At 32.5% G+C, this 57671-nt stretch carries 57 protein-coding genes (1 of these 57 only partly in view); 34 read left to right on the plus strand and 23 right to left on the minus strand.

The features are described 5' to 3' along the window. Window positions 1-490, plus strand: the 3' end of a protein-coding gene (gene serC, locus BM253_RS03455; RefSeq protein WP_091519176.1) for a 3-phosphoserine/phosphohydroxythreonine transaminase. 584 nt of this gene lie to the left of the window's left edge; the window shows 490 of its 1074 coding nt (coding positions 585-1074); the start codon falls outside the window, past its left edge; it ends in the stop codon at window positions 488-490. A 31-nt stretch (window positions 491-521) separates the two neighbouring features. Here the strand turns inward: serC and BM253_RS03460 are convergent, their stop codons facing one another. Together BM253_RS03460 and gyrA are read right to left on the minus strand one after the other, a co-directional pair. Beyond that, the gene (locus BM253_RS03460; RefSeq protein WP_091519180.1) at window positions 522-1763 is read right to left on the minus strand and encodes a tetratricopeptide repeat protein; all 1242 of its coding nucleotides are present in this window, start codon (window positions 1761-1763) and stop codon (window positions 522-524) included. Further along, a complete protein-coding gene (gyrA, locus tag BM253_RS03465; RefSeq protein ID WP_091519468.1) occupies window positions 1753-4335 on the minus strand; it encodes a DNA gyrase subunit A in 2583 nt (860 codons plus the stop codon). Before gyrA ends, BM253_RS03460 begins: the two co-directional genes overlap by 11 nt. Before the next feature lie 245 nt (window positions 4336-4580). Here gyrA and BM253_RS03470 point away from each other — a divergent pair, with 245 nt between their 5' ends. The 3 genes from BM253_RS03470 to BM253_RS03480 are packed head-to-tail and all read left to right on the plus strand — an operon-like array spanning window position 4581 to window position 6822. Then, on the plus strand, window positions 4581-5831 hold the full coding sequence (locus BM253_RS03470; RefSeq protein WP_091519184.1) for a dihydroorotase: 1251 nt from the start codon (window positions 4581-4583) through the stop codon (window positions 5829-5831). Further along, on the plus strand, window positions 5831-6172 hold the full coding sequence (locus BM253_RS03475) for a hypothetical protein (RefSeq protein ID WP_091519187.1): 342 nt from the start codon (window positions 5831-5833) through the stop codon (window positions 6170-6172). The genes BM253_RS03470 and BM253_RS03475 overlap by 1 nt, the downstream gene beginning before the upstream one ends. 2 nt (window positions 6173-6174) lie before the next feature. Then, window positions 6175-6822, plus strand: coding sequence for an alpha/beta hydrolase (locus BM253_RS03480; RefSeq protein WP_091519190.1), 648 nt, complete (start codon window positions 6175-6177; stop codon window positions 6820-6822). A gap of 24 nt (window positions 6823-6846) precedes the next feature. On the opposite strand, the gene BM253_RS03485 is transcribed toward BM253_RS03480, so the two are convergent. Together BM253_RS03485 and BM253_RS03495 are read right to left on the minus strand one after the other, a co-directional pair. Then, window positions 6847-7293 (minus strand): hypothetical protein, encoded by a 447-nt coding sequence (locus BM253_RS03485; protein ID WP_091519194.1) that lies wholly within the window; start codon window positions 7291-7293, stop codon window positions 6847-6849. A 186-nt stretch (window positions 7294-7479) separates the two neighbouring features. Continuing rightward, window positions 7480-8247 carry an MBL fold metallo-hydrolase gene (locus BM253_RS03495; protein WP_091519200.1) on the minus strand — a complete coding sequence of 256 codons (768 nt, stop codon included), beginning with the start codon at window positions 8245-8247 and terminating at the stop codon, window positions 7480-7482. 74 nt (window positions 8248-8321) lie between these two features. On the opposite strand from BM253_RS03495, the gene BM253_RS03500 reads away from it, so the two are divergent. Beyond that, window positions 8322-9779: a nicotinate-nucleotide adenylyltransferase gene (locus tag BM253_RS03500; protein ID WP_091519203.1), complete on the plus strand. Its 1458-nt coding sequence runs from the start codon at window positions 8322-8324 to the stop codon at window positions 9777-9779. A 12-nt stretch (window positions 9780-9791) separates the two neighbouring features. Here BM253_RS03500 and BM253_RS03505 read toward each other — a convergent pair whose 3' ends face one another. Together BM253_RS03505 and glyA are read right to left on the minus strand one after the other, a co-directional pair. Further along, a complete protein-coding gene (locus tag BM253_RS03505) occupies window positions 9792-10961 on the minus strand; it encodes a carboxypeptidase-like regulatory domain-containing protein (RefSeq protein WP_091519206.1) in 1170 nt (389 codons plus the stop codon). Window positions 10962-11066: 105 nt separating this feature from the next. After that, window positions 11067-12341: a serine hydroxymethyltransferase gene (gene glyA / locus BM253_RS03510; RefSeq protein WP_091519209.1), complete on the minus strand. Its 1275-nt coding sequence runs from the start codon at window positions 12339-12341 to the stop codon at window positions 11067-11069. A 93-nt stretch (window positions 12342-12434) separates the two neighbouring features. Between glyA and fahA the strand changes: the two genes are divergently transcribed. The 10 genes from fahA to dnaB all read left to right on the plus strand — a co-directional run bounded on the left by fahA (window position 12435) and on the right by dnaB (window position 22649). Then, window positions 12435-13724 carry a fumarylacetoacetase gene (fahA, locus tag BM253_RS03515; protein ID WP_091519211.1) on the plus strand — a complete coding sequence of 430 codons (1290 nt, stop codon included), beginning with the start codon at window positions 12435-12437 and terminating at the stop codon, window positions 13722-13724. Window positions 13725-14014: 290 nt separating this feature from the next. Next, window positions 14015-14566, plus strand: coding sequence for a DUF6646 family protein (locus BM253_RS03520; RefSeq protein ID WP_091519215.1), 552 nt, complete (start codon window positions 14015-14017; stop codon window positions 14564-14566). 76 nt (window positions 14567-14642) lie between these two features. Continuing rightward, window positions 14643-15365 (plus strand): hypothetical protein, encoded by a 723-nt coding sequence (locus BM253_RS03525; RefSeq protein WP_091519219.1) that lies wholly within the window; start codon window positions 14643-14645, stop codon window positions 15363-15365. Between the two features lie 10 nt (window positions 15366-15375). Continuing rightward, window positions 15376-16095: a hypothetical protein gene (locus BM253_RS03530; RefSeq protein WP_143095575.1), complete on the plus strand. Its 720-nt coding sequence runs from the start codon at window positions 15376-15378 to the stop codon at window positions 16093-16095. 9 nt (window positions 16096-16104) lie between these two features. After that, window positions 16105-16815 carry a hypothetical protein gene (locus BM253_RS03535; RefSeq protein WP_143095576.1) on the plus strand — a complete coding sequence of 237 codons (711 nt, stop codon included), beginning with the start codon at window positions 16105-16107 and terminating at the stop codon, window positions 16813-16815. Between the two features lie 63 nt (window positions 16816-16878). After that, the gene (gene tgt, locus BM253_RS03540) at window positions 16879-18009 is read left to right on the plus strand and encodes a tRNA guanosine(34) transglycosylase Tgt (RefSeq protein ID WP_091519236.1); all 1131 of its coding nucleotides are present in this window, start codon (window positions 16879-16881) and stop codon (window positions 18007-18009) included. Between the two features lie 10 nt (window positions 18010-18019). Next, window positions 18020-19093 carry an LptF/LptG family permease gene (locus BM253_RS03545; protein ID WP_091519239.1) on the plus strand — a complete coding sequence of 358 codons (1074 nt, stop codon included), beginning with the start codon at window positions 18020-18022 and terminating at the stop codon, window positions 19091-19093. Then, window positions 19080-19964: a DMT family transporter gene (locus tag BM253_RS03550; RefSeq protein ID WP_091519243.1), complete on the plus strand. Its 885-nt coding sequence runs from the start codon at window positions 19080-19082 to the stop codon at window positions 19962-19964. The genes BM253_RS03545 and BM253_RS03550 overlap by 14 nt, the downstream gene beginning before the upstream one ends. Before the next feature lie 53 nt (window positions 19965-20017). Next, entirely contained in the window at window positions 20018-20971 is a 954-nt protein-coding gene (locus BM253_RS03555; protein WP_091519247.1) for an acetyl-CoA carboxylase carboxyltransferase subunit alpha, read from the plus strand. 151 nt (window positions 20972-21122) lie between these two features. Then, window positions 21123-22649, plus strand: a complete 1527-nt coding sequence (gene dnaB / locus BM253_RS03560) for a replicative DNA helicase (protein ID WP_091519250.1) — start codon at window positions 21123-21125, stop codon at window positions 22647-22649. 33 nt (window positions 22650-22682) lie between these two features. On the opposite strand, the gene BM253_RS03565 is transcribed toward dnaB, so the two are convergent. Beyond that, complete coding sequence (locus tag BM253_RS03565; protein ID WP_091519254.1) at window positions 22683-23708, minus strand: helix-turn-helix transcriptional regulator; 1026 nt, start codon at window positions 23706-23708, stop codon at window positions 22683-22685. Between the two features lie 206 nt (window positions 23709-23914). Between BM253_RS03565 and BM253_RS03570 the strand changes: the two genes are divergently transcribed. From BM253_RS03570 to BM253_RS03580, 3 genes are read left to right on the plus strand one after another with little or no spacing between them, the layout of a single operon-like run. After that, entirely contained in the window at window positions 23915-24694 is a 780-nt protein-coding gene (locus BM253_RS03570; protein ID WP_091519258.1) for a nucleotidyltransferase domain-containing protein, read from the plus strand. Beyond that, complete coding sequence (locus BM253_RS03575) at window positions 24666-25721, plus strand: DNA polymerase beta superfamily protein (protein WP_091519472.1); 1056 nt, start codon at window positions 24666-24668, stop codon at window positions 25719-25721. Before BM253_RS03570 ends, BM253_RS03575 begins: the two co-directional genes overlap by 29 nt. 2 nt (window positions 25722-25723) lie before the next feature. Further along, window positions 25724-27145 (plus strand): RtcB family protein, encoded by a 1422-nt coding sequence (locus tag BM253_RS03580; RefSeq protein WP_091519261.1) that lies wholly within the window; start codon window positions 25724-25726, stop codon window positions 27143-27145. Between the two features lie 36 nt (window positions 27146-27181). On the opposite strand, the gene BM253_RS03585 is transcribed toward BM253_RS03580, so the two are convergent. The 5 genes from BM253_RS03585 to truA all read right to left on the minus strand — a co-directional run bounded on the left by BM253_RS03585 (window position 27182) and on the right by truA (window position 32622). Further along, window positions 27182-27790 carry a hypothetical protein gene (locus BM253_RS03585; protein WP_143095577.1) on the minus strand — a complete coding sequence of 203 codons (609 nt, stop codon included), beginning with the start codon at window positions 27788-27790 and terminating at the stop codon, window positions 27182-27184. A 29-nt stretch (window positions 27791-27819) separates the two neighbouring features. Continuing rightward, complete coding sequence (locus BM253_RS03590) at window positions 27820-28434, minus strand: hypothetical protein (RefSeq protein ID WP_091519269.1); 615 nt, start codon at window positions 28432-28434, stop codon at window positions 27820-27822. A 113-nt stretch (window positions 28435-28547) separates the two neighbouring features. Beyond that, complete coding sequence (lpdA, locus tag BM253_RS03595; protein WP_091519272.1) at window positions 28548-29939, minus strand: dihydrolipoyl dehydrogenase; 1392 nt, start codon at window positions 29937-29939, stop codon at window positions 28548-28550. 195 nt (window positions 29940-30134) lie between these two features. Beyond that, entirely contained in the window at window positions 30135-31889 is a 1755-nt protein-coding gene (locus tag BM253_RS03600; RefSeq protein ID WP_091519276.1) for an ABC transporter ATP-binding protein, read from the minus strand. Next, the gene (truA, locus tag BM253_RS03605; protein WP_091519280.1) at window positions 31876-32622 is read right to left on the minus strand and encodes a tRNA pseudouridine(38-40) synthase TruA; all 747 of its coding nucleotides are present in this window, start codon (window positions 32620-32622) and stop codon (window positions 31876-31878) included. Before truA ends, BM253_RS03600 begins: the two co-directional genes overlap by 14 nt. A 295-nt stretch (window positions 32623-32917) precedes the next feature. Here truA and BM253_RS03610 point away from each other — a divergent pair, with 295 nt between their 5' ends. The 4 genes from BM253_RS03610 to BM253_RS03625 are packed head-to-tail and all read left to right on the plus strand — an operon-like array spanning window position 32918 to window position 36257. Beyond that, entirely contained in the window at window positions 32918-34192 is a 1275-nt protein-coding gene (locus BM253_RS03610; protein ID WP_091519283.1) for a M64 family metallopeptidase, read from the plus strand. Continuing rightward, on the plus strand, window positions 34192-34686 hold the full coding sequence (locus BM253_RS03615) for a metallophosphoesterase family protein (protein ID WP_091519286.1): 495 nt from the start codon (window positions 34192-34194) through the stop codon (window positions 34684-34686). The genes BM253_RS03610 and BM253_RS03615 overlap by 1 nt, the downstream gene beginning before the upstream one ends. Window positions 34687-34689: 3 nt before the next feature. Continuing rightward, window positions 34690-35580, plus strand: a complete 891-nt coding sequence (locus tag BM253_RS03620) for a bestrophin family protein (RefSeq protein WP_091519290.1) — start codon at window positions 34690-34692, stop codon at window positions 35578-35580. Between the two features lie 23 nt (window positions 35581-35603). Continuing rightward, window positions 35604-36257, plus strand: a complete 654-nt coding sequence (locus tag BM253_RS03625) for a DUF2461 domain-containing protein (protein ID WP_091519294.1) — start codon at window positions 35604-35606, stop codon at window positions 36255-36257. Window positions 36258-36331: 74 nt separating this feature from the next. On the opposite strand, the gene BM253_RS03630 is transcribed toward BM253_RS03625, so the two are convergent. From BM253_RS03630 to BM253_RS03655, 6 genes are all read right to left on the minus strand, one after another. Next, entirely contained in the window at window positions 36332-37222 is an 891-nt protein-coding gene (locus tag BM253_RS03630) for a TlpA family protein disulfide reductase (protein WP_091519297.1), read from the minus strand. Window positions 37223-37283: 61 nt separating this feature from the next. Further along, window positions 37284-38435, minus strand: a complete 1152-nt coding sequence (locus tag BM253_RS03635) for a TlpA disulfide reductase family protein (protein ID WP_245758440.1) — start codon at window positions 38433-38435, stop codon at window positions 37284-37286. A gap of 60 nt (window positions 38436-38495) precedes the next feature. Beyond that, entirely contained in the window at window positions 38496-38870 is a 375-nt protein-coding gene (locus BM253_RS03640) for a DUF423 domain-containing protein (RefSeq protein WP_091519301.1), read from the minus strand. A gap of 2 nt (window positions 38871-38872) precedes the next feature. Next, window positions 38873-39802 (minus strand): transglutaminase domain-containing protein, encoded by a 930-nt coding sequence (locus BM253_RS03645; protein WP_091519304.1) that lies wholly within the window; start codon window positions 39800-39802, stop codon window positions 38873-38875. A gap of 9 nt (window positions 39803-39811) precedes the next feature. Continuing rightward, window positions 39812-40657, minus strand: coding sequence for a substrate-binding domain-containing protein (locus BM253_RS03650; RefSeq protein ID WP_091519307.1), 846 nt, complete (start codon window positions 40655-40657; stop codon window positions 39812-39814). 32 nt (window positions 40658-40689) lie between these two features. Further along, entirely contained in the window at window positions 40690-40893 is a 204-nt protein-coding gene (locus BM253_RS03655) for a hypothetical protein (RefSeq protein ID WP_091519310.1), read from the minus strand. 79 nt (window positions 40894-40972) lie between these two features. On the opposite strand from BM253_RS03655, the gene BM253_RS03660 reads away from it, so the two are divergent. The 3 genes from BM253_RS03660 to BM253_RS03670 all read left to right on the plus strand — a co-directional run bounded on the left by BM253_RS03660 (window position 40973) and on the right by BM253_RS03670 (window position 43865). Further along, entirely contained in the window at window positions 40973-41323 is a 351-nt protein-coding gene (locus tag BM253_RS03660; protein ID WP_091519313.1) for a translation initiation factor, read from the plus strand. A 1-nt stretch (window position 41324) separates the two neighbouring features. After that, entirely contained in the window at window positions 41325-42197 is an 873-nt protein-coding gene (locus tag BM253_RS03665) for a nucleoside phosphorylase (protein WP_091519317.1), read from the plus strand. A gap of 165 nt (window positions 42198-42362) precedes the next feature. Next, a complete protein-coding gene (locus BM253_RS03670) occupies window positions 42363-43865 on the plus strand; it encodes a succinate CoA transferase (RefSeq protein ID WP_091519320.1) in 1503 nt (500 codons plus the stop codon). A 13-nt stretch (window positions 43866-43878) separates the two neighbouring features. On the opposite strand, the gene BM253_RS03675 is transcribed toward BM253_RS03670, so the two are convergent. Next, window positions 43879-44112, minus strand: a complete 234-nt coding sequence (locus tag BM253_RS03675; RefSeq protein WP_091519324.1) for a hypothetical protein — start codon at window positions 44110-44112, stop codon at window positions 43879-43881. Window positions 44113-44115: 3 nt separating this feature from the next. Beyond that, on the minus strand, window positions 44116-45498 hold the full coding sequence (locus tag BM253_RS03680; protein WP_091519326.1) for an MATE family efflux transporter: 1383 nt from the start codon (window positions 45496-45498) through the stop codon (window positions 44116-44118). 82 nt (window positions 45499-45580) lie between these two features. Here BM253_RS03680 and BM253_RS03685 point away from each other — a divergent pair, with 82 nt between their 5' ends. The 9 genes from BM253_RS03685 to BM253_RS03725 all read left to right on the plus strand — a co-directional run bounded on the left by BM253_RS03685 (window position 45581) and on the right by BM253_RS03725 (window position 52645). After that, window positions 45581-46066 (plus strand): hypothetical protein, encoded by a 486-nt coding sequence (locus BM253_RS03685; protein WP_091519329.1) that lies wholly within the window; start codon window positions 45581-45583, stop codon window positions 46064-46066. A gap of 21 nt (window positions 46067-46087) precedes the next feature. Continuing rightward, complete coding sequence (locus BM253_RS03690; protein ID WP_091519332.1) at window positions 46088-46540, plus strand: META domain-containing protein; 453 nt, start codon at window positions 46088-46090, stop codon at window positions 46538-46540. 154 nt (window positions 46541-46694) lie between these two features. Then, entirely contained in the window at window positions 46695-47219 is a 525-nt protein-coding gene (locus BM253_RS03695; protein ID WP_091519336.1) for a PH domain-containing protein, read from the plus strand. After that, window positions 47197-48708: a PH domain-containing protein gene (locus tag BM253_RS03700; RefSeq protein WP_091519339.1), complete on the plus strand. Its 1512-nt coding sequence runs from the start codon at window positions 47197-47199 to the stop codon at window positions 48706-48708. The genes BM253_RS03695 and BM253_RS03700 overlap by 23 nt, the downstream gene beginning before the upstream one ends. Beyond that, entirely contained in the window at window positions 48699-49493 is a 795-nt protein-coding gene (locus BM253_RS03705) for an alpha/beta fold hydrolase (RefSeq protein WP_091519341.1), read from the plus strand. The genes BM253_RS03700 and BM253_RS03705 overlap by 10 nt, the downstream gene beginning before the upstream one ends. Further along, window positions 49477-50382: a 1,4-dihydroxy-2-naphthoate polyprenyltransferase gene (locus tag BM253_RS03710; protein WP_091519344.1), complete on the plus strand. Its 906-nt coding sequence runs from the start codon at window positions 49477-49479 to the stop codon at window positions 50380-50382. The genes BM253_RS03705 and BM253_RS03710 overlap by 17 nt, the downstream gene beginning before the upstream one ends. A 4-nt stretch (window positions 50383-50386) precedes the next feature. Then, the gene (locus tag BM253_RS03715; protein ID WP_091519348.1) at window positions 50387-51064 is read left to right on the plus strand and encodes a metal-dependent hydrolase; all 678 of its coding nucleotides are present in this window, start codon (window positions 50387-50389) and stop codon (window positions 51062-51064) included. A 160-nt stretch (window positions 51065-51224) separates the two neighbouring features. Then, window positions 51225-51593, plus strand: coding sequence for a hypothetical protein (locus BM253_RS03720; RefSeq protein WP_091519353.1), 369 nt, complete (start codon window positions 51225-51227; stop codon window positions 51591-51593). Then, entirely contained in the window at window positions 51590-52645 is a 1056-nt protein-coding gene (locus tag BM253_RS03725; RefSeq protein WP_091519356.1) for an o-succinylbenzoate synthase, read from the plus strand. Before BM253_RS03720 ends, BM253_RS03725 begins: the two co-directional genes overlap by 4 nt. Here BM253_RS03725 and BM253_RS03730 read toward each other — a convergent pair. From BM253_RS03730 to BM253_RS03740, 3 genes are all read right to left on the minus strand, one after another. Continuing rightward, window positions 52642-54348, minus strand: a complete 1707-nt coding sequence (locus tag BM253_RS03730; protein WP_143095578.1) for a hypothetical protein — start codon at window positions 54346-54348, stop codon at window positions 52642-52644. The genes BM253_RS03725 and BM253_RS03730 overlap by 4 nt on opposite strands. Window positions 54349-54462: 114 nt before the next feature. Further along, a complete protein-coding gene (locus BM253_RS03735) occupies window positions 54463-56412 on the minus strand; it encodes a sensor histidine kinase (protein ID WP_091519364.1) in 1950 nt (649 codons plus the stop codon). Between the two features lie 57 nt (window positions 56413-56469). Then, window positions 56470-57654, minus strand: a complete 1185-nt coding sequence (locus tag BM253_RS03740) for an LETM1-related biofilm-associated protein (protein ID WP_091519367.1) — start codon at window positions 57652-57654, stop codon at window positions 56470-56472. Window positions 57655-57671: the final 17 nt, after the last annotated feature.

Consider the following 57671-nt stretch of genomic DNA (forward strand, 5'->3'; position numbering starts at 1 on the left):
GGGAACATCTGGAGTAAATTTGATTGTTGTAAAAGATGAATTGCTGGATAAAACCAACAGAAGTATTCCGAATATCATGAACTATAAAAAGCATATCGAAAGGGAAAGTATGTACAATACACCTTCGGTTTTTTCGGTTTATGTAAGTTACCTTACAATGAAATGGCTGAAAGATTTAGGCGGAATTACTGCTGCAGAACGTAGAAATAATGCAAAAGCTAATTTAATGTATTCTGAAATTGATAGAAACAGTCTGTTTTATGGAACCGCAGCTATAGAAGATCGCTCTACAATGAATGCTACTTTTTTTCTGAAAGATGAAAATCAAACAAAAGCATTTGATGAATTATGTTCTAGCGAAGGAATTTATGGCGTAAAAGGTCACAGAGTTTTTGGTGGTTACCGCGCATCAATGTATAACGCCTTACCAATAACAAGTGTTCAAAAATTTGTTGAAGTAATGCAGTATTTTGAAACAAGATATATGTAAAAAATGGCTCCCACATTGGAAGCCATTTTTATTAATTATTCTTTAAAAAATCTTGAATTTGTGTAATTAACTCATTTAAACTTTCGTCTTTAGGATTAATTGCTTGTGCTTTTTTGTAATAATCTAAAGTGGTAGTATAAACCAATCGTTTTTCTTGCATTAGATCGTTACGTTTTTTGTTTGATGTTGTTGTATTTGGCAACGCATTAATCTTGTTGGTTATATCGGCATCTTTCTGTAATTCAATATTACCCAAGGATTTTAAAGCGTCAAAATGATTTTTATTCAACAGCAAAATCTTGCTTAAATATTCTTTAGCCTGTTCATTCTGGTTGTTTTGCATATTAATAATCGCCAAATTGTAAAGTAATATTTCATTTTGCGGAAAACGTTCAATACCTTTTTTTGCATGTTCTTCAAACCTATCTAAACGGTTGGTGTTGTAGTATAAAAACAATACATTCAGCAGACTGTTTACATTGTCTTTATCTAAATTATAAGCCGTTAAAGCATAGTTCTCCGCTTCGGAATAGTTCTGCTTATTTAAAAGAATATGCGTTAAGTTATTGTAAATATCTGGTTTAGCACTTTTACTAAATATGGTTTCAGCTTTTGTATGTGTACCACTTTTAACAGCCAAATCACGCGCTTTTCTATCAAAACCGAAAGATTCTACTTTACCCGTTGTTTGTGAAGTTGCAACATAAGTTTGCGATTCTCCGTTATATTTCAGCTTAATTAAATCTTTAAACTTACTTTCGGCATAATCAAAATCCTTTGCATTTACAGCATCGCTTGCAGCATAATATAAGTAAACCGTATCGGTTGCATTTAAATTATAAGCTTGCTCAAACAAGCGACTCGATTTTTTATAATCTTTATTTCTGTTGCTGTCAATGGCTTCATCAACCAATTCTGCCAATAGCGTATTTTTTAAAGCAGTAACTTCGGTAGTATATTTTTTACTTTTGGTTTCGTTTTCAAACTTAATCAAGTGATTGATTGATTCGATAGCTTTTGATCGATTTTCATTAAAATCAACTCCGCTATTTGCAAGATTGATTAAATTCTTTGTTTTAAAGAAATAATAAGCCGCTTTTTGATCGTCTGTTGCTTGTGGAAGCATTTTTTCCACGGTTGAAAGTAATGCTGCTGTTTCAGTTGTATTGTTTCTTTTAACCAGTTTTTCCAATTCTTTTAACTCATTTTTTTGAGCAAAAGAAGAAGAGCATGTTATTAAAAACATGCTCATTATCATTAATTTATTCTTCATTTGTATCTTCTTCGTCTTCTACAATATCATCATCATCCTCTTCGATATCATCAACAACATCTTCTAAAATGTCGTTTTCATCAACCGCTAAAAGATCTTTTTTCAATTCGTCATCCATTTCATTTTCATCATCTTCATCACGCATAACCTTTGCAACTGCAGCAATAGAATCATTTCCTTTGATGTTGATTAATCGAACACCTTGCGTATTACGACCCATTACACGAAGATCAGACACACGTAAACGAATAGTTAATCCTGATTTGTTAATGATCATTAAATCATCATTATCTGTAACCGAATTGATCGAGATTAACGCACCGGTTTTATCAGTAATGTTCATTGCCTTAACACCTTTACCACCACGGTTTGTTTCGCGGTAAGCATCTAAAGACGAACGTTTTCCGTAACCGTTTTCTGAAACAACTAAAATTTCTGATTCTAAATCGGATACCGTTACCAAACCAATAACCTCATCTTTTTCATCAGCTAACTTAATACCGCGAACTCCAGATGCCGTTCTTCCCATTGGGCGGGTTTTAGATTCATCGAATCGAACCATTTTACCGTTTTTAGCAGCAACCAATACTTTAGAATTTCCGTCGGTTAATTTTGCTTCTAACAATTCATCTCCGTCTTTAATCGTAATGGCATTGATACCATTCTGACGCGGACGAGAATACTGTTCTAACGATGTTTTCTTAACCTGACCTTGTTTGGTACACATTACAATATAATGATTGCTTGTGTATTCTTCGTCACGTAAATCTTGCGTACAGATAAATGCTTTTACTTTATCGTCGTTTTCAATATTGATTAAGTTCTGAATTGCACGACCTTTTGCTTGTTTGCTTCCTTCTGGAATTTCGTAAACGCGCAACCAGAAACATTTTCCTTTTTGCGTTAAGAACAACATATATTGGTGGTTTGTTGCCACATACATGTGTTCTAAGAAATCTTGATCGCGTGTCCCTGCCGATTTTTGACCAACACCACCGCGGTTTTGTGTTTTATATTCGCTTAACGGTGTACGTTTAATGTAACCCGCGTGCGAAATAGTGATAACAACCTGCTCATCGGCAATTAAATCTTCAATATTCATTTCGCCACCTGCATATTCAATATGAGATCTGCGGTCATCACCGTATTTATCGCGAATTTCAGTTAATTCTTCTTTAATAAGATTCATTCGCAATTCTTTGCTTGCCAATAATTCTTGTAAATGAGCAATTAACTTCATGATTTCATCAAACTCTGCACGTAATTTTTCTTGCTCTAGACCTGTTAACTGACGCAAACGCATTTCAACTATGGCACGAGCCTGAATTTCCGATAAAGAAAAACGTTCAATTAAACGTTCACGAGCTTCATCGGCATTTTTAGAACTACGGATGATTTGAATTACTTCATCGATATTATCAGAAGCAATAATTAATCCTTCTAAAATATGTGCACGTTCTTGTGCTTTTCTTAATTCGTATTCTGCACGACGCGTAACTACTTCGTGACGGTGCTCTACGAAATAATGAATTAATTCTTTTAGATTTAATAACTGCGGACGACCGTTTACCAACGCAATATTGTTGATGCTGAACGATGATTGCAACTGCGTAAACTTGTACAACATGTTTAGCACAATGTTTGGTACAGCTTCACGTTTTAATACATAAACGATACGCATACCTTTACGGTCTGATTCGTCACGTATTGTTGATATTCCTTCAATTTTTTTGTCGTTAACCAATTCAGCCGTTTTCTTGATCATTTCGGCTTTGTTTACCTGATAAGGAATTTCTGAAACAATGATACATTCTTTACCATCGATCTCTTCGAAATTCGCTTTTGCACGCATAACAACGCGACCGCGACCGGTTTTGTAAGCTTCTTTTACACCTTCGTAACCATAAATGATTCCTCCTGTTGGGAAATCAGGTGCTTTGATATGATGTAGTAATTCATCAATTTCAACATCGTTGTTGTCGATATAAGCCAACGTACCGTTAATGACTTCTGTTAAGTTATGTGGTGCCATATTTGTTGCCATACCAACAGCAATTCCCGATGCTCCGTTTACCAATAAAGTAGGTATTTTGGTTGGCATTACTTTAGGTTCTTCTAAAGTATCATCGAAGTTTAACTGAAAATCAACCGTTTCTTTATCGATATCAGCCAAAATTTCTTCCGAAATCTTTTTCATTCTAGCCTCGGTATAACGCATAGCCGCAGGACTATCGCCATCTACCGAACCAAAGTTTCCTTGTCCGTCTACCAATAAATAACGTAAGCTCCATTCCTGTGCCATACGAACCATGGCATCGTAAACAGACGAATCGCCGTGAGGGTGGTATTTACCTAAAACTTCCCCAACAATACGGGCAGATTTTTTATGAGCTTTGCTTGCAGTAACACCTAATTCGTACATACCGAATAATACACGGCGGTGAACAGGTTTCAATCCATCTCGAACATCTGGTAATGCTCTGGAAACGATAACGGACATTGAATAATCAATGTATGCCGATTTCATTTCTTCTTCGATGTTAATAGGAATTAACTTTTCTCCGTCAGAGATCATATTTTATACTTTTATTATTTCGAATTTTAACGTGCTAATATACTATTTTTTTGTGGGATAATCTAATTCAAAAAGCTGAAATGGAGCAGGAGTTTTTTATCGATTGATAATTAATAGATTATGAATTTTTAATGATTTTCATTTTCATAAAAATATTGATTAAAAATAGATTCAAATAATCGGTTTTAAATCATAATATCATTAATTTTGTAAGATTTTTAAACAATACAACCATTCATACAATGAATATCGTTATAAAAAATGCTACAATTGTAGATTCTTCAAGTGAATTCAATCAGAAAAAAGTCGATATAAAAATCGAAAACGGTGTGATTGCTGAAATTGCATCAGAAATTAACTCCACAAATTTTGAAATTCTTTCTTTAGAAAACCTGCATGTTTCAAGCGGATGGATGGATTCATCGGTTTCGTTTGGCGAACCAGGTTTTGAAGATCGCGAAACAATTGCAAACGGCTTAAATGTTGCAGCAAAAAGCGGATTTACACATATAGCTTATCAACCGAATACCTCGCCGGTTATAGACAATCAGTCAATTGTTAGTTTTGTCAAAACAAAAGCAGCAAATTTTGCGACAACTTTGCACCCAATTGGTGCTTTTACTAAAAACCAAGAAGGTGCCGATTTAGCCGAAATGTACGATATGCAGAATGCCGGAGCCATTGCTTTTGGCGATTATAAAAAGAGTACAGCAAATGCTAATTTGTTGAAAATTGGTTTGCAATACACCCAAGATTTTAACGCTACCGTTATCGCTTTTTGTAACGATTCTTTAATTAAAGGTAAAGGCGTTGTGCACGAAGGTATTAAATCTACACAATTAGGTTTAAAGGGAGTTCCGCCATTGGCAGAAGAAATTGTATTGGCTCGCAACCTATTTTTGTTAGAATATACAGGTGGAAAAATGCATGTACCAACAATTTCTACAGCAAAATCGGTAGAAATGATTAAAGAAGCAAAAGTAAAAGGTTTGAATGTAACTTGTAGCGTAGCAATACATAATTTGGTTTTAACAGATGAAGTTTTAACTGATTTTGATACACGTTTTAAAGTAAATCCTCCAATTCGTGATAAAGCCCATCAGCAAGCTTTAATCAACGGAGTTTTAGATGGAACGATTGATGTGATTACAAGCGACCATTGTGCGATGGATATCGAACACAAAAAAATGGAATTTGATATGGCAAAAGACGGAACTATTGGCTTAGAATCGGCTTTTGGAGTCTTGTTAGAAATTCTTCCTTTAGATGTTGTTGTTGAAAAACTTCAGGCAGCAAAATCAATTTTCTTGAATGATGAAAACGTAATTAAAGTTGGATCAAAAGCAGATTTAACGTTGTTCGATCCTTCAAAAGAATATACATTTAATAAAAATGATATCCTATCAAAATCTAAAAACTCAGCATTTTTAAATCATAAAATGAAAGGTTTTGTTTACGGAATTTACAATAACAACAAATTAGTTATTAAGTAATGGAAGCAAACAACATTTCAAAAGACGGTAAACTGGCTGCAATTATTGCTCATTTAACTTTTTTAGGACCTGTAATTGCATGGTTCATCAATCAAGAAGAAAAGGATAAATTTGGCAGTTTCTATATAAAACAATCAGTTGGAATTTTTCTGCTGTTTTTACTAATCAGTGCTATTTTACCAATTGTACCAGAAGTTATGTTTATGCCTACTTTAATTGGTTTTTACATTTTTATCTTTATTTTATGGATTTACAGTTTCTCGGGAGCTGTTTCTAACGAATATAAATTGATACCGGTAATTGGAGGTTTTATTCAAAAAATATTTTCATCTAAAAAATAACTATGCAAAAAGGAATATTAAATTATTTAATACAAGAACCAAAGGTTGTTAAAGAACAAAATCCACTGATTATTTTAATTCACGGTTATGGAAGCAACGAAGAAGATTTGTTTTCATTTGCGCCAGAATTACCAAATAATTATTACGTGGTTTCGGTTCAGGCACCTTATAAGGTTCCGCCTTATGGTTTTGCTTGGTATGCTATTACTTTTGATGCCGATATGAATAAATTCAGCGATAACGATCAAGCAATGGAATCACGAGATTTTTTGGTAAAATTTATTGATGAATTAGCAGCAAAATATCCTATTGATACAACAAATGTAAACTTGGTTGGCTTTAGTCAAGGTGCTATTTTAAGTTATGCCATTGCGGTTACGTATCCGGAAAAGATAAATAAAGTTGCTGCTTTAAGCGGTTATTTTAACCCTGAAATAATGACACCAAAAACCGATGTTTCTACTTATAATCACTTAAAGATTTTTGGATCGCACGGTACGGTAGATCAAGTAATTCCGGTTGAATGGGCAAGAAAATCAGCAGCATTTTTAGAGCCTTTACAAATTTCTTTTGAATATAAAGAATATCCGGTTGGTCATGGGGTAGCACCACAAAACTTTTATGATTTAAAAGCGTTTCTAGAAAAATAAAAGTTTCCAAATTTGGAAACTTTTTTAATATAATACGGTATCTAATACAGTGAACTCAGTTGTTTTATCTGGACTATAATTGTACTTAATCATTAACTCGCCAACAACTCCTTCGCCATAAAAATCTATTATTAACCACTTGTGATTTATAACCGACATTTTGTTTACTTTGGTAGGATTTCCTGTAGAATCAACTGGTAATAAAGGATTGCCGCCTTCCTGCTGATTCAATTCGCTAAAATCTTGAACTACTTTTGCCATAACGGTTTCTAATTCTTGTGGAGCGAACTGTTTCTGGGCATTTTCGTTTTTATCAATAGAAAAATAAGCAGCTTCATCGTATAATTTCTTATACATTTCCAAAGAATCTTTTACCATTACCGTATTAAGAGCATCGGTTGTATCTTTCTCTTTAGTACACGAAAAAGTAAGAAATCCTACTACTAAAATACCTAATATGTTTCGTTTCATATTTTTAAGATTTATCGGTTACTATTCTTTTTTCTAATGCTTTTAATGAATCCTGCGAACGTTTCAGTCTTTTTTCCAAACTTTCAATATGTTGGTCTTTTGCCTTTAATATTCTTCCATCGTTTACAATTAAAAAGATATTAATTATAAGAGAAAATATAAACAAATATAAATAAATACGTTTCATTAAATATCTAAAATTAGTTGATCGTAAGCTAAAAAAACATTCTCAGGTAAAATAGTTTCTATTTCATCATGAAAACCCAGTTGAAAACCAATATGTGTTAAATAGGCTTTTTTAGGTTTTATTTTACTGATATGTTCTAAAGCTTCGGTTAAATTATTATGTGTGGGATGTTCTTGTATGCGCAAGGCATTAATTACCAAAACATCTAAATTTTCTAACTGTTTGTAAGTGGCTTCATCAAGCGTTTTAACATCGGTTAGATAGGCAAAATTTTCAAATCGATAGCCTAAAATAGGCAATGAACCATGATTAACCAGCAAAGGTTTTATAATTTTATTGTTGACAGAAAAATCTTTGTAAGCTTCAATTTCATGAATTTCAATGGATGGTGCTCCCGGATATCTGTTGGTTGTTTCAAAAATATAATCAAACCTACGTTTTAAACTTTCAACAACTCTATTTTGAGCATAAACCGGCATAGCTTTACTTTCCATAAAACAATAGGGGCGAATATCGTCTAAACCTGCCGTATGGTCTGCATGTTCGTGGGTAAATAAAATAGCATCTAAAGCATCGTTATCAATCCGTAACATTTGTTGTCTGAAATCGGGACCACAATCAATTAAAATTTTGGTGTTGTTCCAATCGATTAAAATCGACGATCGCAAACGTTTATCTTTTAGATTGGTACTTAAGCAAACAGGATGTTTAATTCCTATAACCGGAATGCCCTGCGATGTACCCGTACCTAAAAAATGTATTTTCACTTAAGATTCTTTTTTACAAAAATAGCACATTAAAAATGATTTTAGTAATTTTATAGTCAAACAATAATAGAAATATGAGCAATATTTTTGCAGACGATTTAGTATTACAAGGCGATCGTGTTACAGATCAAAAACAAGCCTTGTCAGACAAAACTTTAAAGATTAATTTAAACAAAAATATTTACGGATCTTTTTCTGAAATTGGTGCAGGACAAGAAACTGCTCGTCATTTTTTCAGAGCTGGTGCGGCTTCAAGAACCATTGCAAAAGCAATGTCGGCATACGACAAACAGTTTAGCGATGCCATTTACACCACAGAGCCAGACGGACGCTATGTTACCGAAAACCGTTTGCACAAAATGTTAGATCATGAAGTGCAATTGTTGGAAGAACGTTTGGATCATACCGAAAACCCGAACAGAATTTACTTTAGTTATGCCAATACGGTTGCAACGATAGATTTTGCTAAGAAATTTAAAGGTCATGGTTGGGTAGGTATCCGTTTTCAGAACGAACCTCAAGGGGAATTTAACGAGATTATTTTGCATATTCAGTTTAAAGAAAACGATGTTTTGCTGCAACAGCGTACCTTAGGAACTTTGGGTGTGAATTTAATTTACGGTGCATTTTACCAATACCACGATCCTAAAAAACTGATTTACAATTTATACGATCATTTAGATAAAGACCAGTTAGAAATTGATACCATTAACTTTTCGGGTCCGGCGTTTAAAAATGTCGACAATCGTTTAATGAGTTTGTTTTTGGTGAAGAACGGAATGGCAGATGCGGTTATGTTTGGACCAAACGGACAAAATATTCTGCCTGCAAATACGTTGTTCAGAAAAAACGTGTTGTTGTTACGCGGCAGTTTTCGTCCGGTAACTATTGTAAACATTAATATGTATCAAAAATCGCTGAATCAATTTTTAAGTAAAAATCAGTTATCGATTGATAAAACGGCGGTTATTTTTGAAATTACATTGAACAACCTTTTAGCTTTGGGCGAAGTTGATGAGCAGGATTTTCTTGATCGTGCAGAATTACTTTGTGCTTTAGGGCATACGGTAATGATATCGAACTTTAAAGAATATTTTAAGGCGGTTGATTATATCTGGAATTATTCGCAGGAAAAAATTGCATTAACTATTGGAATTCCGAGTTTAATTGAAATTTTTGATGCAAAACACTACACCAATTTACCAGGTGGTTTGTTTGAAGGTTTGGGAAGATTGTTTAAACACGGATTGGAAATTTATGCGTATCCGTTTTTAAATGAAAAAGAAGAAGTTATTACTGCCGAAAATATAGAATTGCATGACAAAACGTTAAAACCGATCTATAATTATTTTAAAGAACAAGATCAGATTATTGATATTGAAAATTTTGAACTAAAAAATTTAAAAATATTCTCGCACAAAGTACTTAAAAAAATACAGGAAAACGATGACAGTTGGGAAAGTGATGTTCCAGAAACGGTTGCAACGCTTCTTAAAGAAAATAAATTATTCAGAAAAAAAGAGAGTTTGTAAAAAACTCTCTTTTTATTTATTAATCTCTATAAGCATTTGCTCTTCTTTAAAAGTCAATGGTACTACATTAAATTTTTCCCAATATTTTGTTTTGTAGTTTTTGCCTAATCGAGTTAGTTTGTTATCGGTATAAAAATTTTCGCTGTTTGGTTTTATCGGATTTTCATCAATTGAATCTATCAAAAGCTCCATAACACCGCCTACTTTGGTAAGCTGGTTTGCAACTTGTGAAACACCAAAAATTCGGTACGACGTATATGCTAGAGTATAGTTATTGTTAAAAAGATTAAAAATAGTAGTTCGGTTATAAAAACTGCGTTTAAAACGGTGATTGTTTTGTTGTGTAAATTCGTTATTGTTTATAAATTTTTCAGATAAATCTGCTTTAATTTCTCTAATCAAATAATCTTTTGCCCCATAAATCATTTTACCCGAAAGTGTTGCTTTTTTGGCATTATCAATCGGATTAAAATTTAAAACATACAATTCTGTTCCATCTGCAGCGGTTTTAGCAGTAATGTATAAATCGTATTCTTTGTCTGTAATAATGTTTTTAATAAACTGAAAATTAAATTCATAGGATACATTATCTTTAAAATCACCCCAGTAATATCTGATATTAGAAAGCGAATCAAATTTTTTAGCTTCTTCGTTAGAAAATTTTACGCTTCGGCTTTCTTTTACAATAACATCATTTTTTTTGATCGATTGCAAGTAATAATCAATTTCAGCATCTTCGTACTGATACATTGTTCCGTTTATGTAAAGCAACTCTCGGTAAAAAGTATTCAGTTTTAAATTTTTTGCGAATTTTTCCTGCGATGTTTTAATTGCTTTTTCAATTTCATCTTTTATTGATGTTTTTAAAATAACGATTTCCTCTAAAGATTCAGTTGAAGACTGCATTTGAACACTAAATGATTTAGTATTTTTAGTAGATAATTCCTGCGTAAAATAATCTAAATGTTTAATTATTAGCTTAGAATCTTGTGCAGGCAGATTAAATTGAAATCGACCTTCGCTGTTGGTAACCGTGCTTTTTCCGGATACATTTCCAATAATCATTACATATTGAATAGGTTTGTCGGTTTCGATATCTTTAACGATTCCCTGAACCAATTGTTGCGCCTGAACCGAGATGCTTAAAAAAAGTAATAGTAGTGTAAGTAAAATGTTTTTCATATAATGAATTTTAAGTGTTTGTTGTGAAAAGTACTGTTTTGTTACACAACTAACAAAAAAAGAGCCACATTTAGTGACTCTTTAACTTTTTATTGAAATTATTTGTTAAAAAACAAACATTGCGCGTTCGTTCATCATTTCGTTCACTTCGTCTGCAATTTGTTCAATAACTTCTTTATTAGTATGGTTCATTATAACGCGATCAATTAAATCAACAATCGTTTCCATATCGTCTTCAACCAAACCACGCGTTGTAATTGCTGCAGTTCCCACACGGATTCCTGATGTAACAAACGGAGATTTATCATCAAACGGAACCATGTTTTTATTAACAGTAATTTCGGCTTTAACCAAAGCATTTTCTGCTTCTTTACCAGAAATGTTTTTGTTGCGTAAATCAATCAACATCATATGGTTATCAGTTCCGCCAGAAATAATATTGTAACCGCGTTTTACAAATGCGCTTGCCATTGCTTGTGCATTTTTTTGAACTTGTAACGCATAATGCATAAATTCGTCTTGTAACGCTTCGCCAAAAGCAACCGCCTTAGCAGCAATAATGTGCATTAACGGACCACCTTGATTTCCTGGGAAAACAGCAGAATCTAACAAAGCAGACATCATGCGTGTTTCACCTTTAGGCGTTTTTAATCCAAACGGATTTTCAAAATCTTTGCCCATCATAATCATTCCGCCACGAGGTCCACGCAAAGTTTTGTGAGTTGTTGTAGTAACGATATGACAGTGAGGAAGCGGATCAGACAACAATCCTTTGGCGATTAAACCCGCCGGATGAGAAATATCTGCCATTAACAAAGCACCAACAGCATCTGCAATTTCGCGGAAACGTTTAAAATCCATATCACGAGAGTAAGCCGATGCACCTGCAATAATCAATTGAGGTTTTTCGCGCTGTGCAACTTCCATAATTTTATCGTAATTAATCAATCCGGTAGCTTCATCAACACCATAAAAAACAGGGTTGTATAATTTACCCGAAAAGTTAACCGGAGAACCGTGCGTTAAATGACCGCCATGCGATAAATCGAAACCTAAAATTTTGTCGCCCGGTTTTAAAACTGCTGCATAAACCGCCGTATTAGCTTGCGAACCCGAGTGTGGCTGCACGTTTACATATTCTGCATTAAACAAAGTTTTAGCTCTGTCAATAGCAATTTGTTCAACAATATCAACAACTTCACAACCACCGTAATATCTTTTACCTGGGTAACCTTCTGCATATTTATTTGTTAAAACCGATCCTGCAGCTTCCATAACTTGGTCGCTCACAAAATTCTCCGAAGCAATTAATTCCAAACCATTAACTTGTCTCTCTTGCTCGTCTAATATTAAATCAAAGATTTGTTCGTCGCGTTGCATTTCTATTAATTCTTTAAATTGAACTCAAATTTATAAAAAATCATTGTTATATTCGCATAAGTAATCTAATTAGAACAAAAAATAATTAAAACTATGAATATACCTGCTAACAATCCTAGCTTAAAATCGTGGTTAGAAGTTGCTCCGGCAAGTGATTTCCCTATACAGAATATACCTTTTGGCGTTTTTTCGGTTGAAGAAGACGATTTAGTGATTGGAACCAGAATTGGCGATTTTGCCATTAGTTTAACAGCTTTAAACGATTTAGGCTTTTTTAAGGATATCGATTTTGACGATAATGTGTTGTACGATGAAACTTTGAACGCTTTTATTAGCGAAGGAAAAGAAGTTTGGAGAGCCGTTAGAAACAGAATTTCTGAAATTTTTGAAGCGAACAACCCAAAGTTACGTGATGATGCTAAAGCACGCGAACTAGCTATTTTTAATGTAAACGAAGTGAATGTAGAATTGCCTGTTTTTATTGGCGATTATACCGATTTTTACTCAAGCCGCGAGCACGCAACCAATGTAGGTATGATGTTCCGAGATCCTGCAAATGCTTTATTGCCAAACTGGCTGCATTTACCGGTAGGTTATCACGGTAGAAGTTCAACTATTGTTCCATCTGGTGTTCCGGTAAACCGTCCGTTAGGGCAATCGTTACCAAAGGGAGAAACGCAACCTGTTTTTGGACCATCAAAACGTGTTGATTTTGAATTAGAAACAGCGTTTATTACGGCAGATGCTAATATTATGGGCGACAGAGTTTCGGTTGATGATGCTGAAAACCACATGTTTGGAATGGTGTTGTTGAACGATTGGTCTGCACGTGATATTCAGGCTTGGGAATATGTGCCACTTGGACCATTTTTGGCAAAAAACTTTGGTTCGTCAATCTCATGCTGGGTAGTTACAATGGATGCTTTAGAACCTTTCCGTTGTGCAAGTCCATCGCAAGAAGATCCAAAACCATTACCATATTTACAGCAAAAAGGCGATCATTCTTTTGATATTAATTTAGAAGTGATTATTCAGCCTGAAGATAAAGAAGCAAAAACAGTTTGTAAATCGAACTTTAAATATATGTACTGGACAATGGCGCAACAATTGGCGCACCACACCGTAAATGGTTGTATGGTAACATCGGGCGATTTAATGGGATCTGGAACCATTTCAGGACCTACAAAAGACAGTTTCGGTTCTATGTTAGAATTAACTTGGGGCGGACAAAACCCAATTGAAATGCCCGATGGATCTACCCGAGCGTTCATTGAAGATTACGACACCGTAATTATGAAAGGTTACTGTGAGAAAAACGGTGTACGTATTGGTTTTGGTGATGTTTCATCGCAATTATTACCAGCAGTTCCGTTAGAGAATTAAAATATTGATTATTAATATGTTAAAAATCCATTCATTCCGAATGGATTTTTTTTTATTAAAAAAAACTAAATGATTTGTTAAAATAAATTTTGATTTTAATATAAATAGAATAAATTCGTGCAATTATAACGAGATAGTTTAAATAATTAACTAAAAGCGTTAGTTTATAAAATAAAAGCATTTATGAATTTTAATTCTTACTTATTAAGAACAATTGTGTTCTTATTTTTCTATTTCTTTCGCTGAATGAAGAATTCATATTAAACATATAACACTCTAACCTAATCATAATGAAAAAAACAATTATTTTAACAATTGCCTTAATTGGCGTACAATTTTTATCACATGCACAACGAAACAATGGCTATCTTGAGTATAAAGTATTTTTGGGCTATACCAATGTAGGTGGAAAGTCTGGTGTTGAATATCAAAACGAATTTCGTAGAAGTGACTTGTTTTCTTGGGGATCACAATTTACTCTTTTATTAAATGCTAATGATAAAAGTGATGCAGAAAGTTTCGAAAAAACATTTAAATTTTTAGACAGTATGGACGGTGGCGGCTTTGTTCGATTTCACTTCACTGAAGCATTAAATTTACGTGAAAATGTAGATCCCTATTTAGGAGCCGATTTTACAGTACGTTCATTAGGAGTTCATTTAGGTTTAAAGTATAATTTTAGTGAAACAGTAGGATTATATGCAATGTATAAGCAAAGTTTTTCTTCATCTTTTATGGGTGATACCAAGATTTCTGAAGAAGAGGGTGAATACACACCAAGTTATTTTGGTAAAAAAGCTGCCTTATCTGTTGGTGTTACATTTAGGTTGTTTAGAAGTTAATTTTCATGAAATAAGTTAAAAATCCGTTCTTATGAATGGATTTTTTTTATTATATTTAATAATTAAACACATACTTATGAAAAATTTAATACTCTTATTGTTTATTTCTAGTATTACAGCATGCTCCGATGATGACTTTTTAAAAAGTGATTTTGAAATGCAACGCAATGATAAAACGGTAGAAATACCACCTGAAGGTTTAAAGCTAAAATATAAACATGGTTTAATAGATCAACAATTCTTTTACAATACTAACGGTTTTGTAGATTCTATTTATAATTATCATAGTTGGGGAAGTAGTTTTGCTCATAAGTATATATATAATAATTTAAACCAAATAGTTGAAGTTCGTTATCATGAAATAGTTGCTCAAAAACCTGAATTTAATAAAAAAGATATTACCTTTTACAATTATAATTCTGTTAACCAAATAACTTCAGCTGTTACTTACGACAAAGATAATGTTGCAATTGAATATCTTACTTACACCTATAATAAAGATGGTAGTTTATTTGATGCTGATAAAAGAGTTATAAATGGTAATCTTGTTCAAGATGCTTTAAGAAAATATGAGTTTGATTCATTCAGAAATCCACCCTATAACCTTTATCCAAAAGCCTATCGTATTATAAACTACATAAATAAGAATAATGTAATAAAAACCGAAAGTACTTATGGATCTGATGTACATATAAATATTCACACTTTAAAATATAATACTGAAAATTATATTATAGAAGAAGATATTTCTAATATGGGGTTGGATACAGATGATCATCGCCAATTCACTTACCATTAAAGTTGCGATTATGAAGAAGAACTTACTAATTCTTTTTACATTATGTTTGATTGCATGTTCTGATGATAACTTTATACGAAGTGATTTTGAAAGACCACGTGCCAATCAAACTATAGAAACACCACCAGAAGGTTTAAAACTTAAATCTAAAGGAGCACTATATTATACTCAATTTTTTCATAATAAGAATGGCTTTGTAGATTCTACTTATTCATCAGATTCATGGCATGGATATAACGAGGTTATGGAAAAATACATCTACAATAAACAAAATCAAATTGTTGAATGTAAAGTTTACTACTCATTCCCACATTATCCTCAAAACAATAGAAAAGAGATAATATATTACGCATACAATACTAAAAATCAAATAATTTCAACTACAACTTATGATCAAAATAATGTAGCTATTCAATATCGTACGTTTACATATAATCGTGATGGTAGCTTATTTAACCCAAGTTTAAAAATTGTAAATGAAAATGTGGTAAAAGAAGGAGGCGTAACTTATGAATTTGATAATACAAGAAATCCGCTTTATAATATTTATCCAAAAGCGTATCGTATTTTGCACGCTGTCAATAAAAATAATATCACTCTTACAAAATATTCAGAAAGTAATTATCATGAACATACATTAAGATATAACGATGTAAATTATATCGTTGAAGAAAAAATATCAAATATGCCCACAGATACCAATGATCACATTGGATATTCATATTATTAAACTACAATTATGAAAAAATTACTACTATATATTTTGTTTTTATTTATGATAGCTTGTTCTACTGACGATGAAGCAAACATGTTAGATCTACCAGAGATTGAAACACCACTACATGGCTTAAGAATTAAACAGGTCGAGGGTGATAATACAACACAATACTTTTACCATAAAAATGGTTTTGTCGATTCTATTTCTTTCATTGGAGAAAACATTATTGCAGAGAAATTTGTTTATAATGATGTAAATCAGATTATTGAAAAGCGATTTGTTTCTAAAAAGGCATCAGATACTAATTTTAGTATTTATAATACTTCATATTTTACTTATAACAACAAAAAGCAAATAATATTCATAAAAACGTATAACAAAAATAATACGCTAGCTTCACAACAATCTTTAACTTATAATGACGATGGTAGTTTATACAACCCCACACAAATTGTAAAAGATGGTAATTTAGTGCAACAGAATGCTTCACAGCGATCTACAATATTTACCTTTGACACAAATCCAAATCCATTTTTTAATATTTATCCAAAAGCATATCGTGTGGCGTTTTATATCAATAAAAACAATATTACATCGCAAAAAACTACAACGCCATATTACACCAATTTCTATGAATATCAGTTAAAGTATAACAGTGAAAATTTTATAATTGAAAAAATTAATCATAATAATCCAGCTAACAGTCGTCTGTCACGATACTACTACTATTAAAAAATGATTAATCAAAAAAAATTCTTTCGAAAGATGTATATTTGCAGCTTGTAAACAACAAGTATGAAATTCGATTTACTGCACACCGATATAAACTCAAAAGCTAGGGCAGGCGTTATTACAACTGACCACGGCGTTATAGAAACTCCAATATTTATGCCCGTTGGAACGGCAGCAACCGTAAAAGGAGTGCACCAGCGCGAACTAAAAGAAGATATTAATCCGGATATTATTTTAGGAAACACGTACCATTTGTATTTGCGTCCAAAAACCGAAATTTTAGAAAAAGCAGGTGGATTACACAAATTCATGAATTGGGACAGAAATATTTTGACCGATTCTGGTGGTTTTCAGGTTTATTCGCTATCAGGCAGAAGAAAAATCAAAGAAGAAGGCGTTAAGTTTAAATCGCATATCGATGGATCTTACCATTTTTTCTCACCGGAAAATGTAATGGAAATTCAACGTACCATTGGTGCCGATATTATTATGGCATTCGATGAATGTACTCCTTATCCTTGTGATTACCGTTATGCACAACGCAGTATGCACATGACGCACCGTTGGTTAGATCGTTGCATTAATCATTTAGAAAAAGTTCCAACAAAATACGGTTACGATCAGGCATTTTTCCCAATTGTTCAAGGATCAACCTTTAAAGATTTACGCGCACAATCGGCAGAATATATTGCAAATGCAGGCGCAGTTGGTAATGCTATTGGCGGATTATCTGTTGGTGAACCTGCCGAAGAAATGTACGAAATGTGCGAAGTGGTAACCAATATCCTTCCTAAAGACAAACCTCGTTATTTAATGGGAGTTGGTACGCCTATAAACATTTTAGAAAACATTGCGTTGGGTATTGATATGTTCGATTGTGTTATGCCTACGCGTAATGCACGTAACGGAATGTTGTTTACCAGCGAAGGTTTCATCAATATAAAAAATAAAAAGTGGGCTGATGATTACAGTCCGATTGATCCAATGGGAAACACTTGGGTTGATACCGATTATTCTAAAGCTTATTTACGTCATTTATTTGTGTCTGATGAATATTTAGGAAAGCAAATTGCAACTATTCACAATCTTGGTTTTTATATGTGGTTGGTACGTGAAGCTCGCAAACAGATTATTGCAGGAACGTTTTATGCTTGGAAAGAAAAAATGGTAAAACAAATGGCAACGCGTTTATAATTTCGGTAGAATGAAAATTATTGACTGGTACATATTAAAAAGATATCTGGGCACATTCTTTGTAATGATTCTGCTTTTTATTCCTATTGGAATTACGGTTGATGTTGCCGAAAAAATCAATAAAATATTAGAAAACGATATTGCTTTAATTGATGTATTAACGTATTACGGCAATTTTACAATTTATTTTGCCAACATGCTTTTCCCGATATTTTTGTTTATTTCCATAATTTGGTTTACATCAAAATTAGCATCGAATACGGAGATTGTTGCTATTTTAAGTTCGGGAATTTCGTATATGCGTTTTCTGCGTCCGTATATTATTGGTGCAACATTTATATCGATTTTCGCTTTATTAATGGGCTTTTTTATTGTTCCAAAAGCAAGTTTGGGTTATAACGATTTTAGATACAAATACTTAAAACGTAAAGAAGTTCGTGAAACGCAAAACGTATTCAAACAGCTCAATAAAAACGAATTCATTTTTGTAAGTAATTTTAGTTATAGTACTAAAACAGGCTATAATTTTACGTTAGAAAAGTTTAAAGGATTAAATCTGGTTTCAAAAATCGAAGCCGGACGAATTGTTTATAACGACAGCACAAAGGATTATACTTTATATAATTATCAAAAAAGAACGGTGGGAGTTCAAGATGATCAGATCGAAAAAGAATCTGAAAAGCGGATGAAGTTTAGTTTTGAAGTGGATGATTTAACACCTGCAATTTATGCTGCCGAGACTATGACACTTTCTGAATTAAATCAATTCATAGAAAAAGAAAAAATGCGAGGATCATCAAACATCAATGCGTATATGGTGGTAAAATACAAAAAGTACAGCGTTCCGGTTTCAGCCTTTATCCTAACAATTATTGCGGTGGCGGTTTCGTCAATGAAGCGTCGCGGTGGAATGGGAGTAAACCTTGCCATGGGCATTGGTTTGGCGTTCACTTATATATTCTTCGATAAAATTTTCGGTACATTGGCAGAAGCCTCAAGTATCAATCCATTATTTGCAGTGTGGTTTCCAAATGTACTGTTCGGAATCCTTGCTGTTTATCTTTTAAATAATGCCAAACGTTAACTTAAAAAATCAGTTACATCTTCATTTAATCGTTTTCATTTGGGGATTTACCGCCATACTAGGTCATTTAATTACTTTAGAAGCCTTGCCTTTAGTTTTTACCAGAATAGCAATAGGTATCAGTGTAATTTTGTTTTATCTGCTGATTAAAAAAAAGAATCTGGCAATTGAACCAAAGGATATTTTTAGATTTTTTATCTTCGGATTTGTAATAGCCTTACATTGGTTAACGTTTTTCTACGCCATTAAAATTTCGAACATATCCATAACATTAGCCTGTCTTTCAACCGGAGCCTTTTTTACTTCGATATTAGAACCAATTTTCTATAAACGAAAGTTTATTCTATATGAAGTATTTTTAGGATGCTTGGTTGTTGTTGGATTATTACTGATTTTTCAGTTCGAAACCCAATACAAAATGGGAATTTTGGTAGCTTTAACATCGGCTTTTTTATCGGCTTCGTTTTCGATCATCAACGGAAAATTGGCAAATACGCACGATAGTGTTGTAATAAGTTTTTATGAATTGGTAGGTGGATTGTTTATTTTGGCATGTTTCTTATTTTTTCAAGGAGGATTTACCGCAGAAAACTTCCACTTTCAACCAAACGATTATATCTGGTTAGGGATTTTAGGATCGATCTGTACGGCTTATCCGTTTATTGCAACCATTGACATAATGAAGTATTTATCGCCTTATACCATAATGCTAACCATAAATTTAGAACCTATTTACGGTATTTTACTGGCGGTTTTTTTATTTAAAGATCAGGAAAAAATGACACCCGCTTTTTACTTTGGCGCATTAATCATTCTGCTTACGGTATTGTTGAATGCCTATTTTAAAAATCGTAAAAAAGCATCGGTATAATTATAAAAACGCTATATTTGTAGCTGCAAAACACATAAAATAGTAAAGGGTTTATGGAGTATTTAGATTTCGAATTACCTATTAAAGAGTTAAACGAACAATTAGATAAATGCCAGATTATTGGTGAAGAATCTGATGTGGATGTTACAGAAACTTGTAAGAATATCGAAAAGAAATTAGAAGAAACCAAAAAAGAAATATACGGTAACTTAAATGCTTGGCAGCGTGTACAATTATCGCGTCATCCAAACCGTCCTTATACATTAGACTATATCAATGCCATTTGTGGTGATTCGTTTTTAGAACTTTTTGGCGACAGAGGTGTTAAAGACGATAAAGCAATGATTGGAGGTTTGGGTAAAATTGGCGATCAGTCGTTCATGTTCATCGGTCAGCAAAAAGGAACCAACACAAAAACACGTCAGTACCGTAATTTTGGTATGGCAAACCCTGAAGGCTACCGCAAAGCCTTACGTTTAATGCGAATGGCAGAAAAATTCAACGTGCCTGTTGTAACTTTTGTTGATACTCCGGGAGCTTATCCAGGTTTAGAAGCCGAAGAACGTGGGCAAGGTGAAGCTATTGCACGCAATATTTTTGAAATGTTCCGTATTAAAGTGCCAATCATCGTTATTATTGTTGGTGAAGGTGCTTCTGGTGGTGCATTGGGAATTGGTGTTGGCGATAAAGTATTTATGTTAGAAAACACTTGGTATTCTGTAATTTCGCCTGAATCTTGTTCATCGATTTTATTCCGCAGTTGGGAATATAAAGAGATTGCTGCAGATGCTTTAAAATTAACATCGGTTGACATGAAGAAAAATCATTTGATTGATGATGTAATTCCTGAACCATTGGGTGGCGCACATTACGATCGTGCAGCTACTTTTGAAACAGTTAAGAAAACTATAGTTAAAACATATAACGAATTATCTAAAAAGAACATCAATACCTTAATTGATGAACGTATGGATAAATACTCTAAAATGGGTGAATTTTCAGAATAATTCAGAACTATAAAATAAAAAAAAGCTGGACATTTTGTTCAGCTTTTTGTTTTATTTAAATTAATTTATCAACACCAAAATATTTTCAATTTTACCAAATAGTTAATAAGTTTAGTTGGTAAAATAGTTTTAAAAAAACTAAATTCGCTTTATGGAACAAGAGAAAGTATTAAGTACGAATTTTAAAACCAATCAGAATATAATTTCCTTAGAAAAAGGAAAAATTCCGCCGCAAGCAGTTGATTTAGAAGAAGCTGTGCTGGGCGCAATGATGATTGATAAAAAAGGAGTTGATGAAGCGATTGATATTTTAAAACCCGATGCATTTTATAAAGATGCCCACAAGCATATTTACGATGCTATTGAAATGCTTTTTAAAGCCAGCCAGCCAATTGATATTTTAACGGTTTCAACCCAGTTAAGAAAAAACGGAAAATTAGAATTAGTAGGTGGCGATTTCTACTTAATTAATCTTACACAGAAAATTGCGTCGTCGGCGCATATCGAGTTCCATTCGCGTATTATTTTACAGAAATTCATTCAACGCAGTCTGATTAAAATTTCGGCAGAAATTATAGAAGATGCGTATGATGAATCTTCGGATATTTTTGAATTGTTAGATCAGGCAGAATCTAAACTATACGATGTAACGCAAGGAAACATTAAGAAAAGTACCGAAACTGCTCAATCATTAGTTGCACAAGCAAAAAAACGTATCGAAGAAATTGGTAAACGAGAAGGTTTATCGGGCTTGCCGACAGGTTTTCATAAATTAGACGGGTTAACATCTGGTTGGCAACCATCTGATTTAATTATTATTGCTGCACGTCCCGGTATGGGTAAAACGGCGTTTGTACTTTCTATGGCTAGAAATATTGCCATTGATGCCAATAAAGGTGTGGCTTTCTTTTCGTTAGAGATGTCGAGTGTGCAGTTAATTACCCGTTTAATTTCATCGGAAACCGGTTTATCTTCTGAAAAATTGAGAACCGGAAAATTAGAGCAACACGAATGGGAGCAATTGAACGTGAAGGTAAAAGATTTAGAAAAAGCACCTTTATTTATAGATGATACGCCTTCGCTATCGATATTCGATTTACGTGCAAAAGCGCGTCGTTTAAAGTCGCAATACGATATTCAATTGATCATTATTGACTATTTACAGTTAATGACAGCCGGTGGAAATGGAAAAGGAGGCGGAAACCGTGAACAGGAAATTTCTACCATTTCGCGTAACTTAAAAGGTTTGGCAAAAGAGTTAGATATTCCGGTTATTGCACTTTCGCAGTTATCGCGTGCGGTTGAAACCCGTGGATCTTCAAAACGCCCATTGCTTTCAGATTTACGTGAATCGGGAGCTATTGAGCAGGATGCCGATATTGTATCGTTTATTTACCGACCTGAATATTATAAAATTGATGTTTGGGACGATGATGAACAAAGCCCGACAGAAGGTCAGGCAGAATTTATCGTGGCAAAACACCGTAATGGTGGTTTAGATAACATACGATTGAAATTCCTTGGTAAGTTTGGTAAGTTTGATAATTTAGATGATGCCTTTATGCCTTTTGATGAATTTCCATCGAGCATGAATGATCGAAATTTAACAAATGATCTACCGCCAAGCGATCAGATTTTTGGTAGCAGTTTTAGTGATGACAGCGATGTTCCTTTTTAAAATATAAAGTCCGAAGAAATTCTTCGGACTTTATTATGAATCATTTTCTGTGTTGTAAATTCTATTATTCTTTGCAACTCTATATTGAATCAGTCTTCTTAAATTTCTTGGACCCAAAACTTCAACGCATTCGCCAAATCCTAAAATTTCACGTTCTAATTCAAAATTTGGGATCACATCAATACGCACAATCATTCCAGTTTCATCTTCCTGAAGAATTTGTTGTGAATGATGAAGCGGTTTGGTTTTTACATACGGAGCGTTTTTAAGATTAAACTTTAAAATAACCTTTTGCGGACGGTCTTTTACACTGCGTGTTACACCAATACATTCACTAAAATAGGTTTCAAAATCGATCCCTTCGTAAGGTTTAAAAAGGTTGGTGTCTAATTCGTAAAAAGCTTCTATTCGATCTAAAGCCAAAGTCACCAAAAGTTTTCCTTTATTGTTTCGAGTGATTAAAAACCAGCGGTTTCGATATTCTTTCAATAAATACGGATGATAAATTTCTTTAATTGCCTGTTTAGATTTGAATGATTTATATTCAATCAACAACGGTTTTTTGTTTAAAATTGCCTGATACAACCTGCTTAAATGATCAATTCCCTTTAACTGTTTATTATCTTCAAATTGAATGTAATTTGGAGTTTTCTTTGCCGATTTGTAAATGTTGTTCTCCAATTTGGCAATCAATTCGCTCATTTCATCAAAATACTGAAAACCGTTAAACTGTTTTAAAAGGGAAACAATTTCCTTCATTTTATCAACATCTTCTTCTTTAATTGGCGATTTTGTGATTGAATATTCCGGATCCTCGTAACTGTAAAATTTACGGTCGGTTACCACAATTGGCGCATTGTATCCCAACTTGTCACTACGCATAAACTGAATATCAGCCTGAATAGTTCGTTTGCTAACACCGGTTGTAATACCTTCAAATTCGTACAAAGCATCCGAAACTTTTTCAATCAAATCTTCCAATGTCCATTTTCTGTAACGATTTTGTAAACATTTATCAATGGTTTTATATCTAATTAAAGCCGATTTGTTGGTTGCCATAGTTATTTGGTGTTAAAAATCAATCAAAAATACAATTTAATGCGCGATGTATTTGCGTAGTTTGATTTATAATTTTGAATGTTTAATAATATTTAGTTTCAATTATTTGATATTTAGTTATTTATAAAATTATTTTAATATTTTTTTATTTACGCATTTAAATTGCGTAGTAAGGCGGTCATCTTTGTAATGTAAAAAGCAATATTATGAAAAAAGTAATAGTTGAAAAACTTAATGAAATAGAAAAGGAGAAAGGAATAAAAATACTTTTTGCTGTAGAATCGGGTAGTAGAGGTTGGGGATTTTTATCAGCAGATAGTGATTTTGATGTTCGATTTATTTATGTGAAACCAAAAAAACATTATTTGCATATTAATGAACAGTCAGATTTTTTTGACTTTCCAATTAATAATGAACTTGATATCAATGGTTGGGATTTAAAGAAATTTCTAAAGCTGTTATATGCTTCAAATGCAACGCCGTTTGAATGGATGCAATCGCCAATTATCTATCAAAAAGAAGAAAATTCCTTTAATTTAATCAAAGAATTACTTCCAAATTATTTTTGCCAGCAAACTTTAATACATCACTATTTAGGTTTGGTTCATAAAAAAATGGAAGTGCTTAACGAGGAAAATATTCGGTTGAAAGATTTCTTTTATATATACAGATCGCTATTAGCCGCAAGATTTGCGATTGAAATTAATCAGTTTCCACCTATGGAATTTTCAAAACTAATGAGTTTGATAGATGATGAATCACTGATAGAAGAAACAAATCGATTGCTGGCTGTAAAGAAAAATGCAAGTGAAAAATATATTGATAAGATCAATTTAGAATTGATTGATTACTTGAAAGTTACTTATAAAGAACTTTCAGATTCTAAAAAAATAAAACGTAAAGGAACATTTGATATAGAATATTTAAATGAAACCTTTTATAAAATAATAACAGATGCTGACGATAGATGTTTTAAAGAAAAATAACCTGATTCTTTTCGAAGGTATTTCGGGAAGTAAGGCTTATGGTTTAAGTACAGAAAAATCGGATACAGATATTCGAGGTGTTTTCTACATGCCTAAAAGTGATTTTTACGGACTTAATTATATCCCACAAGTAAGTAACGAAACCAACGATATTGTTTATTACGAATTAGGGAGATTTATTGAGCTTCTTTCTAAAAATAATCCAAACATTTTAGAAATGTTAGCAACACCAGAACATTGTATCTTACATAAAAGTGATTTAATGAATGATATAAAAGTTAGCGATTTTCTTTCACTTTTAACTAAAGATACTTTTGTGGGTTACGCTTTGTCACAGGTAAAAAAGGCAAAGGGTTTAAACAAGAAAATGTTTCATCCAATAGATAAGGAACGAAAATCAGTTTTAGATTTTTGTTATGTTGTAGAAAACGGTAAAACAATTGAATTACATGCTTGGTTAACGGCTAATAAACTAAATCAAGAAAATTGTGGTTTAAGTAAGCTTAATCATTTAAAAGATACTTATAACCTTTTCTACGATTTTAAAGATGATCTATACAATGGAATATGTAGCGGAGAAAATTCAAACGAAGTAACATTAAGCAGTATTCCAAAAAATACAACATCATCAATATTATTGTATTTTAATAAAGATGCATATTCTACTTATTGTAAAAAATACAGTGAATATTGGGAATGGGTTTCAAAGCGAAATATTGATCGATTTCAATCGAACAAAATGCACGGAAAAGGTTATGATGCTAAAAACATGATGCATACCATACGTTTGTTACAAGTGGCTTTAAAAATTTTTAAGGAAGGTAAATTACTAATAGAAGTTGAAAACAGAGATGAATTATTAGAAATAAAATCTGGAAAATACAGTTATGAAGAAGTTGTGAAAATGGCTGATGATTTAATAGTTGATATAGAACATTATTATGAAAAATCGACATTCATGACAGCTCCCGATTTAAATAAAATTGAAAATTTATTGGTTAAACTTCGTTTAAAATTATACAATTAATCATGAAAAAAATAACAGGAAAAGACTTATTGCGTATAGGTTTTGAAGAAAATATCATTTTAGGAAAAACATTAGATTTTTGTAAAAACTACAAAGGATCTTTAAATAAAGGCGAGATGTTGAACATTTTAAAAAACGTTATTGAAAAGCCTATAGATACATTTGAAACATCAGCTTTTTATTCTTTGGCACAACAAATTATCGCGTTGCAAAAAGAAATGGATAGTGATACCATTCCGTTAGAAACAAATCCTAAACCTTATACTGTTTTTGGTAGCAATTATATTGAAGAAGGAGCCAGAAAGCAAATGGAAATTGCTATGAAACTGCCTGTTTCGGTTGCTGGTGCTTTAATGCCCGATGCACATCAGGGTTACGGCTTGCCGATTGGTGGAGTCTTGGCAACCAGAAACGCGATTATTCCGTATGGTGTGGGGGTTGATATTGGTTGCAGAATGGCACTTTCTATCTATGATATGGAAGAATCGTTTTTCGAAGAAAATCAATCAAAGTTTAAGCGGGAGTTAATCGCACAATCAAATTTTGGGGCAGGAAATGGATTTCGAGGTCAGTATAGATTTGATCACAGAGTTTTGGAAAATCAATTGTTTAATGAAAATCCGCTTTTAAAGAATTTAAAGGATAAAGCATGGGCGCAATTAGGAAGTTCGGGTGGTGGAAACCATTTTGTGGAATTTGGTATCATTGAATTTGCAGAACGTGATGAGCAACTGAATATAGAAAAAGGTAAATATGTGGCTTTGTTAACGCATTCAGGTTCTCGTGGTTTTGGTGCTACCATTGCCGGACATTATACGCAGTTAGCTAAAAAAGTTTGTAAGTTGCCTCAGGAAGCTAAAAATCTGGCTTATTTTGATTTGAATTCAACCGAAGGTCAGGAATATTGGCTGGCTATGAATTTGGCGGGAGATTACGCATCGGCTTGTCATGAAGTGATCCATCAAAAAATGCAAAAAGCGTTAGGTGTAGAAGTTTTAGCTAAGGTTGAAAATCATCATAATTTTGCTTGGAAAGAACAGTGGAATGGGGAAGAAGTGATTGTTCACCGAAAAGGAGCAACGCCTGCAAGTAAAGATGTTATGGGAATTATTCCGGGATCTATGACTGCACCGGGGTTTTTAGTCCGTGGAAAAGGCGAGCCCGAAGCTATTCAGTCGGCATCGCATGGAGCCGGACGACAAATGAGCAGAACACAGGCAAAAAAAGAAATTTCTAAAACCGATTTTAAAGCTATTTTAAAAGATCATAATGTAACTTTGATTGGAGCCGGTTTAGATGAAGCACCTATGGCTTATAAAGATATTCATCAGGTTATGGAAGCTCAAAAAAATCTTATTGATGTTGTGGCTACATTTACGCCCAAAATGGTTCGTATGGCAGATGACGGAAGTAGAGAGGATTAATTTTTAGTTTGTTAGAAAGCGTTGTGAATATTAGTTTTACAACGCTTTTTTTACGCCAAAGTCAATTCCTACTTTTTCAAATAAATCTTCAAGAAGTGAGATTTTTTCTGTACAATCATCATTAAAACTAAACGATGTAACACTTGGAGAAATTATATTGCAACTAAAACAAATTATAAAGTATTCAAACAGTTTATCATTCTCATCAAAAAATAAAATGGCATTTCTTGGAGCGTAACATCCACTTCCTCTCATGCCGTTTGTTTCAATATTTTTTCCAATATTATAAATTATATCAGTTAACTCGTTTTTTTGATCCTCATTTAATTCAATTTTCTCTTCAAAACAATCTGGGTCATATCTTGAATAATCATACTTTAGATATTTAAAATATTTAGGCATGATTTGTCCATAGATGAAATCTTCAGTATTAATATTTGATTTTTTTCTTTGAAAACTTTCTAATTTTTCAATACTTTCTTTATACGAAACAAATAAAATTTTCTTTGATTGGCTAAATGGATAATTCTGATTTCGTCGTTCAATAGAAAATTCGTTAACTCTACTACAAGGAGCGCTATAACCTTGAGCAAATCCAAAATTCATTTTTAGAAAGAAAAATAGTATTAATAATGATACTCTCATAATGTGTTTTTGTTGAAAAATGAAATTCATTAGAACTCTTTTTCTATTCCGTATTTAATACCAGCTTTGGCGAATTGCTCTTTTAGTAGGTATAGTTTTTCACCACATCTATCATATAAATCAATTTCTTTGGTACTTTTTCTAAATCCATTACATTGAAAACAAATTTCTAAAAAGCCAAATAGTTCATCATTCTCATTAAAAAATAAAATCGCATTTCGTGGCGTATAGCATTTAGCTCTTCCAACAGTTAAATTCTTTTTCTTAGTTCCAAAGTTAAAAATCAAATCAGTTAATTCATTTTTCTGATCATCATTTAAATCAACTTTTTCTTCAAAATCATCAGGATTATATCTTGTGAAATCTACCCTAAGAGAGTCAAAATATTCCTGCATAATTTCTCCATGCATATAACTAATTATTTCACCTTTTTCATAGACTCTATCTTTATTCTTTAAAAGTTTTCTGTGATTTTCTTTAAAGGATGTAAACACAACTCTTTTAGCTTTATTAAATGGATAATCTTGATTCCTTTCTTCAACAGAAAAATTCTTGATTCTTACACATTGTGATTCTTCTTTTTGAGCAGAAGCAGAAAAAGATATTATCAATAAACAGAGATTAACTAGAATTCGGAGAATCATAAGTATAATTTTAAAAAGTAAACATACAAAAAAACCTCAAAAGATTAATTCCTTTGAGGTTTATTATTCAGTTCAACCTTTTAAACATTGATCCTTAAACTTTAAACAAAATATTACAAATGAATCACTTCATCGTAAGCAGCAGCAACAGCTTCCATAACTGCTTCACTCATAGTTGGGTGAGGGTGTACTGCTTTTAAAATTTCGTGACCTGTAGTTTCTAATTTACGGGCAACAACTGCTTCTGCAATCATATCGGTAACGCCGGCACCAATCATGTGGCAACCTAACCATTCACCGTATTTCGCATCGAAAATTACTTTTACGAAACCGTCTGGAGTTCCGGCTGCTTTTGCTTTTCCTGATGCAGAGAACGGAAATTTACCCACTTTAATTTCGTAACCCGCTTCTTTTGCTTTTTTCTCTGTCATACCAACCGATGCAATTTCTGGTGTTGCATAAGTACAACCAGGAATGTTTCCGTAATCTAACGGCTCCACATGTAAACCTGCGATTTTCTCTACACATAAAATTCCTTCAGCCGAAGCAACGTGTGCCAAAGCCTGACCCGGAACTACATCGCCAATGGCATAATAACCCGGAATATTTGTCTGATAGAAATCGTTTACCAAAATCTTATCGCGATCTGTAGCAATTCCTGTTTCTTCTAAACCGATATTTTCTATGTTTGATTTGATACCAACTGCAGAAAGTAAAATATCAGCTTCTAAAATTTCTTCACCTTTAGCTGTTTTTACGGTAGCTTTAACGCCTTCTCCAGATGTATCCACTTTTTCAACAGATGAATTGGTCATGATGTTGATTCCTGATTTTTTCAAAGAACGTTCAAATTGTTTTGATACATCTTCGTCTTCAACCGGAACAATGTTTGGCATAAACTCCACAATCGTAACATCAGTTCCCATTGAATTATAGAAATGAGCGAACTCAACACCAATTGCTCCCGAACCAACAACGATCATTTTCTTTGGTTGCGTTGGCAAGGTCATTGCCTGGCGGTAACCAATTACTTTTTTACCATCTTGCGGTAAGTTTGGCAATTCGCGCGAACGTGCACCTGTTGCAATAATAATGTGATCTGCAGAAATTTCGGTTACTTTACCGTCTTTATCTGTAACATCCACTTTTTTGCCTGGTTTTACTTTTCCGAAACCATCGATAACTTCGATTTTGTTTTTCTTCATTAAGAACTGAACACCTTTGCTCATTCCGTCTGCAACACCGCGCGAACGTGCAATAACGGCATTAAAATCTTTATCAACTTCGCCATTGATCGTTAAACCATAATCGGCAGCATGTTTTAAATAATCAAAAACCTGTGCAGATTTTAATAACGCTTTTGTAGGAATACAACCCCAGTTTAAGCAGATTCCGCCTAAATTTTCTTTCTCTACAACTGCAACTTTAAAACCTAATTGCGATGCTCTGATGGCTGTTACGTATCCGCCCGGACCGCTACCTAAGATGATAATATCGTATTTCATTTTTTTAGTTTTTAAGCTTTAAGCATGAAGCTTTAAGCATTGATTGTTTTATTTTTTATGTGCACGATGTGCGTTGCGAATTTAAGAATTTTTTTAAAAACTATTTAAGTCAAAAGTCGAAAAGTAGTAAGGTCAAAAGATAAGAATATTTAATTGCTTAACTGTACAACCTAAAACTTACAACATTTAAAATTATCAATTGGCTGATACACTTGCGTACTGTGATTCGTACAGATTTTTGTATGCGCCGTTTTCTTTGGTTAACAATTGAGCGTGTGTGCCGGTTTCAACAATTCTTCCTTGATCCATAACCACAATTAAATCGGCATTTACAATGGTTGCCAAACGGTGTGCAATAATGATTGATGTTCGATCTTTTGTAATGATTTCGACCGCCTTTTGCAATAATTCTTCTGAATAGGTATCGATAGAAGAAGTAGCTTCATCTAAAATCAAGATACTCGGATTACTCATGTAGGCACGCAAAAAGGCAATTAATTGTCGTTGCCCTGATGAAAGCATTACTCCGCGTTCTTTTACGTTGTAATCGTATCCGCCCGGAAGTTTCTCTATAAAATCGTTAATGCCGATTTCTTTTGCCGCAGCAATTACCTGTTCTTTAGTAATTTTTGAATTATCTAAAATAATGTTGTTTAAAATAGAATCCGAAAACAAGAAAACATCTTGCAAAACCACTGCAATTTGATCGCGCAAACTGTTTAAAGTGAAATCGTTGATGTTCATTCCGTCAATCAAAATTTCGCCTGATTCAATATCGTAAAATCGACTTAAAAGATTCGCAATGGTTGATTTTCCTGCACCCGAAGCTCCAACAAACGCAACTGTTTGTCCTGCCTTAATGTTCAGATTAATGTTGTTTATTACTTTTTTGCCGTTACTGTAACTAAAATCGACATTCTTAAAATCAATAGCGCCCTTAAAATCAGGAGCAGTGATTTTTCCCTCTTCTTGAATTAAATCATCACGATCTAAAATTTCAAAAACTCGGTCTGCAGCAACAATTCCCATCTGCATCACATTAAATTTATCGGCAATTTGTCGCAACGGGTTAAACAACATTGAAATCATCATGGTGTAGCCAAACAAATCTCCGGTAGTTGTTAAATTATCGCCCTGAACAATGGTAAATCCACCATAAATAATTACGCAACCCAATGTAACCGCCGAAACAATATCGGCAATAGGGAAGAAGATGGAGTTGTACAGAATGTTTTTCTGCCAGGCATCGTTATGTTTTTGGTTGATTTTTTTGAAGTTTTCGTATTCAATCTGTTCACGGTTAAACAATTGTACGATTTTCATTCCCGTTAAGCGCTCTTGAATAAACGTGTTTAAATTGGCAACCTGCAAACGAACTTCTTCAAAGGCAACTTTCATGTGTTTTTGAAAAACGCGTGTAGCATATAATAAAACCGGCATGGCAACCAATACAATAATGGTTAGTTTCCAGTTCATCCATGTCATAATTCCCAAAACAACTACCATTTTTAAAACATCGCCTACAATCATAAAAAGTCCCTGACTAAAAATACTTGCAATGTTTTCAATATCAGATACATTTCGGGTAATTAACTTACCAACTGGCTCATTATCAAAATAACTCAAACGGAATTTTAACATTTTATCAAACAGCGTGGTACGAATGTCTTTTATAATATTTTGCCCTAGCCAACTTGCAATGTATGTAAAGAAAAACTGTGACGAAACTTCTAAAATAAGCACCAAAGCCATTAAAGCTACGTAAATGGTCAATCCGTTTAAATCGGCTTTTGCAATGTAAACATCAACTACATTTTTAACCATGTAAGGGCGAATTGCTCCAAAAACAGCAAGCGTAATCACCGTAAGCACCACCCAAAACATCTTATCTTTGTAGGGCTGCGCGTAATGCATTACTTTTTTTAATGTAGAAGTTTTATTTTGTTTCATTTATGTATGGATATACTACTTGTGTTAAATATAAACCGTGTGCCGGAACAGAAAAACCTGCCTTACCGCGATTTTTGCTTTTTATGATTTCATGAACATCGTTAACCGAAATTTTTCCCAAACCTACATTCAGCATGGTGCCGACAATTGCCCGAACCATATTACGTAAAAAACGATTTGCCGAAATATGAAAAATTAATTGTGAACCGTTCTTTTCCCAATAAGCTGTGGTGATGTTACAGTTAAAGGTAAAAACATCGGTGTGTGTTTTGCAGAAACATTCAAAATCTTCGTATTCTAAAAGAATTTTGGCTGCTTCGTTCATTTTATCAATGTCTAAATTTTTAAACTGATAATAACTTAAGTTCTTTAAAAAGCTGTTTTTAAACGTGTTGATATGATATTCGTAAGATCTTGAAACGGCATCAAAACGGGCATGTGCATCATTAGCAACTTCAAAAAAATTAAAAACGGTAATATCTTCAGGTAAAAACGAATTTAATTTTTGAACCATTAACTGCTTATCAAACACTACATCAGTATCAAAATGCGCATACATTAATTTTGCATGTACACCGGCATCGGTTCTACCTGCAGCAACCAGTTCAAAATCATCTCTAAACAATACATTAACAGCTTTGGTTAAAACTTCTTGTACGCTAATTGCTTGGGGTTGATGCTGCCAACCATGGTAATTTGTGCCGTTATATGCAAACTGAATAAAGTACCTCAATTATTAAAAATTTAAACGTACAAATATACTTTAATTTAGCGGAACGCTTGTGTTAAACTCATGTAAACTTTTTAAAACCACATAGGTTCATGTCATCAATATTTTATAAATATTTCATAGATTACTAAACTGCATAGTTGAGCTATGTTTTATCGTAGATAAAATCTATTTAAACCTCAAATTAAATATAGTTTGAAATATCTATGTGTCTATATGGTTCATTTAGATTATTATCTATTTAAGTTTAGATCATTTCATTAACAAAAAACTAATATTTTTGTAGAAACAATATTTCATGAAAACACGTTTACTATTCTTTTTTTTATTGATAAGCTTTATTGCAAGCGCTCAAAACTTCAATGATTATTTTACAGATAAAACCTTACGGTTAGATTATATTTTTGCAGGAAACGCCAACCAGCAGAATATTTATTTAAGTGAAATGATTCAGTTAAATAAATGGCACGGACGCGTTGATAATCTTTCGGTTACACCAATTCAAGGTAATGGACAAATTAAGGTTTACAGCACTGCAAATGATAAGCTTATTTATGTTTTGCCGTTTGGAAGTCTGTTTCAAGAATGGTTAACGTTAGAAGATGCTAAAAAGCAGTTTAAAAGTTTTGAGAATTCTTTTTTGATTCCTTTTCCGAAAGAACCAATCCGAGTTGATATCTCGTTTTTCACAGCTGATAGACAAGATAGAATACTATCACAACAGTTTATCGATCCCAAAGATATTTTAATTCGAAAATCAAAAGATGTCCAGAATCCGTATGAAATTGTTCATCATTCTAAAGTTAAAAATCCGATTAAAATTGCGTTGGTTGCCGAAGGATATGCAGAAAACGAATTAGATCTTTTCATGGAATATGCGCATAAAACCGTCGAAAATTTGTTTAAACATAAGGTTTTTAAAAAATATCAGGATTATTTTGAAATAGTTGCAGTTAAAACGGTTTCAAAACAGTCGGGTATAAGCATTCCTTCAAAAGATATTTGGTTAAATACGGCTGTTAAATCAAACTTCGATACTTTTTATTCTAATAGATATTTAACCACATTGCATACCAAATTACTGCATACACAGTTAGAAAATATTCCGTATCAGCACATTATTATTTTAGCAAATACCGATTTTTACGGTGGTGGCGGTATTTTGAATTCGTACAGTTTAACCACGACAAAAAACAAGGAATTTGCACCGGTTGTTGTTCATGAATTCGGACACAGTTTTGCAGGTTTGGCAGATGAATATTTTTATGCGGAAGATGTTTTTGAAAACAAAGCGACTTTGAGTATCGAACCTTGGGAGAAAAATATTACTTCGTTGGTTGATTTTTCGTCTAAATGGAAGAGTTTGCTAAAAGCCGAAACGCCTGTTCCAACAGATGCATCAATGCAGAAAGAAATCGAAATCGGTGCTTTTGAAGGATTAAAAGGCAACGGATTGTACATACCTACATTAACCTGCAGAATGAAAATCAACAATACCGAAGATTTTTGTCCGGTTTGTAGCAATGCAATCGAAGAAATGATTTTATTTTACACAACCAAGCAAAAAAAGTAATGAAGAAAATTTTGTTATTGTCTGATACGCACAGTTACATCGACGATCGAATTTTGCATTATGCAGAACAAGCAGATGAAGTTTGGCATGCGGGCGATATTGGCGATTTGAAAGTGACCGATGCCCTTAAAAAAGTAAAACCGTTACAAGCTGTTTACGGAAATATTGATGATGCCGAAGCACGAAAAGAATTTCTGTTAGATGCTGTTTTTATGTGCGAAAATAAAAAGGTTTGGATTACGCATATTGGCGGTTATCCGAGGAAATATCCTGCAAGAATTAAAGAAGGATTTTTGTTACATAAACCCGATATTTTCATTTGCGGACATTCGCATATATTAAAAGTGCAGTTCGATAAACAGTTTAATTGTTTAACTTTAAACCCTGGTGCAGCAGGTATTTACGGATTTCATCAGATGCGAACCATGCTTCGGTTTGAAATTGATAAAGATAAAATTGAAAATTTAGAAGTTATAGAATTAGGTAAACGATAAAACATGCAAGTATATAACGCAAAAGACTGGTTGGGATTTATTTTTAAGATTCATAAATCGGATACAGTTCGTAAATTATGGCCGGCAATTATTTTAATGGGATTGTTGTCTTGGCTGGTAGCTTATTTAGAGCTCGATTATTTTGATCTTTCACAAAATTCAGCCTTAAAAAATACTTCAATATTACATACGGTAATTGGTTTTGTATTGTCGTTACTTTTGGTTTTTCGAACAAATACAGCTTATGATCGTTGGTGGGAAGGTAGAAAAATGTGGGGCAAACTGGTAAATGATTCTAGAAATTTATCGGTTAAATTAAATGCACTTTTACCCGAAGATGATAAGGTTTCACGTATTTATTTTACCAACAAAATTAAGTTGTTTGCAAAAGTTTTGCACACGCATCTTACAAGCGAATCAACCAAATACATGCTCGATGAAGAAGAGCATCCAGAATACGAAGAATCTTTAAAAGCACAACATCCACCAACAAAAATTGTAGGTAAAATGTATATTGCCTTACAAAAATTAGAACGTGAGAAGATAATATCACCGCAGGACAAAATGATTTTAGATGAAAATTTAAACGGTTTGTTAGATGTTGCCGGTGCTTGCGAAAGAATTAAAAACACACCGATTCCTATTGCGTATGCCGTTTTTATAAAGAAATTTATCTTCGTTTATGTACTTACTTTGCCAATTGGGTATGTGTTTACAACGGGGTATTTTATTGTACCTTTAGTAATGATTATTTTCTATGTTTTGTTAAGTATTGAATTGATTGCCGAAGAAATTGAAGATCCGTTTAATGGAGGAACCGATGATTTACCGACAGCCAAAATTGCCGAAAACATTGGAAAATATGTTTCAAACGTTTTAAAGGATAATAATTAGTATTATCTTTAAATAAAAAAGTAATGCAGAACGTTTTAGATTTTATAAATAAATTGCAGAAAAATAACAACCGCGAATGGTTTGTTGAAAATAAAAAGAGTTTTGAAGATGCTAAAGAAACAGTAAGCAGTTTGTTTAACCATGTGTATAACGAACTAAAACCAGTAGATCATTTAGAATCTTTGAAGATATATAGAATTTACCGTGATGTTCGATTTTCTACAGATAAAACTCCTTATAAAAATCATTTTTCTATGTATATAGGCAGATTACAACCCGAATTTCGTGGTGGATATTACCTTCATATAGAACCGGAAAATTCTTTTATTGGTATTGGCTTTTTTGATCCGAATAAAGAAGATTTGTTGCGTATTCGAAAAGAAATCGAATTAGATGATGAATTAGAATCCATATTGAATTCTAAAGATATTAAAACTACATTTGGAACTTTAGAAGGCGACGAAGTTAAAACAGCTCCGAAAGGATTCGATAAAACACACGAACGAATTGCATTATTAAAGAAAAAGCAGTTTTTGCTGATTCATAAATTTACTGATAAAGAAGTTTTAAGTCTAGATTTCTACAAGGAAGCAGCAAACGTTTTTAAAAAATCAAGACCTTTTGTTGATTATATGACTGATGTGCTGTTGACAAATTTGAATGGGGAGAGGGAGTAATATTATTACACAAATGTTACAGGTTTGAATCCTGCCATCGTCACAAAATAAAATCGTACTTCTATAGTACGATTTTATTTTTTTGTAAATAGCTCATCAATCTTTTTAGCTAATTCTTCGCCTTTTAAGTCTTTTGCTATGATAGTTCCTTTTTTATCTACTATAATTAATTTAGGTATAGCTGTTACTTTAAAATACTGTAGTAATGGTTCTTTCCACCCGGTTAAATTTGAAAGGTGTAACCACATTAATTTGTCTTTTTCAATTGCAGTGATCCATTTTTGTTCATCTGTATCTAACGAAACTCCGATTATTTTCAGTCCCTTATTTTTATATTTATTGTAAAGTGCAACAGTGTTTGGGTTTTCTTGTCGACAAGGTCCACACCACGATGCCCAAAAATCAATAATTGTATATTTGCCTAAATATTTATATAATGTTTTCTGCTTCTTATTTACATCGGGTAAAGAAAAATCTGCAACCTTACTACCAATTCTTATCTGTTCGTATTCTTTTAAAAATGATGCAAGTTTTTTGCCTTTTTCAGAATTTTTATCGTGTTGGTTTAATTCATTGTAAAAGGCTTCTAATAAATCATAATTAACTTCTTCAAAAATATCATTCAACTTTTCAGCCACTAGCACTTGGGTATAACTGCTATTTTTATTTTGTTTTATAAAAGTGAATTTTGCCAATTCAATGTCATTTTTTGCTTTTTTTTCTAATAGAAAATGCTTCAAATAGGCATTTCTTTCTTCGATAGTAAAGTTTGACGGATCCGCTATTTTAGGTTTGTGCTGAGAAATTTCTTCTAATTTTTCTCTGTAAGGTTTAATGAATTTTTCAAATTCGGCAAAACCTTCGTTTTTGGAATTTTCTTTCTGCTGTTGTTTTTCAGTTTGTTGTGCACTTACTGTAAAAGGAGCAAAGAGTAGGAGTAAATAAAAAATATATTTTTGCAGCATAATTGTAAACGTAAAAAGTCGGTAACAATGTACCGACTTTTTTATGATTTTGCAAGAAGTATTATTTTACAAGTTCAGCAATTTTAGCATCTAATTCTGCACCTCTTAAATCTTTTGCTACAATTGTTCCGTTAGCATCTAAAATAAATGTCGCAGGAATTGATTCTACTGCATATTCCTTTGCAATAACATCGTCCCAATATTGCAGGTTCGATATTTGTAACCAATCTAATTTATCATCGGCAATTGCTTTTATCCAAGCTTCTCTTGTTTTATCTAAAGAAACACCTACAATTTTTAATCCTTGTGCTTTGTATTTGTTGTAAAGTGCTACTACATGAGGATTTTCTTTACGACAAGGACCACACCATGATGCCCAAAAATCGATAATTGTTGCTTTTGAACCTAAATTTTTGTGTAATGACTCTGCCTTTCCTTCAGGAGTGTTAGCTGTAAAGTCTGGAGCTTTTTGTCCTATTGCAACTTTATTTTTTTTTTCCTGACTTTCTTTTTCCGAAGCTTCTATTTTTTTAAGGTTGTCAGCGAATTCTTTACCTTTTTTAGTGTCTTTTACAGAAGCGTCTAAATCATTGTAATTTTTCTTTACTTCATCAAGTGTTAAAGCATCAGACATTGCTAATTGCGTTAACAATAATAATGAAATGTAAGAATCTTTATTAGTGGTAATGAATTTTTTATTTTGATCTACATATTTATTTTGCAGGTTTCTTAACTGCGTTTCTAATGCTAATGCAGTTGCTTGATCTCCTTTTTCTTTAGCTTCTCTGTACTTTGCATCATTTTGTTGCTGAAAATCCATAATTTCTTTTTGAATTTTTACAGCCTCTTCATTGTATGAAGTCATTAAATCATTATTTTTTGTACCATTGACTTTAACTTCATCACGCTTTTCTTTATCAAAAGTAAATTTAATGTCTCCTTTTTCTAAAATAAAAGGATACATAAATTCTTGTGTTTTACCTAATTCAATAAAATAAATGTCGGTTTCCGGTGCTTTATCATTTTTGAAAGTGAATGTACCGCCTTTAACATCAGTAGAATCTATTTTGGTAAATCCGTTTTCGTCTTGTTTGTTGATATAAACTTTCGTTCCATCTTCAAAACCTTTTACTTCACCTTTAATAGTATATCCGTCTTTGTTACAAGAAACTAAAACTGCTGCAGTAAAAGCAAGTGCAAATAATTTTTTCATTTAAAATAGTTAATTTAATTTGGTGTAAATGTATAAAATTTAATGTTAATAAAAATAAAATTAATTTATAGAGTTTAAAATTAGTAAAATCCAGCCTAAAAGCAGCAATAATCCGCCTATTGGTGTGATTGGTCCTAATATTTTTAACTTTTTATTCAGTGCGCTACTAATGCATAAACCATAAATGCTGAAACTGAACAGCAGTATTCCGAAAGTAAGCGAATAAAACAACAGATTTTCGTAGCTGGTAATGTGTTGTATGTTGAAACCAATGATTACTAAAAGTAGTGCGTGATACATTTGATATTTTACACCGGTTTCGAAATTTTTAAGTTGATCTTCGTTAAAAATCTTTTTAAGGGCGTGTGCACCAAAGGCTCCGAAAATAATTCCTAAAGCTCCAAAAATAGCTCCTGTAGTTATAAAAATATTCATAATTAATTCAAGGTTAATTCTCCCAAAATTTCTTCACTCATAAATGGTCCGCCCGGATATTTTGCCGTATAATCTAAATTCAACCAAACTTGTCCGCGTTCGTCTATATGATAATGTATCGTTTTTCCTTTTGATTCCTTTACAAACAAAACCTCTTTAATTAAATAAATCACGTTTTCTAAATCGGCTTTGGTGCCGATAAGCATTTCGGGATACATGTGTTCTTTTGTGTGGATCAATCGCGGAGTTCCGCCAATGGCACGGACTGATGCAGCCATTAAGATAGAATGATCGTCACAATCGCCAGAAAAATGTTGTAAAGATTCTGATGCCGTTGCAATATATTCACGATTTTTAGGATCGTTTACATAGTTCCATTTATCCTGAATTTCCTTAAAAATAGCAAAACACTGAATTATTTGTCGATATTCTTTGTATCCTTTGATATTTCGAAAATGCTTCGCGGTAGCACCAACCGCAAAATTTCTAACCTTAGGATTATCGTACTCAATCGCTTTTATAATTTTTGATTTATTTGGGAATGGCAACAGTTTAGAAACGATGATATCCTGCGGATTCGGATTGTCGCTCATGGCATAAATCATGGAACGATAATCTTCGAAAACCGATTTGAAACCGTAACCGGTTGATAAAGTTCCAAACAAAAGCACAAGTAGATAAATTATTATCGCAAAAAACAAAAATCGTTTTATATAATGTAAAATGTAAGTAACAATTGCGGTAATTACCAAGAAAAGTAAAATACGGTCTAAATGCGCAGGCCATTCCGGATCTATCAAATTCTGATGCAGAATAATAAAAACAGGAATCAGCGTTAAAAGCGTTAACAATAAAATTATAATAGTATCCCAAGGCTTAGGAAGGCTAAGCTTATTTAGGGTACGCAATAATTTTATGTTTGATATTTTCATTAACTACTTTTAAACAACAACTTCGGAATATTTTAAAGGCTGGTTTATTATTTTAAATTTTATTAAATCGGAAATAATTTGGTTAAACTGTGCTTCGGTTGGCTTTTTTTGCGACCATCTGGTTATTTGCAACCATTGCTGAATATCTTCTAATTTTTGATTGAAAACGCTTGCTAATGTTCGGTCAATACTCGGAATTATTTTAAATTCGCTTGTTGTTTGATTTATAGTTTCTATCAAATTGTTTACCAAAGCTTTATTTTGCTCATAAAATTCTTTGCGTGCAACAATCATAAAACATGGCCAAGGCGTTGGGCAAACATCAACACGTCTAAAAATTCCTTTGTCAACAATGGGTTGCGTCATAAATCTGTCCCACATAAAATAATCCGCTTTGTTGGCAGATAATGATTCAACCGCGCCATCCAATGTATTTACGATTTCGAATTTTATCGAATCAAAATTCCAATTATTATTGGCTGCATTTACATACGTCATTAATTCAGACCCCGAACCGTAACGAGAAATTGCAGCTGTTTTTCCATATAAATCATCAATCGTTTTATAGTTGCTTTCGGCATTCACGTGAATTCCCCATTGCAAAGGCGATTGAACAAATGTTTGCAGAATAACCGATTCGTTTCCGTTGGCAATATCCTTTAAAATACCTTCGGTTAAAATAACGGCTAAATCGGTTTGGTTGGTACGTAACAGTTCGCACATTTTACCGGTTCCTTCGGGTACATCGGTCCAATCAACATCAATACCAACTTCATTAAACATTCCTTCATCAATAGTTAACTGCCAAGGAAAATTAAAATGTTCGGGCACGCCAACAATTCTAACGGTTTTCATAAACGGTTGCAATTTAAAATTAAGTAAATGTACTATTTTAATTTATTATTTAACAGGGTAAGCAGGGTTTGATATTTCGATAATTCAACCAATTTCTCATTATCAGTGGTGTTGTCTGTTAGTTGATCGATTAATTCCTGCGTTTTGGCAATGTTGGTCTTTGCAAGCAACGGTTGTTTGTTGGCAATTGCAGTTATAATTTCTTGCGTAAGTTTATGTAGATCAGCTCTATTCAAAATTGTTAATTTTAATACTACAAAAATAAGCTTTCTGTATAGTTTATGTATATTTGATTATCAAAATTAATAGTTAAAAATGGCAAAAAAAATATCGAGTTTAGAAGATTTAGGAGGATTTGTTTTTTCTACCAATAAAGATTTTGAATTTAATCAGAATGATGAAACCGAAGAAACATTAAATCCTAACCAACAACATCTGGAAGCGCATTTAGATAAGAAAAATCGTGGCGGAAAAGTAGCTACGGTTATTAAAGGCTTTGTTGGATCTGCCGATGATTTAAAAACTTTAGGTAAAGATTTAAAGACTTTGTGTGGAGTTGGTGGAAGCGCGAAAGATGGTGAAATTATTATTCAGGGAAATTTTCGCGATAAAATAATGGATTATCTTAAAAACAAAGGCTATAAAGTAAAACGAGTAGGAGGTTGATATGGAAAAAATTAAAGATTCGGAACTTATTTTAAACCCAGACGGTAGCGTTTATCATTTAAATTTAAAGCCCGAAAATATAGCAAACGATATCATTTTTGTTGGTGATCAGGATCGAGTAGAATCCATTACGAAATATTTTGATTCGGTTGAATTTTCTACTCAAAAACGGGAATTCAAAACTCAAACCGGAACTTATAAAGGCAAACGCTTAACCGTTATTTCAACAGGAATTGGTCCGGATAATATCGATATTGTGCTGAACGAATTAGATGCATTGGTAAATATAGATTTCGCAACAAAAACGGCAAAATCTAACTTAACTAGTTTAAATATTGTCCGTGTTGGAACATCGGGTTCGTTGCAAGCAGATATTCCTGTCGATTCTTTATTAATGTCGGCATTTGCCATTGGTACAGATAATATGTTGCGCAGTTATGGTTTAGAAAATGCTACCAATCAATCAATAGAAAAATCTTTTGTAAACCATACCAATTGGGATTTAAACAAAGGTTTACCTTATGTTGTTTCTGCTGATAGTGATTTGGTTAAAAAGTTTAAAGCTGATACCGTTTTTGAAGGAATTACCGTTACAGCCGGTGGATTTTACGGGGCACAAGGCAGAGTTTTACGCTTAAAACTCAACGATGAATTATTGAACGATAAAATAGATTCATTTGAATTTGATGGTTTAAAAGCAACCAATTTAGAAATGGAAACCGCTGCAATTTATGGCTTATCTAAATTATTGGGTCATAAAGCATTATCGTTAAACGCAATTGTTGCCAACCGTAAAAATGGAACTTTTAGTGCTGATCCTTACAAAACCATTGATGAATTAATTCAGTTTACTTTAAATAAAATTATAGAATAGATTTTTTTTCTTGATTCTTTTTTTACGAATAAAAATTAAATCTTAAAATTTTGATTAATTTCTTAAAAATAACGTTCAAAATTGAATTGTTTTTTGTTTAATAAATTATTGTTTGTGCATTTTGTAAATTTGTAAGTCACGAAAATAACAAACGACAGCAAAATAATGGATAGAATTTTATATAGAAATTATATTGATAAAGTAATGGCTGCCGATAAAGCAGCTTTGTTGATTGAAAATAACAATGTAGTAGGGGCAAGCGGTTTTACAAAGGCAGGCGACAGTAAATCTGTTTTGCCTGCATTTGCAAAGCGCGCAGCAACCGAAGATGTTGCCATTACGCTGATTACAGGAGCATCGTTAGGGTACACAACCGATGCCGATTTGGCAGAAAATAACGCTTTGTTACGCAGAATGCCTTTTATGGCAGATCCGGCTTTGCGAAAATCAATTAATGATTATCGTTTAAAATACATCGACCAACATTTAAGCGAAACCGTAGAGCAGTTAATCTGCGGACATATTGCTCCGGTTGATGTTGCAATTATTGAAGCTTCTTTGATCGATGAAAACGGAAACATCATTCCAACAACTTCCATTGGAAATTCGGCTTTTTTTGCTTCGCAGGCTAAAAAGATCATTATAGAAATCAATACAAAAATTCCGTTGTCTTTTAAAGGAATTCACGATTGTTCGGTTCCAAATTCGTATCCCGATCGCGAGGTGATTAATATTCAAAATCCGACAGACAGAATTGGAAAACCTTTTATTGAGATCGATCCTGAAAAAGTAATTGCCGTAGTTTATACCGATATTACCGACCAGCCTGCCGTTATTGCCGAACCAGATGTTAAAACAACTGCGATATCAAACCATCTTTTAAACTTCTTTGAAAATGAAGTTAAAAAAGGAAAGCTAACGTACAGTTTACTGCCTTTGCAAGCGGGAATTGGTAAAGTGGCGAATTCAGTTTTAATGGGCTTTAAAAATTCTAATTTCAAGAATTTAACCATGTATTCTGAAGTTTTGCAGGATTCTACTTTTGAATTGATCGATTCTGGAAATCTTGATTTTGCTTCGGGATCTTCGATTACCGTTTCTGAAGATTGTTATGATCGATTGATTAATAACTTCGATGATTATAAAGATAAACTGATTTTGCGTCCGCAAAATATTTCGAATGCTCCTGAAGTTGTTCGCCGTTTAGGAATTATCGGAATTAACACAGCCATTGAATTTGATATTTATGGCAACGTGAATTCTACACATATTTCGGGCAGTAAAATGATGAACGGAATTGGCGGATCAGGCGATTTTGCTCGAAATGCCTATTTAAGCATTTTTGTTTGTCAATCAGCATCAAAAGAAAATAATATTTCGCATGTGGTACCAATGGTTACGCATCACGATCATACCGAACACGATGTTGATATTTTAGTAACCGATCAAGGTTTGGCAGATTTACGTGGATTGGCACCGCGCGAACGTGCCGAAGTGATTATTGAAAACTGTGTTCATCCTGATTTTAAAGCAGAAATTCGCGATTATTTTCAACGAGCATGCAACCAAACCGGCGGACAAACACCGCACATTTTAGAAGAAGCCTTTAAATTTCATAACCGCTTAAAACAAACGGGGAGTATGCAAAATAAAAAAACACTTGCTTAAGCAAGTGTTTTTTTTATTCCTCTTCAGCAAAACGGGTAATTTCTCTTTCGTAGAATTCGCCAGCTAAATCAATCAAACGATCCATTTCTTCTTTAATTTCTACTTCTTCAGATTCGTCTAATTCTTCTAAAAATTCAATATCTTCTGTTTCTAAATCAATAATAAAACGAGGATATTCTAAATGTATCACAAATAAATTATCGGGGAAATCGGTGTTATCGGCTAAAACAAATTTTGGTAAATCCATTGTTTAAATTTTAATGTTATTGTTAATGTATTTTTTTGCCATGAAATTGAAGCGAAGATACGAAAAAATTGCGGCTACCGTTAAACCACCCAATAATCCGTACCAAATACCTTCGGCTTTTAAAGGTGTGTACAATGCCAGATAAATGCATAGTGGAAATCCGATTACCCAATAAGAAATAAAGGTAATAACCATTGGTAAATTTACATCTTGTAAGCCTCTTAAAGCACCTAAAGCTGTTACTTGAATTCCGTCTGAAATCTGAAAAATGGCTGCAATCAACAATAGTTTTCCTGCTATTTCTATCACTTGTTGATTCATTACTAATTGATTCGGATCGTTATTATTCAAGAATAGCAACGGAATGTAATTATGAAAAATCATAAAAAATAATGCAAATCCAGAATAAAGAATAAACGTCATTAACATGATTGATTTTGCTACAGTTTCCATTTTAACGTAATCTTTCAAGCCTTTTTGGTTTCCAACACGTATCATTCCTGCAACACTTAAGCCCGATGCAAACATGAAAGTCATAGATGCCATTGAAAGCGCAATTTGGTTTGCAGCTTGCGAGGTAGTACCCAACATACCCGAAATCCAAACGGCTCCGGTAAACAAAGCGACTTCAAACAAAGACTGCATAGACGACGGAATACCAATACTTGCAATGTATTTTGATGTTTTTAAATTGATTTCTTTTAACGAAATGTTCTTTAAATATGGCGTAAAAATATCTAAACGATACATAACCACAATAAAATACACCAGCATGGCAATACGCGAAATAAGTGTGCCATAAGCAGCACCCATCATACCCATTTCGGGGAAAATCCACACACCATAAATTAAAAGATAGTTAAAAAGCACATTAACTAAATTGGCTATAATGGTGGCATGCATAGAATATTTTGTTTGCGATTTTCCGTCGGCAAATTGCTTAAAACCTTGATACATAACCAACGGAATCAACGAAAGTGCCACCACATCTAAAAACGGTTTTGCCATTTGGGTAACATCTGCAGGCTGATTCATTAAATCGATAAATGGTTTTAAAAAGAACAGCAATGCGAACAATATCAAACCTAAAAGCGTACACAAAAACACACCGTTTATAAAAATATTTCTACCTTTAACTGTATCATTTTCAGTGTCTGATGCAGCTATTAAAGGAGTTATTGCTGTGGAAAATCCCACACCTACAGATAATGCAATGAATATAAAACTATTGGCAAGCGATGCAGCAGCCAATTCTGTAGCACCAATTTTTCCAACCATAATATTATCAACAATTCCTACAACGGTATGCCCCAACATTGCTAGGATAATCGGGTATGCCAATTTAAAATTATAACCGAATTCTTGGGTATATTTTTTAAGATCCATCAATTTTTTTTGCAAAGATATTTATATAAAATCAGGAATGGCATAACAGTTGAGTACTTCTTACTTAAAAAAGATAGAAATTATGAAAAAGATTTTTTATACCGCTGTTGCAACTTTATTTATAGGTTCGGCAGCATTTAGTCAAACAGAATACAACAAAGGATTTAGATTGGGATTTGGTTTAAATGGTGGATTTCCTACCGATGGTGCTTATGACGGAAGCGTTGGAATTGATGCCCGTGCACAGTACGATTTTACTCAAAAAACATCTATAACATTAACATCGGGGTATACACACCTATTTGCAAAACCTGAAGAAGTTGGATTTGTACCTGCAAAATTAGGTTTTAAATATTTTCTTGGAAATCAGTTTTACTTAATGGGCGAAGCCGGTGCTGCGTTTGGAGTTAATGGAAATATTGATAACTCGTTAATTTTAGCACCTGTTTTCGGGTTTGCCAACAAATTTTTAGACGCTAGTGTGCGATATGAACATTATAGCGATTATGAAACCGATCAAATTGCGCTTCGTTTAGCTTATGGTTTCAGTTTAAAGAAGAAAAAGTAGTATATTTGAAATAAAAATCAAATGAAAAAAATTGTCACAATAGCATTGGTATCCGTTTTTACGTTAGGAATAACTGCTTGCGGAAGTTCGCAAAATTTTGATTCTAAAAAAGCAACTTCAGAAGAAATTAAGAATACACTTAATAACACTTCTTGGGTTTTAAAAAGATTAGATGTTCAAAATAGAGATTTTGTTCCAACCGATGAGCAAAAAGAATTGGTTTTATCGTTTCAAGATGCTAATTACGGTGCAAGCGATGGTTGTAACGGTCAAGGAGGCGAATTTAACGTTTCAAACAATAAAGTAAGTTTTGATAAAGGAATGTCAACCATGCGTTATTGCGGCGAAGAAATGAAGCATTTAATTTACAGCGTTCCGTTTGGTACTGCAAAATCAATTCAAATTAAAAAAGATCAACTGCAATTATTAGATGCAAATAATAAAGTAATTGCAACTTATATTAAAAAGAAATAATGTTTATTTCTAAATAAAATTAAAGGAGTTCAGCGTGATGTTGAACTCTTTTTTTGTGCTATAATGTGAACGATATTAAATAAAATACACTTAATTTTATTAACTTTACCATTATTACTTAAAGAGATAATACTCTTTAAACAAATTAAAACTTATGTTCGAAAATACTTTAGTTGAACTGGATGAAGTTCCACAATATCAGGAAATTACATTTTCAGGTTTACACAATAATTATAAAAAAATAGTACTACTTAATTCACTGGTTACTTTAGTTTTAGGTGTTGGAGTTTGTGTTGCTTTGTTTTTTCTGATTGATGAAATCGAAAAATTTTATGCAATTGTTCCAATTCTTGTACTTACTGGTTTGTTGGTTTTATTGCCGTTATTATCTTACAAAAAAAAGAAATATGCTTTTCGCCAGCACGATGTACTTTTTAAGAAAGGATTAATCTTTAAATCTACACATATTTCACCTTACATTCGTTTGCAGCATGTGGTTATAAAGCAAGGTTGGTATGCTAAAAAGTTAGGGTTGGCAACCTTGGTAATGTACACAGCAGCTAATAATTTCTCGGATATTTCAATTCCAGGACTTACTTTGGAAGAAGCCGAAAGATGGAAAAGTTTTTTAATGAACCGCATTCAAGAGTTAAACGATGAGTCAGAAAATCAGTCATAACTTTTCGCTTCCAAATAAACTCGACAAAAAAGCCCTGTTTTTAGTTTTAGGAACTACATTGTACACGGTTGCTCGTGCTGCATGGCCTATAATTGCTTTAATGGTGGTAAAACGCGAATTTAAAAGTTGGTACTTTTTTGCGGTTATTGGTGTGATTATTCTGGCGACCTTTGTAACAAAATTAATCAATTACTTCTATTTTTCGTATCAGGTTGTTGGCGATGAACTAATTATTAAAAAAGGTTGGTTAAACAAATCTACAACGGTTGTAAAGCTCGATAAAATACACGAAGTTAATCTAAATCAGAAGTTTACACACAAAATTATCGGACTTTATTTGGTGAATATCGATACCGCCGGAAGCTCATCTACCGAAATTGAAATCAACGGAATTGATTTTCAAAAAGCTTTGGCATTGAAAGACGTGCTGACTTCTTCGGTTGAAACAAATCAGGAATCAACAACTATTTTATCAGATGAAAGTCAACAAGTAATAATTGAAGATCAGCCAAATGATAAAATAAAAATAAGTTTGATCAGTCTGATAAAAATCGGATTAACACGTAATTACCTGCAAACATTCGGTTTATTGATTGCCTTCTCGTTTCAGATAATTGATCAGTTACAAGATTTTTTCTATAAAGATGATGCGTCTGTTTATGATGATATTTTTGAAGCGTCGTATGATCAATATTTAGGTTTGGTAGGTGTTGCGATCTTTTTTGGATTGATAGCTTTGGTGGTGATTTTCAATTTGGCAAGAACCTTACTAACTTACTACAACTATCAGATAAATTTAAAAGACAAGCATCTTACAGCGTCTTATGGTTTAACAGATTCGCATATTATTTCGATTCCTGCAAACAAAGTGCAAATGTTTCAGTTTCAGCAAAACTACTTTCAAAAACTTATGAATTTGTTCGAAGTTAAAATCAAGCAAGTCGAATCAAACGAAAATAATCAAAAGAAAAAGGGATTAATTATTCCTGGAGCTAATTATTTGGAATTAAATACATTATTCAATGTTGTTTTTAGTAAAAATTTGAGTGATTTAAAGAGCGGATACAAACCTCATATTCGAGTTTTAGTAATTAAAATAGCGATACTTTGTATCCCTGCAATCATTGCATTAACAATATTATATTTTACCGATTCTTTACTTTTTAGTTGGGTTATTCTGCCGTTTTTTATTTTGGGTTGTCTCTTAATTTACATGGGATATAAAAACGAAAAGATGGTTTTTAAAGATGATTTTGTAATTCTTAAAAGCGGAATTTGGGATATTTCTACCACTTATCTTCCAATCGATAAAATTCAAAAAGTTTCCATTTCTCAAAGTTATTTTCAAGAGAAAAGACAAATAGGTTCGTTAAATTTGTACACTGCTGCCGGCATAGTTACCTTGTATTATTACGATTTCTATATCCTACAGCAAATGGTTAACGAAATTCTTTATAAAATAGAAAAAAACAAACATTCATGGATGTAATACGTTTGCACGAACAAACTGTTTTTATACAAACATCGAACATATATTTTAAAAAGTGGGAAGTAGAAAACCCACGAAATACCATTATTTTATTGCACGATTCATTAGGTTGCACGTTTTTATGGCGTGAATGGCCAGAGGAATTGGCAAAGGAATTAAAATGTAATGTAATTGCGTATGATCGACGTGGTTACGGAAAATCGGACAATTATACCGTTAAAAGACCAATTAATTATTTGGAACAGGAAGCGGATATTTTAAAGGATCTCTTAAATTATTGGCAAATTGAAAAACCTATTTTGTTCGGGTTTTCAGACGGAGCTTCGGTTGCTACCATTTTTGCAGGAATGTTTCCAAATGATCTGGAATTACTGATTATTGAAGGTGTTCATGTGTTGATTGAACCCGAAACGCTAAAAGGAATTGTGGAAGCCGAAAATATTTTGAAAACAACTCAAATCGCTAAAGCATTACAAAAATATCATGGCGATAAAGTTTATGATTTATACTACGCTTGGACAAAAACATGGCTTTCAGATGAACATCAAACTTGGAATATCGAACATTTTATTCCAAAAATCACTGTTCCTACATTAGTTATTCAAGGCGAATTTGATGAATTTGGATCTATGAATCAGGTAAATGCGTTTGATAAGTCATCTGGAATTGTCGAAAAATTAATTGTATCAAACGCAAAACACACTGCTCACAAAGAACAAAAAGAACTTGTTTTTTCAACGATTACTCAATTCGTAAATACACATCTGCATGAAAAAATGGATTAAAGCCGCGCGTTTACGCACCTTGCCGTTATCTGTTTCGGGAATTATTTTAGGTAGTGCTTGTGCGTATCAGGCAGTTCCGTCGCACTCAAAATTCTGGCTTATTTTCGGTTTGTGTTTGCTTACAACCTTGTTTTTTCAGGTACTATCTAATTACGCAAACGATTATGGCGATGCTGTTAAAGGAACAGATAACGAAAACAGGGTAGGACCACAACGTGCCATTCAAAGCGGTGAAATTAAAAAAGAAGCAATGAAAAGGGCAATCATCATCACAGCTGTTTTAGGTATGATTTCTTCGGTTGCCGTTGTTTATTTTTCGTTTGGTAAAGAAAATTTTGTAGAAGCAATTATTTATCTGGTTTTGGCAGTTGCTTGTATTGGTGCAGCAATTAAATACACAGTTGGTTCATCGGCTTACGGATACCGTGGCTTGGGCGATGTTTTTGTATTTGTGTTTTTTGGTTTGGTTAGCACATTGGGCAGTTATTATTTATACACGCATTGGTTAGATTTAAAAGTGCTTTTTCCTGCATTTGCCGTAGGTTTTTTAAGTACAGCGGTACTGAATATGAACAATATGCGCGATATTGAAAACGATGCCGCCATGAATAAAAATACGCTGGTGGTAAAAATGGGTTATAATAAAGCAAAAACGTATCACTTTTTTCTAATTATTGCATCGATCATCTTGTTTAATACTTATGCTATAGGAAGTTTCACAAAATGGTATCAGTTTGCGTATGTTTTGGCATTGATTCCGCTGTTTAAAAATATCGGAGTTGTAGCAAAAACAAAAAATCCGCGAGATTTAGATCCCGAGTTAAAACGCATTGCCTTAACCACATTTTTTATATCTTTATTATTCTCAATTGCTATAATTTTAAATTAAAACTATGAAAATAACTTATTACGGACATGCGTCATTAGGAATTGAAGTGAACGGAACAAGCATCATCGTAGATCCTTTTATTTCGGCTAACGAACTGGCAAAGCATATCGATCTTAATTCTTTAAAAGCCGATTATATCTTAATTACGCATGCGCACGGCGACCATATTTTAGATGTTGAAACCATTGCAAAAAATACGGGTGCAACTATTGTATCGAACGCTGAAATTGCGGGTTATTATGAAGCTAAAGGTTTTAAAACACATCCAATGAATCACGGCGGATCTTGGCAGTTTAATTTTGGTAAAGTAAAATATGTAAATGCGATTCATTCAAGCAGTTTTCCCGATGGAACTTATGGCGGACAACCAGGTGGTTTTGTAATCGAAGCCGATAATAAGAATGTGTACATTGCCGGAGATACTGCGTTAACGTACGATATGAAGTTGATTTCTATGCGAAATCCTTTAGATTTAGCTATTTTACCAATTGGCGATAATTTTACAATGGATGTTGATGATGCTGCCATTGCAGCCGAATTTTTAGAAGTTACCACTGTTTTGGGATATCATTACGATACATTCGGATACATAAAAATTGACCATGAAGTAGCAAAACAGAAATTTGCCAATAAACACAAAGAACTGATTTTATTGCCTGTGGGTAATTCAATGGAAGTTTAATGATATTAGGCAAATGTCTTAATCTTTCCTTTTTTGTCAAGCTGAACTTGTTTCAGCTTCTCAATAGTATTTACATATTTGATTATAAAAGGAGTTCGAAATAGCAGGAAAAATAAATTCAGACAGTTTCTTTCCAAAAAAACAATATAATGAAACAAAAATGCAATGGAATTATTTATTTAAACATTGGTCTGCAACTTTGCTTTTACCTTTGCTTTTAACTAAAATACTTCATAATGAAAGTATTGAATTACTAGCGATAGGTTTTCTTTTCGGTTTTGTATTTTCTTTACCAACGTATGCTTTTTACGCTCTTATATTTAAGTCTTTACAAGAAGAAACTATATCAATTTCTCTCAAAAAAATTATATTGATAGGTATATCTGTTTTTGGTATTTGTGTAACATTTGCTTTAATGTCAGGAGATTTAAAAGGTGTTTTTACTTATGATGTATTTATATATATAATTAGCTCATTGATAACAGGCATTTTTTTTAGATTAGGAAAAAAATCGAAAACTAAGTTATGAAAGCAACATTTAAAAAATATATATTAAACTTTAAACAGGCATCCGGAACATCACGAGGTATCATGAATACCAAAGAAACTTATTTCCTAATTATTCAAGATAATGATAAAATTGGAATAGGTGAGTGTGGTTTGTTTCGAGGGTTGAGTTATGATGATCGATTGGATTATTCGGACAAATTGAAATGGGTGTGCGATAATATTTATTTAGGTGTTGATGTGCTTTGGAATGAGTTAAGGGAATGGCCATCGATTCAGTTTGGGGTTGAGCAAGCATTTTTATCGTTGCAAAGTAATAATCCATTTGTGTTGTTTTCTTCAAGATTTACAGAAAGTACAAAAGCAATACCAATAAATGGTTTGGTTTGGATGGGTTCACCCGAATTTATGAAGCAACAAATTACCGAGAAGATTTCAAACGGATTTAACTGTATAAAAATCAAAATCGGAGCGATTGATTTCAATGAAGAATTAAATTTAATTTCTGGAATTCGAAGAGATTTTTTACCTGAAATGATCGAAATTAGAGTCGATGCTAATGGTGGTTTTAGTTCTATTGATACTTTAGGTAAAATAAATCAATTAGCTGAATATAAAATACATAGTATTGAGCAACCTATTAAACAAAATCAATATGACAGTATGGCAGATCTGTGTAAAACAACTTCAATTCCTATTGCGTTAGATGAAGAATTAATTGGTGTTACAAAATTGCAGGATAAAGAAAATCTATTGCTAAAAATTAAGCCGCAATACATCATTTTAAAGCCAAGTTTGGTGGGTGGCTTTAAAGGATCGCAAGAATGGATCGATATTGCCCAAAAATTAGGTATAGGTTGGTGGGTAACTTCTGCTTTAGAAAGTAATATTGGTTTAAATGCCATTGCACAATGGACCTTTACGTTGGAAAATAATATGCCGCAAGGTTTGGGAACTGGAGGATTGTTTACAAATAATTTTGATACTAATTTATATGTAAAAAACGGACATTTGTGGTTTAATGATCAAATCGAAATTTCAATAAAAGATGTTTTAAATCAATTAGAAAATTAACTAATATAAATTAAAACGGTAGTTTCTTGATTATCCTTATTCAATTCAAAATTGATAGATCTATCGTTTAAAAAAGTCAGTTGATCTTCATTTAAATTAATAGATTTATTGATCCAGATCTTGTAAGTACTTTTGTTTTTAGATTTGTAAATCGATAGAAAACAAGTTAATTCTTCCTTGTATTTAATTTTATCGATCAATTTATAAGTAAAAAGCATAATTCGCAACAGCGTTTTAAACTCCAAATCGCTCAAAATTATGGTGTTGTCTATAAAAGTTTCAATTTTAATGAAATTTGCATACTGCTTTTTAATATCGTTAATAATGTAAGCTATATCAACTATTGTGTAATTTGTTTCGGAAATGGTGTGCGAAATAGCTCGTGCGGCATCTTCTACTTCTTTAATTTTTTCCTGAAGTTGATCCAAATTAATCTCTAATTTATCAAAATCAACCAATAAATCATCAATTTTTGATAATGCATTTGTACTGATAAGTTGCTTCGTTCGATTGTTTTCATTCAAGATTGACGCATCCATTTGTTCCTTAATTTCAATCAAATATTTGTACATCTGCGTTTTTTCATTAAGATATTCACGGTGCTTTCTGGCTAATTGTCTGTTTTTAATGTTTCTGTAAATAAAATAGTACAGCACAACAGAAAACAACAAAATAAAGGTAAAAGCTGTGATGCTTAAATTCTGTTTTTGAATGGATTGTTGTTCGGATTTTAGCTTTAAAAAGTTTGAATTCGTGGCAAAAATAAAATCGTTTACATAGTTTTTGTAGGTAAGCAGTGAATCGTTAATCTTAATATAATCATTGGTATATTTGTTAGTATTAAAATTATCTGTTGCCAATAAAAGCTGTAAAAGCTGATGTTCGTAAATGAAATTATCTGTTTGCTTGCTAACTTGTAAAGCTTTTGAAAAATTATAAAGTACAGAATCTTTTAATGATGTTGTTTGAAACTGTTTTGCTTTTAAATAATAGTACAAAACCTCGCTTTCTTTTGTAGGTGCCGTTGCTAAATTAGCTTTATAATGCGCAAAATCGTTAGAAATGCTACGATCTCTTATTTCAATTTTAGCATAAATATTGTAAAATAAATTGGTAAAAAACAAATCTTCATTTGTTCTATTTTCCTTTAAAAGTTCATTAATTCTTGCGGTTGATCGAACAATAATTTTATCATAATCTGCTTTTGTAATAAGATACTTGTTAATCTCGCCGGTAAGGTAATTCTCAATCAATGTACCTCGTTTAACAATTTTATTATTCGCGTCGTCGATATTTATGAAACGGTTGATTTTTGTTTCGTACTGATCCGAATCGGATTGTTTTAAAATCGGCAGACTAAAAACATCAATGTATAGCTGTTTAACGTTTTCATCTTCAAGCGGAATTTCCTTTAATTTTTCCATTTCGATCTTAGAATGTGCCAAAAGATCAATCCGGTTTGTTAACGAAACCTTTCTAATGGAATTAAAGAATTTTTTTCGGTCATTATTTTTAAACAGATTGTTAGCAAGGGTTAAGTAATAATATGCACTGTCGAATTTATTATTTTTTACCAGATAAGTGCTGTACAATTGGTGATTAATGCCTAAAAGAATACTGTCGGTTTCTTTCATATACAGCGAATGCACTTTTTTTAAATTGTACGGATCGGCTTCGTATTCACTATTATAATTCTTGCGCATAGTAATACTGTCAATTTTATAATTTGCATTTTTGTACACTTTTTTGTTGTTACATGCCGTAAAAAGACAAATAACAAGTAAAAAAAGTATATGTTTTTTAATTAAATGCATAAATTATAAGTTAACGGTAATAGTAAATTGAGTTCCTTTTGTTGAATCAATAGTTAGATTTCCATTGATTTCTTTTAAACGATTTTGAATGTTATTAATTCCAAGTCCTTTTTTAGCGGTTTTTTTAAAGCCTTTACCGTTATCAAAAACAATCAGTGTTATGTTTGAATTTTCCTGATAGATCTCTACAGTTGCTTTGGTTGCCGATGAATGTTTATGAATATTTTGCAACAATTCCTGTAAAATTCGGTACAAATGAAAGCGGACTTTTGGATGTGTTTTAAACCACTCTATTGATAAATCCAGATCATAATCAAATTCAATAATATTATTTGGTTGATTTTCAATTAGTTCTATAATCATGTGATGAAACGAATCTTTTTCAAACAAATTATTTATTTCGTTGTAATTATCGCAAATTTCAAGCAGACTGCTTTTTACTTCTAAAACGGTATTTTTTGCAATCTGCAAACTTTCGGGTTTTATAAAATCTTTATGCAGTAAAAATCGGGTAGAAAACAACTTGTTCACAATATTATCATGCAACTCCATAAAAATCTGCTTTTTGTTGTTGTTCAGCTTGTTTTCAATATTGTTTTTATAGGTCAGCGTAACTTCAAGGGCTTTTGTATCTTGTTCGATATAATTGTTACGAAGCTGTATTTTTTTTAGATTGATTTTTTGAATAATGCTGTAAATAACCAGTAAAGAAATAATTGAAACACTTAAAATAATGGCAACAATGTAAAAAATTTCGCGTTTAAGCTTTTCATTTTTTCGGACTAATTCGTGATTTTCATAAATAACTTTCTGGTTGATATTCAGTTTGTTATCGTTTTCTTTTTGAATTTTACTGATTACATTTAAATAGTGATTGTTCAGTTCAACCGAAGTAGAATCGGTATTTTGCATGATCTGCTCTAAAATACGTTTCTCTAAATACAGGTTTTTAAATTTTTGTTCGTTTTCTAATAAAAGTTCTTTCTGAAAATGCTTTGCCGCAATGGTATCTTTCTTGATTTTTAAAAGATAGTCGCCAATTGTTGCAAAATTTACCTGCATTATGGGAATACGTGCCGCACTTGGCTTACTTTGCCTAAATTGATCAACATAATTGTCTAAACTGTCTAAATCTTTAGCCTCAATTTTATAATGAATTAAATTATGCAGAGCCGTTATTTTTTGTCGATTATCCGGTTTTTTAGAAAACGAAGCTAAATTATATGCTGTTTTTAAATCGGCAATAGTTTGTTTTAAAGATATTTTCCCTATTTTGTTTCCGATAACTGCATAATTATTTATGTAAGTACTTTGTAATGAATTAATTTTTTGTTGAACAATTAATTTTTTATTGAAATAGTCAGATAAAACATCATAATTCTTCAAAACATTAAATGCAGCAGTATATTTTTTTTGATTGTAATGAATATTGCTGATTAAAACAAAAGTTGAAGCTTTTTCAAAGGCATATTCTTTATTTTTAGTTCCAAGATTTTCTATGGCTTTGTACGCATGGTTTTCGGCAAGTTGAAAATTTTGTGTATTAAAGTAGTATTGTGCAATTAAATAGTTTGATAAATAGGCATCGTATAAATTGTTCTGATTTTCAAAATAAGTAGCTGATTTAAACAGACGTTGATTTCTGGTTTCGATTGAATTTAAATCAGAATTTAAAAAAATCTGCAGATTATTTGCTCGATAAATATCGATAGAATCACTTTTACTCAGTGATTGATTTTCGTAATAAGCGATTTGATTTTTAGCTTTATCGGGCTGTTCTGCAAACTGAATATTGTACAGCAAACAATAATACAACTCGTCTAAAGTAAAAGTTTTGTAATTGCTGTCAGTAACTTTTTTGTGGATTAAAATATGGTCGTAAACATTCGCCGGCTTTTTGCACGATACAGCAAAAAACAATGAAAATAAAGTAAGTACTACTAATTTACGCACCGGGTTGGTTTTAATTACAAACCAACAAATTTATGAAAATATGTTAATGAAATCTGCCTACTTATTCTCATTAAACGAATTAGGTATCAATTCCGGTAGCAGTTTTATTAAAATTGGTAATAGTAAACTTCCACCCGGAATTAAGAAAATAGTAAATGCCGGAACCGTTTTACCCAATTCTATAAACTGATTTTTTAGTTGTATTTTTTCTTTGTCTGAAAGGTTGGTGTAAGTTGCCTTTACTACCAATTGCATGAGTAATTTGTTGTTTTCTAATTCTTTAATTAAACTTTTTTTGTTTCGTTTGATCAGTAAAGCAACTGTTTTGTGGGTGTTTTTATATAATTTTTTTAATGGATGTGAGAATTGAAAATACGGAATTTCACTTCTATTGTTTTCAATAAAAGAAACCATATCGGTTAAAGATCTTTTAGTAAAATCTTTTTGTAAACCTAATAAATTTTGTAGTTGAAGAATGAATTTAAACTCTTTTTGATCAATTTTTTCATCGTTCCATAAAACCATCAGGGCAATATCATAAATGTAAGCTTTGCCGTAAAACGTTTTAATATTCCACAAATCCAAAGTAGAAAGTTGGGTATCGAAGTTTTTTAACGAAGCATATTTTAATGAGCTGCTTAAAACTTCCTGCAACTTCACATCGTATTTTGAAACATTCTGTTTTTGGTTGAAACTAATCATTACCAAATGAGAAATAGTTTGTTCCAGATACTTGTAATAGTTCAAGATTTCGGTTTCGTTCAATAAATATCGCTTAAAACAAAGAACATCTGTAAAAATTAAAAAATTCGATAAATGATGCGAAAATGTTTTATCCAAATAATTAGACGATCGAGTAGTGCGTTCGTTCAGAATTTTCTCAAGCGATGCAAAAGCTTTTTTAGATTCAAATTTTATAAAAGAAAAGTAAGATTCTGTTTTAGCTTCGCCCATTTTTTTGTAGAAATCTTCGGCGTTTTTGGTAAATTCTTTAAAATCAGTTTCATTTTTTGTTTGAACAAAAGTTCCATACAAAGCTTCCAACAAAACAATTTTTGCATATTCTTCGTGTGTTAGATCGAACGAATTAAAAACCGGTTGGATGGATTTTGTTGTAAAACCGTATATAAAGCCTGTTTTACGAATGTTTTCGTAAAATTCTTCTTCGGTTTGATTAATAAAAAAAGATGGATTACTTAATTTAAAAAATTTAGTAATCCATAACTCTTTTGATGGGTTCATAAAAATTGAAACAATTT

It is taken from the genome of Paenimyroides ummariense (assembly GCF_900115115.1).
Lineage (GTDB): Bacteria > Bacteroidota > Bacteroidia > Flavobacteriales > Flavobacteriaceae > Flavobacterium > Flavobacterium ummariense.

Excerpts from the sequence above, each read along its gene's own strand:
- BM253_RS03460 (WP_091519180.1), bottom strand. The coding sequence starts at position 1,763 with ATGAAGAATAAATTAATGATAATGAGCATGTTTTTAATAACATGCTCT.
- BM253_RS03470 (WP_091519184.1), top strand. The coding sequence starts at position 4,581 with ATGAATATCGTTATAAAAAATGCTACAATTGTAGATTCTTCAAGTGAA.
- BM253_RS03475 (WP_091519187.1), top strand. The coding sequence starts at position 5,831 with ATGGAAGCAAACAACATTTCAAAAGACGGTAAACTGGCTGCAATTATT.
- BM253_RS03480 (WP_091519190.1), top strand. The coding sequence starts at position 6,175 with ATGCAAAAAGGAATATTAAATTATTTAATACAAGAACCAAAGGTTGTT.
- BM253_RS03485 (WP_091519194.1), bottom strand. The coding sequence starts at position 7,293 with ATGAAACGAAACATATTAGGTATTTTAGTAGTAGGATTTCTTACTTTT.
- BM253_RS03500 (WP_091519203.1), top strand. The coding sequence starts at position 8,322 with ATGAGCAATATTTTTGCAGACGATTTAGTATTACAAGGCGATCGTGTT.
- BM253_RS03505 (WP_091519206.1), bottom strand. The coding sequence starts at position 10,961 with ATGAAAAACATTTTACTTACACTACTATTACTTTTTTTAAGCATCTCG.
- glyA (WP_091519209.1), bottom strand. The coding sequence starts at position 12,341 with ATGCAACGCGACGAACAAATCTTTGATTTAATATTAGACGAGCAAGAG.
- fahA (WP_091519211.1), top strand. The coding sequence starts at position 12,435 with ATGAATATACCTGCTAACAATCCTAGCTTAAAATCGTGGTTAGAAGTT.
- BM253_RS03520 (WP_091519215.1), top strand. The coding sequence starts at position 14,015 with ATGAAAAAAACAATTATTTTAACAATTGCCTTAATTGGCGTACAATTT.
- BM253_RS03525 (WP_091519219.1), top strand. The coding sequence starts at position 14,643 with ATGAAAAATTTAATACTCTTATTGTTTATTTCTAGTATTACAGCATGC.
- BM253_RS03530 (WP_143095575.1), top strand. The coding sequence starts at position 15,376 with ATGAAGAAGAACTTACTAATTCTTTTTACATTATGTTTGATTGCATGT.
- BM253_RS03535 (WP_143095576.1), top strand. The coding sequence starts at position 16,105 with ATGAAAAAATTACTACTATATATTTTGTTTTTATTTATGATAGCTTGT.
- tgt (WP_091519236.1), top strand. The coding sequence starts at position 16,879 with ATGAAATTCGATTTACTGCACACCGATATAAACTCAAAAGCTAGGGCA.
- BM253_RS03545 (WP_091519239.1), top strand. The coding sequence starts at position 18,020 with ATGAAAATTATTGACTGGTACATATTAAAAAGATATCTGGGCACATTC.
- BM253_RS03550 (WP_091519243.1), top strand. The coding sequence starts at position 19,080 with ATGCCAAACGTTAACTTAAAAAATCAGTTACATCTTCATTTAATCGTT.
- BM253_RS03555 (WP_091519247.1), top strand. The coding sequence starts at position 20,018 with ATGGAGTATTTAGATTTCGAATTACCTATTAAAGAGTTAAACGAACAA.
- dnaB (WP_091519250.1), top strand. The coding sequence starts at position 21,123 with ATGGAACAAGAGAAAGTATTAAGTACGAATTTTAAAACCAATCAGAAT.
- BM253_RS03565 (WP_091519254.1), bottom strand. The coding sequence starts at position 23,708 with ATGGCAACCAACAAATCGGCTTTAATTAGATATAAAACCATTGATAAA.
- BM253_RS03570 (WP_091519258.1), top strand. The coding sequence starts at position 23,915 with ATGAAAAAAGTAATAGTTGAAAAACTTAATGAAATAGAAAAGGAGAAA.
- BM253_RS03580 (WP_091519261.1), top strand. The coding sequence starts at position 25,724 with ATGAAAAAAATAACAGGAAAAGACTTATTGCGTATAGGTTTTGAAGAA.
- BM253_RS03585 (WP_143095577.1), bottom strand. The coding sequence starts at position 27,790 with ATGAGAGTATCATTATTAATACTATTTTTCTTTCTAAAAATGAATTTT.
- BM253_RS03590 (WP_091519269.1), bottom strand. The coding sequence starts at position 28,434 with ATGATTCTCCGAATTCTAGTTAATCTCTGTTTATTGATAATATCTTTT.
- lpdA (WP_091519272.1), bottom strand. The coding sequence starts at position 29,939 with ATGAAATACGATATTATCATCTTAGGTAGCGGTCCGGGCGGATACGTA.
- BM253_RS03600 (WP_091519276.1), bottom strand. The coding sequence starts at position 31,889 with ATGAAACAAAATAAAACTTCTACATTAAAAAAAGTAATGCATTACGCG.
- BM253_RS03610 (WP_091519283.1), top strand. The coding sequence starts at position 32,918 with ATGAAAACACGTTTACTATTCTTTTTTTTATTGATAAGCTTTATTGCA.
- BM253_RS03615 (WP_091519286.1), top strand. The coding sequence starts at position 34,192 with ATGAAGAAAATTTTGTTATTGTCTGATACGCACAGTTACATCGACGAT.
- BM253_RS03620 (WP_091519290.1), top strand. The coding sequence starts at position 34,690 with ATGCAAGTATATAACGCAAAAGACTGGTTGGGATTTATTTTTAAGATT.
- BM253_RS03625 (WP_091519294.1), top strand. The coding sequence starts at position 35,604 with ATGCAGAACGTTTTAGATTTTATAAATAAATTGCAGAAAAATAACAAC.
- BM253_RS03630 (WP_091519297.1), bottom strand. The coding sequence starts at position 37,222 with ATGCTGCAAAAATATATTTTTTATTTACTCCTACTCTTTGCTCCTTTT.
- BM253_RS03635 (WP_245758440.1), bottom strand. The coding sequence starts at position 38,435 with ATGAAAAAATTATTTGCACTTGCTTTTACTGCAGCAGTTTTAGTTTCT.
- BM253_RS03640 (WP_091519301.1), bottom strand. The coding sequence starts at position 38,870 with ATGAATATTTTTATAACTACAGGAGCTATTTTTGGAGCTTTAGGAATT.
- BM253_RS03645 (WP_091519304.1), bottom strand. The coding sequence starts at position 39,802 with ATGAAAATATCAAACATAAAATTATTGCGTACCCTAAATAAGCTTAGC.
- BM253_RS03650 (WP_091519307.1), bottom strand. The coding sequence starts at position 40,657 with ATGAAAACCGTTAGAATTGTTGGCGTGCCCGAACATTTTAATTTTCCT.
- BM253_RS03660 (WP_091519313.1), top strand. The coding sequence starts at position 40,973 with ATGGCAAAAAAAATATCGAGTTTAGAAGATTTAGGAGGATTTGTTTTT.
- BM253_RS03665 (WP_091519317.1), top strand. The coding sequence starts at position 41,325 with ATGGAAAAAATTAAAGATTCGGAACTTATTTTAAACCCAGACGGTAGC.
- BM253_RS03670 (WP_091519320.1), top strand. The coding sequence starts at position 42,363 with ATGGATAGAATTTTATATAGAAATTATATTGATAAAGTAATGGCTGCC.
- BM253_RS03675 (WP_091519324.1), bottom strand. The coding sequence starts at position 44,112 with ATGGATTTACCAAAATTTGTTTTAGCCGATAACACCGATTTCCCCGAT.
- BM253_RS03680 (WP_091519326.1), bottom strand. The coding sequence starts at position 45,498 with ATGGATCTTAAAAAATATACCCAAGAATTCGGTTATAATTTTAAATTG.
- BM253_RS03685 (WP_091519329.1), top strand. The coding sequence starts at position 45,581 with ATGAAAAAGATTTTTTATACCGCTGTTGCAACTTTATTTATAGGTTCG.
- BM253_RS03690 (WP_091519332.1), top strand. The coding sequence starts at position 46,088 with ATGAAAAAAATTGTCACAATAGCATTGGTATCCGTTTTTACGTTAGGA.
- BM253_RS03695 (WP_091519336.1), top strand. The coding sequence starts at position 46,695 with ATGTTCGAAAATACTTTAGTTGAACTGGATGAAGTTCCACAATATCAG.
- BM253_RS03700 (WP_091519339.1), top strand. The coding sequence starts at position 47,197 with ATGAGTCAGAAAATCAGTCATAACTTTTCGCTTCCAAATAAACTCGAC.
- BM253_RS03705 (WP_091519341.1), top strand. The coding sequence starts at position 48,699 with ATGGATGTAATACGTTTGCACGAACAAACTGTTTTTATACAAACATCG.
- BM253_RS03710 (WP_091519344.1), top strand. The coding sequence starts at position 49,477 with ATGAAAAAATGGATTAAAGCCGCGCGTTTACGCACCTTGCCGTTATCT.
- BM253_RS03715 (WP_091519348.1), top strand. The coding sequence starts at position 50,387 with ATGAAAATAACTTATTACGGACATGCGTCATTAGGAATTGAAGTGAAC.
- BM253_RS03720 (WP_091519353.1), top strand. The coding sequence starts at position 51,225 with ATGCAATGGAATTATTTATTTAAACATTGGTCTGCAACTTTGCTTTTA.
- BM253_RS03725 (WP_091519356.1), top strand. The coding sequence starts at position 51,590 with ATGAAAGCAACATTTAAAAAATATATATTAAACTTTAAACAGGCATCC.
- BM253_RS03730 (WP_143095578.1), bottom strand. The coding sequence starts at position 54,348 with ATGCGCAAGAATTATAATAGTGAATACGAAGCCGATCCGTACAATTTA.
- BM253_RS03740 (WP_091519367.1), bottom strand. The coding sequence starts at position 57,654 with ATGAACCCATCAAAAGAGTTATGGATTACTAAATTTTTTAAATTAAGT.